51 protein-coding genes and 2 pseudogenes (1 of these 53 cut by a window edge) are annotated in these 56,900 nt (G+C 73.2%); 21 read left to right on the plus strand and 32 right to left on the minus strand.

Annotated elements, in window-relative coordinates; genetic code table 11:
* Positions 1-771: 771 nt before the first annotated feature.
* From ACIA8F_RS07275 to ACIA8F_RS07300, 6 genes are all read left to right on the plus strand, one after another.
* Positions 772-2,355: an ADP-ribosylglycohydrolase family protein gene (locus tag ACIA8F_RS07275; RefSeq protein ID WP_399377252.1), complete on the plus strand. Its 1,584-nt coding sequence runs from the start codon at positions 772-774 to the stop codon at positions 2,353-2,355.
* Entirely contained in the window at positions 2,352-3,548 is a 1,197-nt protein-coding gene (locus ACIA8F_RS07280; RefSeq protein WP_399377253.1) for an ADP-ribosylglycohydrolase family protein, read from the plus strand. Before ACIA8F_RS07275 ends, ACIA8F_RS07280 begins: the two co-directional genes overlap by 4 nt.
* A gap of 1,013 nt (positions 3,549-4,561) precedes the next feature.
* The gene (locus ACIA8F_RS07285) at positions 4,562-6,079 is read left to right on the plus strand and encodes an ADP-ribosylglycohydrolase family protein (RefSeq protein ID WP_399377255.1); all 1,518 of its coding nucleotides are present in this window, start codon (positions 4,562-4,564) and stop codon (positions 6,077-6,079) included.
* Positions 6,076-6,981: a ribokinase gene (gene rbsK / locus ACIA8F_RS07290; RefSeq protein ID WP_399377256.1), complete on the plus strand. Its 906-nt coding sequence runs from the start codon at positions 6,076-6,078 to the stop codon at positions 6,979-6,981. Before ACIA8F_RS07285 ends, rbsK begins: the two co-directional genes overlap by 4 nt.
* A 98-nt stretch (positions 6,982-7,079) precedes the next feature.
* Positions 7,080-8,255 (plus strand): CaiB/BaiF CoA transferase family protein, encoded by a 1,176-nt coding sequence (locus tag ACIA8F_RS07295; RefSeq protein ID WP_399377350.1) that lies wholly within the window; start codon positions 7,080-7,082, stop codon positions 8,253-8,255.
* A complete protein-coding gene (locus tag ACIA8F_RS07300; protein ID WP_399377257.1) occupies positions 8,252-9,073 on the plus strand; it encodes an HpcH/HpaI aldolase/citrate lyase family protein in 822 nt (273 codons plus the stop codon). Before ACIA8F_RS07295 ends, ACIA8F_RS07300 begins: the two co-directional genes overlap by 4 nt.
* Positions 9,074-9,434: 361 nt before the next feature.
* Here ACIA8F_RS07300 and lgt read toward each other — a convergent pair.
* From lgt to hisI, 11 genes and pseudogenes are all read right to left on the minus strand, one after another.
* Positions 9,435-10,241 (minus strand): annotated as a pseudogene (lgt, locus tag ACIA8F_RS07305) (prolipoprotein diacylglyceryl transferase); the annotation flags it as partial.
* A 312-nt stretch (positions 10,242-10,553) separates the two neighbouring features.
* Positions 10,554-11,339: pseudogene (locus tag ACIA8F_RS07310) on the minus strand (DsbA family protein); the annotation flags it as partial.
* A gap of 161 nt (positions 11,340-11,500) precedes the next feature.
* Complete coding sequence (trpA, locus tag ACIA8F_RS07315; protein ID WP_399377258.1) at positions 11,501-12,313, minus strand: tryptophan synthase subunit alpha; 813 nt, start codon at positions 12,311-12,313, stop codon at positions 11,501-11,503.
* Entirely contained in the window at positions 12,310-13,575 is a 1,266-nt protein-coding gene (trpB, locus tag ACIA8F_RS07320; RefSeq protein ID WP_399377259.1) for a tryptophan synthase subunit beta, read from the minus strand. The genes trpA and trpB overlap by 4 nt, the downstream gene beginning before the upstream one ends.
* Before the next feature lie 196 nt (positions 13,576-13,771).
* Positions 13,772-13,981: a tryptophan biosynthesis modulator TrpM gene (gene trpM / locus ACIA8F_RS07325; protein ID WP_254383616.1), complete on the minus strand. Its 210-nt coding sequence runs from the start codon at positions 13,979-13,981 to the stop codon at positions 13,772-13,774.
* Positions 13,982-13,990: 9 nt separating this feature from the next.
* Positions 13,991-14,800, minus strand: coding sequence for an indole-3-glycerol phosphate synthase TrpC (gene trpC / locus ACIA8F_RS07330; RefSeq protein ID WP_250743801.1), 810 nt, complete (start codon positions 14,798-14,800; stop codon positions 13,991-13,993).
* Between the two features lie 162 nt (positions 14,801-14,962).
* Positions 14,963-15,433, minus strand: coding sequence for a DUF2752 domain-containing protein (locus tag ACIA8F_RS07335; RefSeq protein WP_399377260.1), 471 nt, complete (start codon positions 15,431-15,433; stop codon positions 14,963-14,965).
* Between the two features lie 63 nt (positions 15,434-15,496).
* Positions 15,497-15,748, minus strand: a complete 252-nt coding sequence (locus ACIA8F_RS07340; protein ID WP_399377261.1) for an HGxxPAAW family protein — start codon at positions 15,746-15,748, stop codon at positions 15,497-15,499.
* 220 nt (positions 15,749-15,968) lie between these two features.
* Positions 15,969-16,643 (minus strand): TIGR02234 family membrane protein, encoded by a 675-nt coding sequence (locus ACIA8F_RS07345; protein WP_399377262.1) that lies wholly within the window; start codon positions 16,641-16,643, stop codon positions 15,969-15,971.
* Between the two features lie 14 nt (positions 16,644-16,657).
* A complete protein-coding gene (locus tag ACIA8F_RS07350; RefSeq protein WP_399377263.1) occupies positions 16,658-18,148 on the minus strand; it encodes an anthranilate synthase component I in 1,491 nt (496 codons plus the stop codon).
* Between the two features lie 31 nt (positions 18,149-18,179).
* A complete protein-coding gene (gene hisI, locus ACIA8F_RS07355) occupies positions 18,180-18,569 on the minus strand; it encodes a phosphoribosyl-AMP cyclohydrolase (protein WP_243330280.1) in 390 nt (129 codons plus the stop codon).
* 84 nt (positions 18,570-18,653) lie between these two features.
* Between hisI and ACIA8F_RS07360 the strand changes: the two genes are divergently transcribed.
* Positions 18,654-19,286 (plus strand): TIGR03085 family metal-binding protein, encoded by a 633-nt coding sequence (locus tag ACIA8F_RS07360; protein WP_399377264.1) that lies wholly within the window; start codon positions 18,654-18,656, stop codon positions 19,284-19,286.
* 511 nt (positions 19,287-19,797) lie between these two features.
* Here the strand turns inward: ACIA8F_RS07360 and ACIA8F_RS07365 are convergent.
* From ACIA8F_RS07365 to hisD, 9 genes are read right to left on the minus strand one after another with little or no spacing between them, the layout of a single operon-like run.
* On the minus strand, positions 19,798-21,024 hold the full coding sequence (locus ACIA8F_RS07365) for an MFS transporter (protein WP_399377265.1): 1,227 nt from the start codon (positions 21,022-21,024) through the stop codon (positions 19,798-19,800).
* Positions 21,025-21,053: 29 nt separating this feature from the next.
* Complete coding sequence (gene hisF / locus ACIA8F_RS07370) at positions 21,054-21,809, minus strand: imidazole glycerol phosphate synthase subunit HisF (protein ID WP_327307203.1); 756 nt, start codon at positions 21,807-21,809, stop codon at positions 21,054-21,056.
* Entirely contained in the window at positions 21,806-22,222 is a 417-nt protein-coding gene (locus ACIA8F_RS07375) for a RidA family protein (RefSeq protein ID WP_399377267.1), read from the minus strand. The genes hisF and ACIA8F_RS07375 overlap by 4 nt, the downstream gene beginning before the upstream one ends.
* On the minus strand, positions 22,219-22,953 hold the full coding sequence (priA, locus tag ACIA8F_RS07380; RefSeq protein ID WP_399377268.1) for a bifunctional 1-(5-phosphoribosyl)-5-((5-phosphoribosylamino)methylideneamino)imidazole-4-carboxamide isomerase/phosphoribosylanthranilate isomerase PriA: 735 nt from the start codon (positions 22,951-22,953) through the stop codon (positions 22,219-22,221). The genes ACIA8F_RS07375 and priA overlap by 4 nt, the downstream gene beginning before the upstream one ends.
* Positions 22,953-23,594 (minus strand): imidazole glycerol phosphate synthase subunit HisH, encoded by a 642-nt coding sequence (gene hisH, locus ACIA8F_RS07385; RefSeq protein WP_399377352.1) that lies wholly within the window; start codon positions 23,592-23,594, stop codon positions 22,953-22,955. Before hisH ends, priA begins: the two co-directional genes overlap by 1 nt.
* 5 nt (positions 23,595-23,599) lie before the next feature.
* Positions 23,600-23,767 (minus strand): hypothetical protein, encoded by a 168-nt coding sequence (locus tag ACIA8F_RS07390; protein ID WP_399377269.1) that lies wholly within the window; start codon positions 23,765-23,767, stop codon positions 23,600-23,602.
* Between the two features lies 1 nt (position 23,768).
* Positions 23,769-24,362 carry an imidazoleglycerol-phosphate dehydratase HisB gene (gene hisB / locus ACIA8F_RS07395; RefSeq protein WP_215035049.1) on the minus strand — a complete coding sequence of 198 codons (594 nt, stop codon included), beginning with the start codon at positions 24,360-24,362 and terminating at the stop codon, positions 23,769-23,771.
* The gene (locus ACIA8F_RS07400) at positions 24,359-25,474 is read right to left on the minus strand and encodes a histidinol-phosphate transaminase (RefSeq protein WP_399377270.1); all 1,116 of its coding nucleotides are present in this window, start codon (positions 25,472-25,474) and stop codon (positions 24,359-24,361) included. The genes hisB and ACIA8F_RS07400 overlap by 4 nt, the downstream gene beginning before the upstream one ends.
* Complete coding sequence (hisD, locus tag ACIA8F_RS07405) at positions 25,471-26,802, minus strand: histidinol dehydrogenase (RefSeq protein WP_399377272.1); 1,332 nt, start codon at positions 26,800-26,802, stop codon at positions 25,471-25,473. The genes ACIA8F_RS07400 and hisD overlap by 4 nt, the downstream gene beginning before the upstream one ends.
* 181 nt (positions 26,803-26,983) lie before the next feature.
* Here hisD and ACIA8F_RS07410 point away from each other — a divergent pair, with 181 nt between their 5' ends.
* From ACIA8F_RS07410 to ybaK, 3 genes are read left to right on the plus strand one after another with little or no spacing between them, the layout of a single operon-like run.
* Entirely contained in the window at positions 26,984-28,588 is a 1,605-nt protein-coding gene (locus ACIA8F_RS07410) for an oxidoreductase (protein ID WP_399377273.1), read from the plus strand.
* A 34-nt stretch (positions 28,589-28,622) separates the two neighbouring features.
* Positions 28,623-29,360, plus strand: a complete 738-nt coding sequence (locus tag ACIA8F_RS07415) for an LON peptidase substrate-binding domain-containing protein (protein ID WP_399377274.1) — start codon at positions 28,623-28,625, stop codon at positions 29,358-29,360.
* Between the two features lie 10 nt (positions 29,361-29,370).
* Complete coding sequence (gene ybaK, locus ACIA8F_RS07420) at positions 29,371-29,859, plus strand: Cys-tRNA(Pro) deacylase (RefSeq protein WP_399377275.1); 489 nt, start codon at positions 29,371-29,373, stop codon at positions 29,857-29,859.
* 268 nt (positions 29,860-30,127) lie between these two features.
* Here the strand turns inward: ybaK and ACIA8F_RS07425 are convergent, their stop codons facing one another.
* From ACIA8F_RS07425 to ACIA8F_RS07440, 4 genes are read right to left on the minus strand one after another with little or no spacing between them, the layout of a single operon-like run.
* Positions 30,128-30,847, minus strand: coding sequence for a hypothetical protein (locus tag ACIA8F_RS07425; protein WP_399377276.1), 720 nt, complete (start codon positions 30,845-30,847; stop codon positions 30,128-30,130).
* Between the two features lie 51 nt (positions 30,848-30,898).
* A complete protein-coding gene (locus ACIA8F_RS07430; RefSeq protein ID WP_399377277.1) occupies positions 30,899-31,708 on the minus strand; it encodes an ABC transporter permease in 810 nt (269 codons plus the stop codon).
* Positions 31,705-32,742 (minus strand): ABC transporter ATP-binding protein, encoded by a 1,038-nt coding sequence (locus ACIA8F_RS07435; RefSeq protein WP_399377278.1) that lies wholly within the window; start codon positions 32,740-32,742, stop codon positions 31,705-31,707. The genes ACIA8F_RS07430 and ACIA8F_RS07435 overlap by 4 nt, the downstream gene beginning before the upstream one ends.
* Before the next feature lie 28 nt (positions 32,743-32,770).
* Positions 32,771-34,132, minus strand: coding sequence for an NYN domain-containing protein (locus ACIA8F_RS07440; protein WP_399377279.1), 1,362 nt, complete (start codon positions 34,130-34,132; stop codon positions 32,771-32,773).
* A gap of 223 nt (positions 34,133-34,355) precedes the next feature.
* Here ACIA8F_RS07440 and ACIA8F_RS07445 point away from each other — a divergent pair, with 223 nt between their 5' ends.
* Positions 34,356-34,526, plus strand: a complete 171-nt coding sequence (locus tag ACIA8F_RS07445) for a hypothetical protein (RefSeq protein WP_399377280.1) — start codon at positions 34,356-34,358, stop codon at positions 34,524-34,526.
* An 82-nt stretch (positions 34,527-34,608) separates the two neighbouring features.
* Here the strand turns inward: ACIA8F_RS07445 and dnaE are convergent, their stop codons facing one another.
* Complete coding sequence (dnaE, locus tag ACIA8F_RS07450; protein ID WP_399377281.1) at positions 34,609-38,154, minus strand: DNA polymerase III subunit alpha; 3,546 nt, start codon at positions 38,152-38,154, stop codon at positions 34,609-34,611.
* Positions 38,155-38,325: 171 nt separating this feature from the next.
* Between dnaE and ACIA8F_RS07455 the strand changes: the two genes are divergently transcribed.
* The 5 genes from ACIA8F_RS07455 to ACIA8F_RS07475 all read left to right on the plus strand — a co-directional run bounded on the left by ACIA8F_RS07455 (position 38,326) and on the right by ACIA8F_RS07475 (position 44,257).
* Entirely contained in the window at positions 38,326-39,651 is a 1,326-nt protein-coding gene (locus ACIA8F_RS07455; protein WP_399377282.1) for a DUF2252 domain-containing protein, read from the plus strand.
* A 50-nt stretch (positions 39,652-39,701) separates the two neighbouring features.
* Positions 39,702-40,391 carry a hypothetical protein gene (locus tag ACIA8F_RS07460; RefSeq protein WP_399377283.1) on the plus strand — a complete coding sequence of 230 codons (690 nt, stop codon included), beginning with the start codon at positions 39,702-39,704 and terminating at the stop codon, positions 40,389-40,391.
* A gap of 65 nt (positions 40,392-40,456) precedes the next feature.
* Positions 40,457-41,254 carry a DsbA family protein gene (locus ACIA8F_RS07465; protein WP_399377284.1) on the plus strand — a complete coding sequence of 266 codons (798 nt, stop codon included), beginning with the start codon at positions 40,457-40,459 and terminating at the stop codon, positions 41,252-41,254.
* Positions 41,255-41,410: 156 nt separating this feature from the next.
* Positions 41,411-43,096, plus strand: coding sequence for an alkaline phosphatase D family protein (locus ACIA8F_RS07470; protein ID WP_399377285.1), 1,686 nt, complete (start codon positions 41,411-41,413; stop codon positions 43,094-43,096).
* A 222-nt stretch (positions 43,097-43,318) separates the two neighbouring features.
* On the plus strand, positions 43,319-44,257 hold the full coding sequence (locus ACIA8F_RS07475) for a zinc metalloprotease (RefSeq protein WP_399377353.1): 939 nt from the start codon (positions 43,319-43,321) through the stop codon (positions 44,255-44,257).
* Positions 44,258-44,352: 95 nt separating this feature from the next.
* Here ACIA8F_RS07475 and ACIA8F_RS07480 read toward each other — a convergent pair whose 3' ends face one another.
* Positions 44,353-44,922, minus strand: a complete 570-nt coding sequence (locus ACIA8F_RS07480; protein ID WP_399377286.1) for a dienelactone hydrolase family protein — start codon at positions 44,920-44,922, stop codon at positions 44,353-44,355.
* 50 nt (positions 44,923-44,972) lie between these two features.
* Between ACIA8F_RS07480 and ACIA8F_RS07485 the strand changes: the two genes are divergently transcribed.
* Positions 44,973-46,001, plus strand: coding sequence for a mechanosensitive ion channel family protein (locus tag ACIA8F_RS07485; RefSeq protein WP_399377287.1), 1,029 nt, complete (start codon positions 44,973-44,975; stop codon positions 45,999-46,001).
* Between the two features lie 201 nt (positions 46,002-46,202).
* Here ACIA8F_RS07485 and ACIA8F_RS07490 read toward each other — a convergent pair whose 3' ends face one another.
* Together ACIA8F_RS07490 and ACIA8F_RS07495 are read right to left on the minus strand one after the other, a co-directional pair.
* A complete protein-coding gene (locus ACIA8F_RS07490) occupies positions 46,203-47,660 on the minus strand; it encodes a sensor histidine kinase (protein WP_399377288.1) in 1,458 nt (485 codons plus the stop codon).
* Positions 47,657-48,343 (minus strand): response regulator transcription factor, encoded by a 687-nt coding sequence (locus tag ACIA8F_RS07495; RefSeq protein ID WP_399377289.1) that lies wholly within the window; start codon positions 48,341-48,343, stop codon positions 47,657-47,659. Before ACIA8F_RS07495 ends, ACIA8F_RS07490 begins: the two co-directional genes overlap by 4 nt.
* A 101-nt stretch (positions 48,344-48,444) precedes the next feature.
* Here ACIA8F_RS07495 and ACIA8F_RS07500 point away from each other — a divergent pair, with 101 nt between their 5' ends.
* The 4 genes from ACIA8F_RS07500 (at position 48,445) to ACIA8F_RS07515 (ending at position 53,150) form a co-directional block, all read left to right on the plus strand.
* Positions 48,445-49,182, plus strand: coding sequence for a peptidase inhibitor family I36 protein (locus ACIA8F_RS07500; RefSeq protein ID WP_399377290.1), 738 nt, complete (start codon positions 48,445-48,447; stop codon positions 49,180-49,182).
* Positions 49,182-50,777, plus strand: coding sequence for a phosphodiester glycosidase family protein (locus ACIA8F_RS07505; protein ID WP_399377292.1), 1,596 nt, complete (start codon positions 49,182-49,184; stop codon positions 50,775-50,777). Before ACIA8F_RS07500 ends, ACIA8F_RS07505 begins: the two co-directional genes overlap by 1 nt.
* 109 nt (positions 50,778-50,886) lie before the next feature.
* The gene (locus ACIA8F_RS07510; RefSeq protein WP_399377293.1) at positions 50,887-52,077 is read left to right on the plus strand and encodes a UDP-N-acetylglucosamine--N-acetylmuramyl-(pentapeptide) pyrophosphoryl-undecaprenol N-acetylglucosamine transferase; all 1,191 of its coding nucleotides are present in this window, start codon (positions 50,887-50,889) and stop codon (positions 52,075-52,077) included.
* Entirely contained in the window at positions 52,074-53,150 is a 1,077-nt protein-coding gene (locus ACIA8F_RS07515) for an SDR family NAD(P)-dependent oxidoreductase (protein WP_399377295.1), read from the plus strand. The genes ACIA8F_RS07510 and ACIA8F_RS07515 overlap by 4 nt, the downstream gene beginning before the upstream one ends.
* Before the next feature lie 17 nt (positions 53,151-53,167).
* Here the strand turns inward: ACIA8F_RS07515 and ACIA8F_RS07520 are convergent, their stop codons facing one another.
* The 4 genes from ACIA8F_RS07520 to lspA all read right to left on the minus strand — a co-directional run.
* Complete coding sequence (locus ACIA8F_RS07520) at positions 53,168-54,763, minus strand: Na+/H+ antiporter (RefSeq protein WP_399377296.1); 1,596 nt, start codon at positions 54,761-54,763, stop codon at positions 53,168-53,170.
* A gap of 183 nt (positions 54,764-54,946) precedes the next feature.
* Positions 54,947-55,432, minus strand: a complete 486-nt coding sequence (locus ACIA8F_RS07525; RefSeq protein ID WP_399377297.1) for a GNAT family N-acetyltransferase — start codon at positions 55,430-55,432, stop codon at positions 54,947-54,949.
* Positions 55,429-56,370 (minus strand): RluA family pseudouridine synthase, encoded by a 942-nt coding sequence (locus ACIA8F_RS07530; RefSeq protein WP_399377299.1) that lies wholly within the window; start codon positions 56,368-56,370, stop codon positions 55,429-55,431. Before ACIA8F_RS07530 ends, ACIA8F_RS07525 begins: the two co-directional genes overlap by 4 nt.
* 140 nt (positions 56,371-56,510) lie before the next feature.
* Positions 56,511-56,900: the 3' portion of a signal peptidase II gene (lspA, locus tag ACIA8F_RS07535; protein WP_399377300.1), read on the minus strand. Its footprint extends 174 nt past the window's final position; the window shows 390 of its 564 coding nt (coding positions 175-564); the start codon falls outside the window, past its right edge; it ends in the stop codon at positions 56,511-56,513.

Genomic DNA, 56,900 nt, shown 5'->3' on the forward strand with positions numbered 1-56,900 from the left:
AGCCCGGAGAGCGACAGCCTGGGCGGGCCGGAACCGCAGGGCAGTGCCCCGACCAGGCCGGACCCACAGGCTGACGTCCCGACCGGGCGTAGCCCGGAGAGCGACAGCCTGGGCGGGCCGGAACCGCAGGGCAGTGCCCCGACCAGGCCGGACCCACAGGCTGACGTCCCGACCGGGCGCAGCCCGGAGAGCGACAGCCTGGGCGGGCCGGAACCGCAGGGCAGTGCCCCGACCAGGCCGGACCCACAGGCTGACGTCCCGACCGGGCGCAGCCCTGAAAACGACACCCCGGGCGGGCCGGACCCACGAGCTGACGCCCCGACCGGGCGCAGCCCGGAGGACGACACCCTGGGCGGGTCGGACCCACAGGGCGGTGCCCCCTCGGGGGGCGCCCCGGAGGGCGAACACCCGGCCGGGGTGGCGCCCGGTGGCGGTGCGGAGTCCCGGACCGTGCGCGGTACGGCGATCCCGGGGGGCGCGGGGATGCCGGATGCCGCTGGCGGCCGGGAGGTGTCCGGGGAGCCGGGCGGGTCCGCCGCCGCGGACGGCCGGCCCGGGCCGGGGTGGGGGGCGGGCACGCCGGTGCCCGAGTTCCGGCGCGCCGCGACCGCGGTACGGGGCACCCCCGGGGCGCCGGTCCGGGGGCCCGGGGGCCTGCCCCCGGTTTCGGGAAGGGGCGGGTACGGGGAGAGTCCCCCCGGCCCGCAGCCGGCCCGCGCAGGGCACGACGCCCCGGCGCGCACGCAGGTCCGTACCCCCGATGCGGCGGACGTGCCCGGCCTCGCACCCCTGGGCGGCGCCCCCGCGAGCACCTTCGGCCGGGGCACCCGGGCGAGCGGGAACGCGGAGCCCCGCACCGCCCCCGCGCACGCCACGCCGGGCCCGCTCGCCGCCCCGCCGCACGCACCGGCCCACACGGCCCCATCCGAGGCACGGGCCACCCCCGGCACCGGCGCGTCGGCCCGCGCCCAGGAACCCACCGCCGGGCCGCAGGCCACCCCGGGCCCGCTCACCGCACCACCGGGGCCCTGGACCGCCTCCGGAACGTGCGCCACGGCCGGCACCACCGCACCGGAAGCCGGCCCCGGACCCGGCACCCCGGCCCGCACGACCCCGCAGGACGCGCAGCCCCGTACAGCGGCAGCGGCAGCCGCTCCGCTCCCCCAGGCGGCCCCCGGGGCCGCCCCCGCGGGGCCCCGGCGGATCGAGGGGCTGTTGCTCGGGCTCGCCGCGGGCGATGCCGCCGGGTGGCCCGCCGCTCGGCACCGGGCGAGCCGGATGCCCGAGTGGACCCGCCGCCTCACCCGGGAGCTCGACACCTTCGCCGAGCAGAACGCCACCACCACGCTCCCCGTCCCCATCGCCCTCAACCAGCCCCCGGAGCCCCTGCGCCTCGGCCCTTCCGACGACGCCGAGTGGGCGGCCTTCGCCGCCGAGTCCGTGCTGACCGCCGCCGGCGTGCTGCTCAGCGACCTCTCCCGGTCCCGCCGCATGCGCGCCGCCATCGACCTCGCCTGGAACGCGCTGGCCAGCGAGGTCGCGGCGGCGGCGGAACGCGCGCCCGAGGTCGAGTCCGCCGTCCTCCCCCTCCGCGCCCGGATCTCGGTCCGGGCCGGCCTCGGCAACCTCGCCGCCGGCCTGCGGCCGCCCGCCACCGGCCACGACAACCCGCACTACTTCGACGACGCCGCCTGCATCCGTGCCTGCGTCCTCGCCGTCGTCCATCCCGGGGACCCCGGGGCCGCGGCGGACCTCGCGGAGTTCGACGCCCGCTACACCCAGGACGGCGACGGGGTGCACGGTGCCCGCGCCATGGCCGCCGCCATCGCCACCGCCCTCGCGGGCAGCGGAACCTGTACCGCCTCCGACACCGACGCCGCCGTCGACGCAGCCCTCGCGCAGCTCCCGGAGTCCACCGAGATCGGCCGCAACGCCCGGCACGCGGTGAAGCTCGCCCGCGCCGAGACGGCCGGCGGGACCGGCGGGGCCTTCGCGATCGTCCCGCTCCTGGAGCACCAGATCGTCGACCACGTCTACAGCTACGGGATCGCCGCCGCGGAGACCGTCCCCGTGGCCCTCGCCCTCGCGACCGCCGCCCGCGGCCGGGTCGGCGAGGCGGTCCCGGCGGCCGCCTGCCTGTCGCGCGTCGCGGACTCCGCCCCCGCCCTCGCCGGTGCGCTGACCGGCGCCCTCGGCGGCGGCGACTCGCTCCCCGCCGCCTGGCGCGAAGCGTGCCGCACCCTCTCCGGCTGCGCCCTCCCCCGTCTGGCGGGCACCGACCTCGTCGAACTGGCCGCGCTGCTCGCCCGTACGGAACTCACCTCACCCAAGACCCAAGGAAAGCCCCGGACATGACGACCCTGATCCCCGTGAACCCGGACCCGACCCCCGCCACCACCACCACCTCCCCCACCCTGGACGACCGGATCACCGGCGCCCTCGTCGGCGCGGCCGTCGGCGACGCGCTCGGCGGCCCGGTGGAGGGCTGGACCCCGGAAAAGATCGTGGAGCGGCACGGCGGCCGGGTGCGCGGCATCGTCGGCCCGTGGCACGAGGACTGGCGCAACGCCCGCCCGATCGCCCCGTACCACAAGGGCGACGGCCACGTCACCGACGACACCCTGATGACGCACGCGCTGGTACGGGTGTACGAGGCCGTACGGGACCACCTGGACGCGTACGCGATCGCCGAGCACCTGGTCCCGGACCTGATGACGACCCCCCGCTGGATCCCGGAACTGGAGGCGGACGCCCTCCCCCTCCAGCGGATCTTCCTCGCCGAGAAGTGGATCGTGACCCGGCTGCACTACGCGCACGCGGACCCGCGGGAGGCGGGCAACGGCAACATCGTCAACTGCGGTGCGGCCATGTACATGGCGCCGGTCGGCCTCGTCAACGCGGGCAATCCGGCCGGGGCGTACGCGGAGGCCCTGGACGTCACGGGCGCGCACCAGTCCTCGTACGGGCGGGAGGCGGCGGGCGTGTTCGCGGCGGCGGTGGCGGCGGCCTGCATCCCGGGCGCCACGGCGGCCTCGGTGGTCGACACCGCCCTCTCCCTGGCCAAGGACGGCACCCGCGCGGCCATCGCGGCGGTCTGCGAAGTCGCCTCCGGCCACCGGGACTTCGAGTCGGCGCTGGCTCCCTTGCGGGCGGCGGTCGCGCCGTACGACTCGGTCGGCCCGGACTACCGCGCTCCGTCCCTGGGCGCACGCCGCCCCTCCCGCCTGCACTCCATCGAGGAACTCCCGGTCGCGCTCGGCATGTTGCTCGTCGCCGACGGCTGCTACGAGACCTCCGTGCTCGGCGCGGTCAATTACGGCCGCGACTGCGACTCCATCGCGACCATGGCCGGTGCGATCGCGGGAGCCCTGTCGGGCGTTTCCGCCGTCCCGCCCGCCTGGGCGGACCGGGTCGCGGAGGCCAGCCGCCTGGACCTGCACGCCCCGGCGGCGGCCCTCTCCACGGTCACCCGGGAGGTCTTCGCCCGCGACCGCGCCCGCCGCCACACCCACGAAGCCGCCTTCACCACCCTGACGGCCTCCCGATGACCCCTGCCTGCCCGGCGCCCCCGCCGACACCCGCCGACACCGACGCACCCGGGCCCGCCCGCGCCGAGCCGCCCCGGCCCGACACGGAGCCCCGCGGCCCGGCTGCGCTCCCCCAGGGGGCCCGGGGAGCGAGGCCCCACGGCCCGGCTCCGACGCCGACCCCCCCGACCCGAGCCACGCACCCAACGGCTCCGCCACCCCCGCCACTACTACTCGGCCCGCCCCCGTTCCCCCAAGGCACCCCGGGAGCGGCACCCCCTGCCCCTGCCCGGGCCGGAGATTCCCCCACCCCACCCCTTCCCGAAACCCGGGGCAAGCCCCTGGACCCCGCCCTCCCGGCCCCAGCCTCCCGGGCCGGGACCGCGACCGAGACCCCGACCGAGGCCGGAACCGAGGCCGGGCCCGGGACCAACGCCGGGGCCGGGGCCAAGACCGGGTCCGGGCCCGGAGCCGGGCCTAAGGCCGGGGCCGGACCCGGGGCCGGGCCCGGGACCAAGACCAGGGCCGGGGCCGGACCCGGAGCCGGGGCCGAGGCCGGGCCCAAGACTGGACCTGGACCTGGACCCGCGCCCGGACCCAAAACCGGGGCCGGGGGCGGGACCCGGCCGGGTAGCAAGGCCGGCGCCGAGGCCGACCACGGCGCCGGCTCCGGAGCCGTCCGGCTGACCTGGGTTCAGCCCGAGGACCTGGTCGGCCACGAGTTCCGGCAGGCCGTCGAGGACGGCCGCGGGGAGGCCGCGGAGCCGCTGCTGCGCGTCTGGCTCGCGGCGGGCGGCCACCTCGCCCCGGCCCGGGCGGGCGCCTCGCCCACCCCGGCCCCGCCGGAACTCCGAGCCCTGGCCACCGACCTCCTGACGGCCCTGGCCGCCCTCCCTGCCCCCTCGGCCTCCACCGGACCCGCCCGGCCGCCCGGAAGCACCCTGGCCGTGCTCTCCCACGCATCCGAAGGCACGGCTCCCGAACAGGCCCCGCTCCCGCCCGAAGGGCCGGGCTCTGCACCGGGGTCCAGGGGCTTGCCCCTGGTTTCGGGAAGGGGCGGGGTGGGGGAACTCTCCCCCGCCGAAGCCGAGGCCGGAGCCGGTTCCAGGCCCGGCCCCGCACTCCGTCCCCGGCCCGGCGCCGCGCTCAGCCCCGAGCCGGGATACGGGCCCAGCCCCGGTTCCACGCCCAGCCCCGGTTCCGGGCCCGGGCGCGGAACCGGGCCCGGGCATGACTCCGGACCTGGGCATGCCTCCGGGCCCGGGCATGCCTCCGGCCCCAGGCATGCCTCCGGCCCCAGGCACGACTCCGGGCCCCGCCATGACTCCGGGCCCCGCCATGACTCCGGGCCCCGCCATGCCTCCGGCCCCAGGCACGGCTCCGGGCCCAGGCAGGACTCCGCGAGCCCGGGCTCCGCTGTGGCCGCAGCAGCCGCCGTGGCCGCACCAGCCGCCGCAGGCGGCCCCGCCCCCGACCCCGACCCCGCCCTGCGTCGCAGGCTGGAGGCCGCATGGCTCGGCCGGGCCGTCGGGTGTGTGCTCGGGAAGCCCGTGGAGAAGCTGCCGCTGGAGGGGATCCGGGCGCTGGCCCGGGCCGCCGGGAACTGGCCGCTCGGGGACTGGTTCACCGAGCGCGGCGTACCGCCGGAGGTGCTCGCCGCCCACCCCTGGAACCGCCGCTCCGCCCCCACCTCCCTCGCCGAGAACATCGACGGCACTCCCGAGGACGACGACCTCAACTACCCCCTCCTCGGCCTGCTCCTCCTCCAGCGCCACGGCAAGGGCTTCACCACCGCCGACGTCGGTCGGCTCTGGCTCGACGAGCTGCCGGCCGGCCGGACGTTCACCGCCGAGCGGGTCGCGTACCGCAATCTGCTCCTCGGGCTGGAGCCCCCGCTCACCGCCACCCACCACAACCCGTTCCGCGAATGGATCGGCGCCCTGATCCGCGCCGACGTCCACGGCTGGACCAACCCGGGCGATCCGGCCGCCGCCGCGGCCCAGGCGCACCGGGACGCCGCCCTCACCCACACCGGCAACGGCGCCCACGCCGCCGCGTTCGTGGCCGCGGCCACCGCCACCGCGGCCACCGGCCGGGCCGATGTGCACACCGCGCTCCGGGCCGGCCTGGCCGCCGTACCGCCGGGCTCCCGCCTCGCCGAGGCCGTCCGCTTCGGGATCCGCGGCGCCTCGGACGCGTACGCCACCGACGCCGGCTTCGATACCGTCGTCGATCTGCTCCACGCCCGCTACGGCCACTACCACTGGGTCCATGCCGTGCCCAACACCGCCGTGATCGCCGCCGCCCTCACCCACGCCGACGGGGACTTCGGCCGCTCCGTCTGCCGCGCCGTGTCCGGCGGCTGGGACACCGACTCCAACGGCGCCACCGCCGGCGCCCTCGCCGGACTGGTCGCCGGCTCCGCCGACGCCCTCCCGCACCGCTGGACCGCCCCGCTGAAGAACCGCCTCGCCACCAGCGTCCCCGGCTTCGACGGCATCGGCTTCGACACCCTCGCCCACCTCACCGCACAGGAGGCAGCCCGCTCATGACGGCCATCGCCGTGCTCGGCAGTACCAACATGGACCTCGTCGCCTACGTCCCCAAGGCCCCCCGCCTCGGGGAGACCGTCACCGGCCGCTCCTTCCGCACCGTGCCCGGCGGAAAGGGCGCCAACCAGGCCGTCGCCGCGGCCCGTTCGGGCGGGGAGGTGGTGATGATCGGCGCGGTCGGGGCCGACGAGTTCGGCATCCGGCTGCGTGCCGCGCTCGCCGCCGCCGGGGTCGAGACGGCGGCCCTGCGCACCGTCGAGGGCGCCAGCGGCACCGCGCACATCACCGTGGACGACGAGGGCGGCAACAGCATCATCGTCATCCCCGGCGCCAACGCCCGCGTCACCTCCCTGGAACCGGGCGACGCCGCCAGCATCGGCGCCGCCGACTCCCTGCTCCTCCAGCTCGAACTGCCCCTGGAGGCCGTGCTCGCGGGCGCCCTCGCCGCCCGTGCCCACGGGGTACGGACCATCCTCACCCCGGCCCCCGCCCAGCCGCTGCCCGCCGAACTCCTGGCCGCCACCGATCTGTTGGTGCCCAACGAGCACGAGGCCACCGCACTCACCGGGCTCACCGACGTGCACCTGGCCGCGGCGGCCCTGCTCCAGGACGTGCCGGAGGTGGTCGTCACCCTGGGCGCCGCCGGGGTGCTCCACGCCGCCCGCGGCCGCGAGCCGCTGTCCGTGCCCGCGCCGCGCGTACGGGCCGTGGACACCACCGCCGCCGGTGACACCTTCGTCGGGGCGCTCGCGGTGGCCCTGGGCGAGGGCCGGCCGATGCCCGAGGCCCTGCGCTGGGCCTCGGCGGCCGCCGCCCTGTCCGTCCAGCGCCCCGGTGCCCAGGACTCGATGCCGGCCCGCTCCCAGACCGATGCCTTCGCCCGCTCCGGAGCCGCCTCGTGACCCCCGCCGGCCGGGCCGCCACCGACCCCGGGACGGACCCCGGGGCCCACACCGGCACCGGCACCGACACCGACACCGGCACCGCCGCCGTCCCGCCCCTGCACGGGCTCCGCGTCCTCGACCTCGCCACCCTCTTCGCCGGCCCCCTCGCCGCCACCCTCCTCGGCGACTTCGGCGCCGAGGTCGTCAAGGTCGAGCACCCGACCCGCCCCGACCCCTCCCGCGGCCACGGCCCCGCCAAGGACGGCATCGGCCTCTGGTGGAAGCTCCTGGGCCGCAACAAGCGGACGATGACCCTCGATCTGTCCACCCCCGGCGGCCGGGACACCCTGTTGCGCCTGGCCGCCACCGCCGACGTGGTGATCGAGAACTTCCGCCCCGGAACCCTGGAGCGCTGGGGTCTGGGCTGGCCCGAGCTGTCGGCCGCGAACCCGCGGCTGATCCTGACCCGCGTGACGGCCTTCGGCCAGGAGGGCCCGTACGCCCACCGCCCCGGCTTCGGCACCCTCGCGGAGGCGATGAGCGGCTTCGCGGCGATCACCGGGGAGCCGGAGGGGCCGCCGACCCTGCCGCCGTTCGGGCTCGCGGACTCGATCGCCGCGCTGACCACCGCGTACGCCGTGATGGCGGCGCTCGCCGGGCGCGATCGCACCGGGCACGGGCAGGTGGTGGACCTGGCGATCATCGAGCCGATCCTGACCGTCCTGGGACCGCACCCGCTCTGGTACGACCAGCTCGGCTACGTCCAGCCGCGCACCGGCAACCGTTCCACGAACAACGCCCCCCGCAACACGTACCGCAGTCTGGACGGCCGCTGGCTGGCGGTCTCCACCTCCGCCCAGTCCATCGCGGAGCGCGTGATGCGGCTCGTGGGGCGGCCGGAACTGATCTCCGAGCCCTGGTTCGGCTCGGGGGCCGGCCGGGCCGGCCACGCGGACGTGCTCGACGAGGCGGTCGGCGGCTGGATCGCCCGCCACAAGGCGGACGAGGTGACGGCCGCCTTCGAGGAGGCCGAGGCCGCGGTCGCGCTGGTCTACGACGTACGGGACGTCATGGCCGATCCGCAGTACGCGGCCCTGGACACCATCACCGAGGTCGAGGACCCGGAACTGGGCCCGATCCGCATGCAGAACGTCCTCTTCCGGCTCTCGGACACCCCGGGCGCCATCCGCTGGGCGGGCCGCCCGCACGGCGCGGACACCGATGCCGTCCTCGCCGAGATCGGCCTCTCCCCGGCCGAGATCACCGCACTGCGCACGGAAGGAGCCCTATGATCCTGACCTGGCTCTACGTACCCGGCGACCGCCCCGAGGTGGTGTCCAAGGCCCTGCACGCCGGGGCCGACGCCGTCATCGTGGACCTGGAGGACGCGGTGTCGGCCTCCCGCAAGGAGTACGCCCGCGCCGCCACCGCCGAACTGCTCGGCGACCGGCATCCGGTCCCGGTCCACGTACGCGTCAACGCCCTGGACTCCCCCTGGGGCGGCGCCGACCTCAGCGCGCTGGGCGGGCTGCACGGCCTCGCCGGGCTGCGCCTGCCGAAGATCTCCGCGCCGGAGCAGATCGCCACCACCGCCGACCGCGCCCCCGGGGTGGCCCTCTACGCCCTGCTCGAATCGGCGATCGGCGTGGAACGGGCCTACGACATCGCCCGCGCGCATCCCGCCCTGCGCGGCCTGTCCTTGGGCGAGGCCGATCTACGGGCCGACCTGGGCGTCACCGCGGAGTCGGGCCTGGACTGGCCGCGCTCCCGGGTGGTGGTCGCGGCCCGCGCGGCCGGGCTGGCGCCGCCGGCCCAGTCGGTGTTCCCCGACATCCGGAACCTGGAGGCGCTGGCGGCCTCCTGCGCCCGGGGCCGGGCCCTCGGCTTCCTGGGCCGCGCTGCGATCCATCCGCGCCAGCTCCCGGTGATCGAGCGGGCCTACCTGCCCGGCCCGGCGGAGGTCAGCGCCGCCGAGGAGATCGTGGCCGCGGCCCGCCGCACCCCCGGCGCGGTGGCCCTCCCCGACGGCCGCTTCGTCGACCCGGCGATGCTGGCGGGCGCGGAACGAGTCGTGGCCCTGTCCCGCCGCGACGCACCGGTGCTGTCCTGACCCGGCGCACGCGAAAACGGGAGGGGCGCCGCGCGGTGTGCGCGGCGCCCCTCCCGTTCGACCGTTGCTCCGGTCAGAGCTTCTTGGCCCCGGGGACCTCGGCCGCGGCCTTGTCCTTACCGTCGGCTACGGCTTCACCCTCGGCGTCCACCCGCGCGGCATCGGCCGCGGCGTCGGCCGTGACCTCGTCCCCGTCCTCGGCAGTGACCTCGCCCGCAGGCTTGTCCCCTGCCTTGGTGTCCGCCTTTGCGCCGGCCTCGTCCTTGGACATGGCCTCCTTGGACGTGGCCTCGTCACCCTCGGCTGCGGCGTCCCCGGCCGGGGTGTCCCCGTCCTTGGCGCCGGCCACGGCGCCGGTGTCCGGCTCGACGACCTCCTCGCGGCCCGGCCGCAGCTTCGCCGACAGCACCAGGTAGACCACGGCGAGCACGAAGACGACGATCGAGGTCCACACGTTGAGCCGCAGGCCCAGGATGTGGTGCGCCTCGTCGACCCGCATGTACTCGATCCAGCCGCGGCCCACGCAGTACGCGGCGACGTACAGCGCGAACGCGCGCCCGTGTCCGAGCCTGAAGCGGCGGTCCGCCCAGATCACGAGCAGGGCGACACCGATGCACCAGAGGGACTCGTAGAGGAAGGTCGGGTGGTAGGTCCCGGCGACCCGGTTCGGGCCGTCGCTGATCTTCACCGCCCACGGCAGGTCGGTGGCGCGGCCGTAGAGCTCCTGGTTGAACCAGTTGCCCCAGCGTCCGCAGGCCTGGGCCAGCGCGATGCCGGGGGCCAGGGCGTCGGCCCAGGCCGGCAGCGGGATGCCGCGCCGGCGACAGCCGATCCAGGCACCGACCGCGCCCAGCGCGATGGCGCCCCAGATGCCGAGGCCGCCCTCCCAGATCTTGAAGGCGCCGACCCAGTCGCGGCCCTCGCCGAAGTAGAGCTGGTAGTCGGTGATCACGTGGTAGAGGCGACCGCCGACGAGGCCGAACGGCACGGCCCACACGGCGATGTCCGCGACCGTGCCCGGCTTACCGCCGCGCGCGATCCAGCGCTTGTTGCCGAGCCAGACGGCGACGAAGACGCCGATGATGATGCAGAACGCGTAGCCGCGCAGCGGGATCGGCCCGAGATGGAGCACGCCCGTCGACGGACTGGGAATGAAGGCAAGGTTCATGGCAAGAGCCGACGCTACCTTGCCGGACGGTGGGGACCGCAACCCGCCCGGCAAGCTGCTGCCGAATCGAGACGGCTCTCAGTGGTCCATGGGCATCCCGGCGTGGTCCGGCGAGGCGTCGGCCGAGCCCGAACCGCCGGTGGCCGACCGTCCCGCCGAGCGGGCCGCGGAGGCCGAGGGCGTGGCCGTGCGGCCGGAGGAGGCCTTCCCCGAGCCCGACGCGGACGGCGACGGCGACCCGGACTTGGCCGGTGCACCGGATGCCGACGCCGACGCCGATGCCGACGGGGAGCCCTTCACCCCGCCGGGGCCGCCCTTGCCGGCCGCCTCCACCTTCTCCTTCAGCTTCTGCGGGGTCAGCGGGTTGGCCTGGTCGGCGAAGATGTCCGTGCCGTCGAGCAGCACGGTCGGGGTGCCGCGGAACTTGCCCGCGCGGAAGGCGTCCTGCGACTTGTTCACCCAGCTGTCGTGCGTGCCGTCCTCGACGCAGGTGCGGAAGGCGGGGGTGTCCAGGCCGTCGACCTTCCCGGCCAGCTCCAGCAGCTTGGCGTTCTTGCCGTAGGCGTCGTTGGTCTCCTCGGGCTGGTTCTCGAAGAGCACGTCGTGGTACGGGGAGAACTTCCCGGCGTCCTGGGCGCAGGCCGCGGCGTTGGCGCCCTTGAGGGAGCCGCTGCCGCCCATGTTCCCGTCGATGAGGGTGACGAGGTGGTACTCGACCTTGAGGAGGCCCTTGGCCTCCAGCTCGTGGATGGTGTCGCGGTAGTTGGTCTCGAAGGCCTTGCAGGCCGGGCAGCGGAAGTCCTCCCACACGGTCAGCGTGGAGGGGGCCTCGTCCTTCCCGGTCTGGATGGCGAGCGCGTCCTTGCCCGTGGCCCCCGACGGGGCGACCGCCGGGCCGCCCTTCGCGGAGGACCCGCCCTTGCCGGTGTTCGCCGCGATCAGGCCGACGACGGCCGCCAGCCCGAGCACGCCGACCACCGCCGCCGACACGACGAGGGTCCGCCGTCGCTTGTCCTTGGCCTTCTGCCGCTCGCGCTCCACCTGGAGTCGCTCGCGGGCCGATCGTTTCGTCGCATCGCGGTTCGCACCGTCGTTCATGTCGCTCACGTTCGGCCAAACGAAGCAGGGAGGCACTCTCGTGCCTCCCTGCCCCTACTTCCACCCGATCGGGCTACGGAACCCGCTCAGGGGTCCGTCTGCCCGATCGAACGCGCCGCCCGCGGGCCCCGGCGCGCACGCCCGGGCCCCCGGCGCACGCTTCAGCTCCGGCGCACGCCCTCGGCGAGCTCGCCCGCCAGCGCCTGCACGGCGGCCAGCCCGGCGGGCAGGTCCGGCGCGTCGAGCAGCAGCTTCACGAAGGCGGAGCCGACGATCACGCCGTCGGCGAAGCCCGCGACCTCCTTGGCCTGGGCGGCGTTGGAGACGCCCAGTCCCACGCAGACCGGCAGGTCGCTGGTGGCGCGGGTACGGGCGACCAGGTCGGCCGCCTGGTTGCCGACGGACTCGCGCGTGCCGGTGACGCCCATGAGCGAAGCGGCGTAGACGAAGCCGGAACCGGCCGCCGTGATGGTGGCGAGGCGCTCGTCCTTGCTGCTGGGAGCCACGACGAAGACGGTCGCCAGACCGTGCTTGGCCGCGTGCTCGCGCCACAGCGCGGACTCCTGGACGGGCAGGTCGGGCAGGATACAGCCGGCGCCGCCCGCCTCGGCGAGCTCGGCGGTGAACCGCTCGACGCCGTAGCGGTCGATCGGGTTCCAGTACGTCATGACCAGGATCGGGGCGCCGGTGGCCTCGTACGCCTCGCGGACGGTCCGCAGGGTGTCCGCGATCTTGACTCCGCCGCGCAGGGCGATGTCGTCGGCGGTCTGGATGATGGCGCCGTCCAGGACCGGGTCGCTGTGCGGGAGGCCGATCTCGACCACGTCCGCGCCGCCGGCGATGACGGCCTTGACGGCCTCGATGGCCCCGTCCACGGTCGGGAAGCCCGCCGGGAGGTAGGCGACGAGGGCCGCGCGGTCCTCGGACTTGGCCTTGGCGAGGGTGGCCGAGAGGAGTTCGATGGTGCCGCTCACTTGGTCTCCCCCTCGGCAGCGCCGGTGGTCTCGGCGTCGTACAGGTCGAAGTAGCGGGCGGCGGTGTCCATGTCCTTGTCGCCGCGGCCCGAGAGGTTGACGACGATCAGCCCGTCATTGCCGAGCTCCTTGCCGAGGTCCAGGGCGCCGGCGAGGGCGTGCGCGGACTCGATGGCCGGGATGATGCCCTCGGTGCGGGACAGCAGGCGCAGGGCCTGCATGGCCTGGTCGTCGGTGACCGCACGGTACTCGGCGCGGCCGGCGTCCTTGAGGTAGGAGTGCTCGGGGCCGATGCCCGGGTAGTCCAGACCGGCCGAGATGGAGTACGGCTCGGTGATCTGGCCCTCCTCGTCCTGCAGGACGTAGGAGCGCGATCCGTGCAGGATGCCCGGCTCGCCCGCGGTCAGCGTCGCCGCGTGCTCGCCGGTCTCGACCCCGTGTCCGGCGGGCTCGAAGCCGACCAGGCGGACGTCGGCGTCCGGGATGAAGGCGTGGAACAGGCCGATGGCGTTGGAGCCGCCGCCGACGCAGGCCGCGACCGCGTCGGGGAGGCGCCCGGTGCGCTCCAGGATCTGGCGGCGGGCCTCGACGCCGATGACCCGGTGGAAGTCGCGGACCATCGCGGGGAACGGGTGCGGGCCCGCGACCGTGCCGAAGAGGTAGTGGGTGCGGTCCACGTTGGCGACCCAGTCGCGGAACGCCTCGTTGATGGCGTCCTTCAGGGTCCGGGAGCCGGACTTCACCGCGATGACCTCGGCGCCGAGCATCCGCATCCGGGCCACGTTCAGGGCCTGGCGCTGGGTGTCGATCTCGCCCATGTAGATCGTGCACTCGAGGCCGAACAGGGCGCAGGCGGTGGCGGTGGCCACGCCGTGCTGGCCGGCGCCGGTCTCGGCGATGACGCGGGTCTTGCCCATGCGCTTGGTGAGCAGCGCCTGGCCCAGCACGTTGTTGATCTTGTGCGAGCCGGTGTGGTTCAGGTCCTCGCGCTTGAGGAAGATCCGCGCCCCGCCCGCGTGCCCGGCGAACCGCGGCACCTCGGTCAGGGAGCTGGGACGGCCGGTGTAGTTGACCATCAGGTCGTCGAGCTCGGCCGCGAAGGCCGGGTCGCCCTTGGCCTTCTCGTACTCGACGGCGACCTCGTCCACGGCGGCGACGAGCGCCTCCGGGATGAACTTGCCGCCGAAGTCGCCGAAGTAGCCCTCGGCGTTGGGGAGGTGACCCTCGGGGTCCGGGATGAAGAAACTGCTGGCGCTGGACATGCCCAGGTACTCCTACGGATGCGACGCGGATGTCTTCACCGTATTGCGCCGTCCGCCCGCGATGCGCACACCCCGCTGGGGCATGGGCGTACGAGGGTGCGGAGCGGCCCGCCCCGGAGCCGGCGGCTCGGGGGAACGGACCGTGACGGGACGCCGACGGGCGCGGTGTACGGAGTACACCGTCCGGCGGGTCCCGCTACGACGCGGCTCCGGGTCGCCATCGCATGCCGTTGACCTGACCGGGCTCGGAGCCGATCACGTACCGGACCCGCCGCCCGCGCACGCGCCGGGCCGGGGCGCGGCAGCCGCGAGGGCGGCAGCCGCGCGCCAGGGGCGCGTGCGCCGTCGGCACGCCGGCCAGGCCGGAGCCCGGTCGGGTGCGGACGGAGGGGCGGTTTCGGGCCATGGGTGCGGGTCAGCTCCGCCCGTGGCGCAGGGCGGGGTGGGCGCCGGCGGCGACGAGGTCGGCCACGGCCGCCTTCGGGTCGCGGCCGGTCACCAGGGACTCCCCGACGAGGACGGCGTCCGCGCCCTCGTTCGCATAGGCGATCAGGTCGTGCGGCCCGCGGATGCCGGACTCGGCAACCTTGACGATGTGGGCCGGGATCTCGCCGACGATCCGCTCGAAGGTGGAGCGGTCGACCTTGAGGTCCTTCAGGTTGCGGGCGTTGACGCCGATGATCTTGGCGCCCGCCGCGACCGCACGCTCGATCTCCTCCTCGTCGTGGACCTCGACGAGCGGGGTGAGGCCGATGGACTCGGCCCGCTCGATGAGGGAGACGAGGGCCTCCTGCTCCAGGGCCGCGACGATCAGCAGCACGAGGTCGGCGCCGTAGGCGCGGGCCTCCCACAGCTGGTACGCCGTGACGATGAAGTCCTTGCGCAGGATCGGGATGTCCACGCGGGCGCGGACGGCCTCCAGGTCGGCCAGCGAGCCACCGAAACGGCGCTGCTCGGTGAGGACGGAAATGACCGCCGCACCGCCCGCTTCGTAGTCGGCGGCGAGCCCGGCCGGATCGGCGATGGCGGCCAGCGCACCCTTGGAGGGGCTGGAACGCTTGACCTCGCAGATCACCTTGACGCTGTCGCCGCGCAGGGCAGCGACGCCGTCCTTGGCCTGGGGCGCCTTGGCGGCACGCTCCTTGAGCTCGTCGAGGCTGACGCGCGCCTGCCGTTCGGCAAGGTCTTCGCGGACCCCTTCGATGATCTCGTCGAGCACACTCACGCGAGCGGCCCCCTTCCGGGTCGATGACGGTCGGCCGCCTTGCAGACACGTACAACTGCAAGGTCAGCAGTTCAAATGGTATCCGCAGGACGCCTTGCCCTCCGCACGCGGTTGACGGCGTCCCATTAAATGGACATCCGGAATCTTTACTTCAGCTATACCTCAGGGCGCCAGGAAGGAGCCCACGGGCAGGTTCCGGACAACGGAGAAGACCAGGGCCGCCGCACCGATCCCCCACCAGTACACCGGCCGTACGACGAGCCTCGGGCCCGGCACCCCCCGATAGGCGCGAACCAGCCACAGGACCATGAAACCGGCGAAGAAGAAGTAGCCGGCGACCGCCAGTGCATTTGCCCCGATAGCTGTCACGAGATCGCCGTGGGCGAACGCGTGTGCGCTGCGCAGCCCGCCGCAGCCCGGGCACAGGACCCCGGTCAGCCGGAACAGCGGGCAGACCGGATAGTGGCCCGGCTCGTTCGGATCCACGGTCCCCACGTACGCGAGGGCCGCGGCGGCCACCCCCAGCGTGAGCGCCGGACGCGCCAGCCGGCCGGCCCGGGAGACGGGCGCGGGAGGCGGCGCGAGATCGGTCGTTCCAGAGGAGGCGTCCACCCGCTGATTCTCTCCGCTCATGACAAAAGGCGCAGCCCGACAGGGCCGCGCCTTTCGAAGACCCGTGCAACCGCTGCGGCCCGGTCAGACCTTGGCGGCGACCCGGTTCGCGGCGATGACCTCGGCCAGGTCCTGGTGCGCGCCCTTCGGCGCGCCCATGCCCGCGGCCTTCATCGCCAGGCCGACGACACCGCCGATGGCGACGACGACGAGACCCGCCCAGAAGCCCAGCGGGTTCGCCAGCACCATGAAGGCGCCGGAGATGCAGAAACCGATGAAGGCGATGATGACACCGGTCCAGGCGGCCGGGGTGTGTCCGTGGCTAGTGCCCGCCATGAGTTGCTCCTCGTACTCGGGTGTGCTCTGTCGCACGCCGCACGTGCTGTGTCGAACGGTGCTGTGCCGAACGCTCGATGGTCATTGTCCCGCACCGGGCGACGACCTCGTTCACGGGGTCGGCTCCGGGTCAGGGGGGCCGGATCCGGGGGTCCGGGCGGTCCGGTCCGGCGGTCCCGGGCGGTCCGGTCAGGCGGTCCCGGGCGGTCCGGTCCGGGGTTCAGCGGGCCGGGTCCGGGCCGGTGGGGTCCTCGCCCCGGTCCAGAGCCTTCCACAGGTCCTCCGGCCGGTCCGGATCCACCACGGCCGTCTTGCGGGGACGCGGGCTGCCGTCACGCTCGTAGCGGCCGCCCATGGCGGGCCAGGCGCTCCCGAAGCGCAGCGCGAGCAGTCCCGCCAGCAGGATCAGCGCCCCGCCGACGGCCGTGACGTAGGGCCACGCCGTATGGGTCAGGTCCGCCACATGGGCCGCGGTGTCGGCCGTCGTACGGGCCGCCTCCGCGTCCAGGGCGCGCCTGCCGTCCGCGTTCGCCAGCGCGGCCGCCCCCGCGCCCAGGCCGCTCAGTGCGAGCAGCGCCGAGACCAGCAGCCGGCTCCTGCCGCGTACGGCGAAGACGGCGACCAGGGCGGCGAGCCCGACGATGGCCAGGGCGGCGGGCAGGCCGGTGACGGCCCGCCCGTCTGCGGTCACCGGCAGCGAGCCGCCGCCGATGGCGGCGACGCCCCGGGCCCAGACGCGGCCGGAGGCGAGCAGGACGACGGTGGCGCCGAGCGCGCCGAGCAGCAGGGCGGCGGCCACGCTGCGGCGGCCGCCGCGGCCCGAGGGGGCCTCGGGCTCGGCGGCGGCATCGGCGTGTTCGGTTCGGGGCGGGGGTACGGCACTCACGTACCCCACTATCCCCTACCGGCTCAGGCGCCGTGGAGGCGGTTCGCCGCAGCCACCGCGCGGAGCACCGCTGCGGCCTTGTTGCGGCACTCGGCGTCCTCCAGCTCGGGCACCGAGTCGGCGACGACCCCGGCGCCGGCCTGCACGTACGCCTTCCCGTCGCGCAGCAGCGCGGTGCGGATGGCGATGGCGGTGTCGGAGTCCCCGGCGAAGTCGAGGTAGCCGACGCAGCCGCCGTAGAGCCCTCGGCGGGTGGGCTCCAGCTCCTCGATGATCTGCATGGCGCGCGGCTTGGGCGCGCCGGACAAGGTGCCGGCCGGGAAGCAGGCGGTGAGCACGTCGAAGGCGCTCTTGCCCTCGGCTACGCGCCCGGTGACGGTGGAGACGATGTGCATGACGTGCGAGTACCGCTCGATGCTCATGAAGTCGACGACCTCCACCGAGCCCGGCTCGCAGACCCGGCCGAGGTCGTTGCGGCCGAGGTCGACGAGCATGAGGTGCTCGGCGCGCTCCTTGGGGTCGGCCAGCAGTTCGTCGGCGAGCTCGTTGTCCTGCTGCGGGGTGGCGCCCCGGTGCCGGGTGCCGGCGATGGGGTGGACCATGGCCCGCCCGTCCTCGACCTTGACCAGTGCCTCGGGGCTGGACCCGACGACGTCGAAGCCGTTCTCGAAGCGGAAGAGGTACATGTACGGGGAGGGGTTGGTGGCCCGCAGTACCCGGTACACGTCGAGCGCGGAGGCGCTGCACGGGGTCTCGAACCGCTGCGAGGGCACCACCTGGAAGGCCTCGCCGGCCCGGATCCGCTCCTTCACGTCCTCGACGGCCGCCTGGTACTTGCTCCCGCCCCACAGAGCGGAGTACTCGGGCAGCTCGGAGGCGGGCAGCGGCATCGGCGCGTACGGGGCGGGCCGCGCGAGGTCGGCCTCCATGGCGTCGAGCCGGGCCACCGCGTCCTCGTACGCCTCGTCCACGCCGGCGGCGAGGTCGTTGTGGTTGATGGCGTTGGCGATGAGCTGGACGGTGCCGTCCCAGTGGTCCAGGACCGCCAGGTCGGAGGTGAGCAGCATCGTCAGCTCGGGCAGCTGGAGGTCGTCCTCGGTGTGCTCGCCGATGCGCTCCAGGCGGCGCACGATGTCGTAGCCGAGGTAGCCGACCATGCCGCCGGTGAAGGGCGGCATCCCGGAGGCCAGGTCCCGGGGGGTGTGCAGGGCCTCCACGGTCTGCCGCAGGGCCTCCAGGGGATCGCCGGAGGTCGGGACGCCGACGGGCGGGGTGCCGATCCAGTGGGCCTCGCCGTCACGGACCGTGAGGGTGGAGGCGCTGCGGACGCCGACGAAGGAGTACCGCGACCAGGAGCGGCCGTTCTCGGCGGACTCCAGGAGGAACGTCCCGGGGCGTTCGGCTGCGAGCTTGCGGTAGAGCCCGACGGGCGTGTCACCGTCCGCCAGCAGCTTGCGGCTGACGGGGATGACGCGGCGGTCGGCCGCGAGCTTGCGGAACGTCTCAAGATCCATGGCGTGGGACCTTACTTGTGATCGGCTTCGGCTATTCGGCTTCGGCAGTGGGGCCGGAGGGACCGGCCAGGGGCAGGACGTCGGCATCGAAACACGTACGGGCACCGGTGTGGCAGGCCGCCCCGACCTGGTCCACCTGGACGAGCACGGTGTCGGCGTCGCAGTCGAGCGCGACGGACTTCACGTGCTGGAAGTGGCCGGACGTGTCCCCCTTCACCCAGTACTCCTGACGGCTGCGCGACCAGTACGTGCAGCGGCCGGTGGTCAGGGTGCGGTGGAGGGCCTCGTCGTCCATCCAGCCGAGCATGAGCACCTCACCGGTGTCGTACTGCTGGGCGATGGCCGGGACCAGACCGTCCGCGGAGCGCTTGAGGCGGGCGGCGATGGCGGGATCGAGGGAGGACGTACTCATGGGAGCCATTGTGCCGGGCCGGGGGGACGATCAAGGATCCCTGTCCGCCTGATGGGCAGGCACCGGACGGGTTCCAGCCGTAGGCTGGCCGACATGTCTACCCATGCGAAGCGTGAACGACTGCTGCTGGCCGACCTGTTGGAGTCGGCGGGTCCGGAGGCGCCGACGCTGTGCGAAGGCTGGCGGACGCGCGAGCTCGCCGCGCACGTGGTGGTCCGGGAACGTCGCCCGGACGCGGCGGGCGGCCTGCTCCTGAACGCCCTGAAGCCCCGCCTGGACAAGGTGATGGAGGAGTACGGGGCCAAGCCGTACGAAGAGCTCATCCAGCTGATCCGGACCGGCCCGCCCAAGATGTCCCTCTACTCGCTGAAGCAGATCGACGAGCTGGCGAACGCGGTGGAGTTCTACGTCCACGCCGAGGACGTCCGGCGCGCCCAGCCCGACTGGTCCCCGCGCCCCCTGGACCCGGTCTTCGCCGACTCCCTCTGGTCCCGCCTGGAGAAGCTGGCCCGGCTGACGGGCCGCCGCTCGCCGGTGGGCCTGGTCCTGCGGCGGCCCGACGGCCGGACGGCGGTGGCGCACAAGGGTGCGCCGGTGGTGACGGTGACCGGCGAGCCGGGGGAACTGACCCTGTTCTGCTTCGGCCGCCAGTCCGCTGCCGCGGTGGAGCTCGACGGCCCGAAGGAGGCCATCGCGAAGCTCACGACGGCCCAGCTGGGCATGTAGCCCCGCCCCCCCTCCTCGACGCGCCGCTCGCACCGCTGCGCGGGCTTCGCACCGCTGCGCCGGACTCCGTCCGGCGGTGGCCGGGCGGGGCCGCCGCCACCGCCGTCCCGGCGCGGGCCCGGTGGGCGCGTGCGGGTGGGTGGGCCCTGCGGGGCGAAGTCCCCTACCCGCCCTTCGCCCGTTCCCCGGGCTGCGCCCGGACCCCTTCTGGGGCTCCGCCCCAGACCCCGCTCCTCAAACGCCGGCGAGGCTGGATTGTGCCGCTGCGCGGCACACCAGCCCGCCCCGCGCACATCCAGCCGGACGCCGCCACAATCAGCCCCTCCGGCGTTTGAGGAGCGGGGGTCCGGGGGCTGGCCCCCGGAACGGGTCCGGGCGGAGCCCGGGGAACGGGGGAAGGGCGGGTAGGGGACTTCGCCCCGCAGGGCCGACCACCCGCACCGGGACGGAGTCCGGCGCAGCGGTGCGGGCGGCGCATCGAGGAGGGGTGCGGCGCGTCAGGGCGGCAGGCTCAGGCCAGGGCGAGTTCCGCGCGGCGGACCGCGGGGGCCGAGGTGCCTACGATGGCGCCCGCCATGCTCACCGCCGCCCCGGCCAGGAAGACCGGGGTCACCCCCCACAGGTCGGCGGCGAAGCCGAAGGCGGGGTAGGCGAGGGGGGCCAGGCCGACCGCGGTGAAGGCCATCACGGAGCTGACCCGGCCCAGGTACGAGGGGTCGGTGGCCGTCTGGATGAGGGCGATGGCCAGGCCGCCGCAGATCCCGCAGACGAGCCCCGTCAGCACGGCCAGCCCCACCGCCACGGGCAGGTTCGGCGCCAGTACGAGGCCGCCGATGCCCGCGGAGCCGACGATGAGGGTGAGGTTCTGGATGGCCCCGGCCCGGGGGAACCTCGGGATCAGGGTCAGGACCAGCGCGCTCGATGCCGCGCCCACGCCCATCCCGCCGATGATCCAGCCGACCCCGCCCGGCCCCCAGCCGCGCTCCTCGGAGACCAGGATCAGCCCCAGCGTCATCGGCGCGGAGGTGCCCAGCTGGCTCAGCGCCCCGGACAGGACCAGGGGTCCGATCAGCCCGTGCCGCCGGATGTAGCCGAGCCCGGAGCGGAGCTGCGTCCAGGGACTCTCAGGAGCGGGCGCGGACGGGGAGTCCGGAGCCGCCGGCAGCGGGGCGATGCGTACCGCCACCAGCAGCACCAGCGAGAGCCCGAACAGCGCCGAGGCCACCGCGAAGGCCGATGCCGGCCCGCCGAGCCCCATCGCCAGCCCCGCCACCGGCGGCCCGGCGGTGTGCCCGACGCGTTCCGCGAGGCTGCGCATCCCCTGGACCCGTACCAGCTGCCCGGGCCCCGCGATCCGCGGCGGCAGTGCGCCGACGGCCGGCATGAACAGGGCGTCCACGATGCCGAAGACCAGCGCGACGAGCACCAGGACCCACAGGCCCGGGGAGCCGAGGGCGAGGACGAGCGCCAGGCCGAGCACGACGCCGCACCGCACGGCGTCGGAGGAGATGACCACCAGCCGGGGCCCGAAGCGGTCGGCGACCACCCCGCCGCCGAGCATGAGCAGCGCCCTCGGTATCGCGCCGACCGCCATGACGAGGCCGACCTGGGCCGGCCCGGCCGTCTGGGCGGCCGCCCAGCCGAGGGCGAGGAAGTAGACCCCGTCCCCGACGAGCGAAGCCCCGTAGGCGGCCAGCCAGCGCAGGACGTTGCCGTCCCGCCACACGTTCCCGTTCACGAACCGGCCCCCCACGGGCGAAGCGAACCTCAGCGGACCGGGTGGCCCGCTTCCCTCAGCGCGTCCTTGACCTGCCCGATGCGCAGGTCCCCGAAGTGGAAGACCGACGCCGCGAGCACCGCGTCGGCCCCGGCCGCGATCGCCGGCGGGAAGTGCGCGAGCCTGCCCGCGCCGCCCGAGGCGATCACCGGGACCGTGACGTGCTTGCGCACGGCCGCGATCATTTCGGTGTCGTAGCCGTCCTTGGTACCGTCCGCGTCCATCGAGTTCAACAGGATTTCCCCGGCGCCCAGCTCGGCCGCCCGGTGCGCCCACTCGACGGCGTCGATCCCGGCGCTCTGCCGGCCGCCGTGGGTGGTGACCTCGAAGGAACCGGAGGCGGTGCGGCGGGCGTCGACGGACAGGACGAGCACCTGCCGGCCGAAGCGCTCGGCGATCTCCTGGATGAGCTCGGGGCGGGCGATGGCGGCGGTGTTCACGCCGACCTTGTCGGCGCCGGCCCGCAGCAGTTTGTCCACGTCGTCCGCGGTGCGGACGCCGCCGCCCACGGTCAGCGGGATGAAGACCTGCTCGGCGGTGCGGCGCACCACGTCGTAGGTGGTCTCGCGGTTCCCGGAGGACGCGGTGATGTCGAGGAAGGTCAGTTCGTCGGCGCCTTCGGCGTCGTAGAGCTTGGCCATCTCGACGGGGTCGCCGGCGTCGCGCAGGTTCTGGAAGTTGACGCCCTTGACCACGCGGCCGTTGTCCACGTCCAGGCAGGGGATCACCCGTACGGCGAGGGTCATGCCGAGCCTCCCCCGACCGGGCCGAAGGCCTCGACCTCCACCTCGACGACCATGCTCGGGTCCACGAACCCGTTGACGATGATCAGCGTGGAGGCGGGGCGGATCGTGTCGAAGAGCTCGCTGTGGGCGCGGCCGACCTCCTCCACGTCACGGGCGTGCGTGAGGTAGAGGCGGGTGCGGACCACGTGCTCGGGGCCGAGTCCGGCCTGCTCCAGCGCGTTGAAGGCCACGGAGAAGGCCTTCTTCGTCTGGTCGTACGGGCCGCCCGCGTCGGCCCCGGTGCAGCCGGAGACCAGGACGAGTCCGTTGGGGAGCTGCACGGCACGGGAGTAGCCGAGCACGTCCTCGTAGGCGCCGCCGGACGAGATGCGCCGGACGTCGGAACGGTGCGTGGAGCTGTTCTCGGAACTCATGCGGAGACCACCTTCAGGGCTTCTTCGAGCGTGAACGCCTTGGCGTACAGGGCCTTGCCTACGATGGCGCCCTCGACGCCGGCCTCCACGAGCCCGGCCAGTGCGCGCAGGTCGTCGAGGGAGGAGATGCCGCCGGAGGCCACGACGGGCCGGTCGGTGGCGGCGCAGACGTTCTTCAGCAGCTCCAGGTTGGGGCCGGTGAGGGTGCCGTCCTTGCCGATGTCGGTGACGACGTACCGGGCGCAGCCCTCGGAGTCCAGGCGCGCGAGGGTCTCGTAGAGGTCCCCGCCCTCGCTGGTCCAGCCGCGGCCCTTGAGGGTGGTGCCGCGTACGTCGAGGCCGACGGCGATCTTGTCGCCGTGCTCGGCGATGGCCTTGGCGGCCCACTCGGGAGTCTCCAGGGCGGCGGTGCCGAGGTTGACGCGGGTGCAGCCGGTGGCGAGGGCGGCGGCGAGCGAGGCGTCGTCGCGGATGCCGCCGGACAGCTCGACCTTGATGTCCATGGCGCCGGTGATCTCGGCGACGAGCGCGCGGTTGTCACCGGTGCCGAAGGCGGCGTCCAGGTCGACCAGGTGCAGCCATTCGGCGCCGGCCGACTGCCAGGCCAGGGCGGCCTGGAGCGGGGAGCCGTAGGAGGTCTCGCTGCCGGAGACGCCGTGCACGAGGCGGACGGCCTGGCCGTCGCGGACGTCGACGGCGGGGAGCAGTTCGAGCTTCTTCGACGTCGTCATCACAGGGTCTCGATCCAGTTGGTGAGGAGCTGGGCGCCGGCGTCCCCGGACTTCTCGGGGTGGAACTGGGTGGCCCACAGGGCCCCGTTCTCCACCGCCGCGACGAACCGCTCGCCGTGCGTGGCCCAGGTGACCTTGGGTGCCTTGATCAGCGGGTTGGTGACTTCCAGCGACCAGTCGTGGGCCGCGTAGGAGTGCACGAAGTAGAAGCGGGCGTCCTCGTCGAGGCCGGCGAAGGCCTGGCTGTCGGCCGGCGCGTCCACGGTGTTCCAGCCCATGTGGGGGACGATCGGGGCCTGGAGCGGGCCGACCGTGCCGGGCCACTCGTCGAGTCCCTCGGTCTCCACGCCGTGCTCGATGCCGCGCTCGAAGAGGATCTGCATGCCGACGCAGATGCCCATGACGGGACGGCCCCCGGACAGCCGGCGGCCGATGATCCAGTCGCCGCGGGCGTCCTTGAGCCCCTGCATGCAGGCGGAGAAGGCCCCGACACCGGGGACGAGGAGTCCGTCGGCGTCCATGGCCCTGTCGTAGTCGCGGGTGATCTCCACGTCCGCGCCGGCGCGCGCGAGGGCGCGCTCGGCGGAGCGGACGTTGCCGAAGCCGTAGTCGAAGACGACGACCTTCTTGGTGGGGGTCAAGGCGCTCACTCCCAAATTCCCTGGATCCGCAGCACTCCGGCGAGCAGGCACATCACGGAGGCGAGGGCGAGCAGGACGACGACGGACGTGGAGATCTTCTGCTTCTTGAACGAATAGGCGCCACCGGCCAGGAACAGGCCGAGGAAGATCAGGATCGAGTTGAGCCCGTTCACGCTAGAGGGCGCCCTTCGTGGAGGGCAGGATCCCGGCGGCGCGCGGGTCGAACTCGGCGGCGTAGCGCAGGGCCCGGGCGAGCGCCTTGAACTGGCACTCCACGATGTGGTGGGCGTTGCGGCCGTACGGCACGTGGATGTGCAGGGCGATCTGGGCCTGCGCGACGAAGGACTCGAAGATGTGCCGGGTCATCGTGGTGTCGTACGAGCCGATCATCGGCGCCATGTTCTCGGGCTCGGTGTGCACGAGGTAGGGGCGGCCCGACAGGTCGACGGTCACCTGGGCGAGGGATTCGTCGAGCGGCACGGTGCAGTTGCCGAAGCGGTAGATGCCGACCTTGTCGCCGAGGGCCTGCTTGAAGGCGGCGCCGAGCGCCAGGGCGCTGTCCTCGATGGTGTGGTGGCTGTCGATGTGCAGGTCGCCCTCGGTCTTGACCGTGAGGTCGAAGAGGCCGTGGCGGCCGAGCTGGTCGAGCATGTGGTCGTAGAAGCCCACGCCCGTCGAGACGTCGACCTTGCCCGTGCCGTCGAGGTTTATCTCGACGAGGACCGAGGTCTCCTTCGTGGTCCGTTCGACCCGTCCGATGCGGCTCATGCGTGCTGCTCCTTCTTCAGTGCGCGAACCGCTTCCAGGAACGCGTCGTTCTCGGCCGGGGTGCCCGCGGTGACCCGCAGCCATCCCGGTACGCCGTTGTCCCGGACCAGGACACCCTGGTCGAGGATCTTCTGCCAGGCGGTGTGGGAGTCCTCGAACCGGCCGAACTGTACGAAGTTCGAGTCGGAGTCGGTGACCTCGAAGCCGATCCCCCGCAGCTCGGTGACCAGGCGGTCCCGCTCGGCCTTGAGCTGCTCGACGTAGCCGAGCAGGGTGTCGGTGAACTCCAGGGCGGCCAGCGCGGTCGCCTGGGTGACGGCCGACAGGTGGTACGGCAGCCGTACGAGCTGTACGGCGTCGACCACGGCCGGGTGCGCGGCCAGGTAGCCCAGGCGCAGTCCCGCCGCGCCGAAGGCCTTGGACATGGTCCGGGAGACCACCATGTTCGGGCGGCCCTCGATCAGCGGCAGCAGCGAGTCCCGGTGGCTGAACTCCACGTAGGCCTCGTCCACGATGACGAGCGACGGCTTGGCCGCCTGCGCGGCCTCGTAGAGGGCCAGGACCGTCTCCGCCCCGACCGCGGTGCCCGTGGGGTTGTTCGGCGAGGTGATGAAGACGACGTCGGGGGCGTGCTCGGCGATGGCCTGCTCGGCGGCCTCGACGTCGATGGTGAAGTCCTCGTTGCGCGGCCCGGAGATCCACTCGGTCCCGGTGCCGCGCGCGATCAGCGCGTGCATCGAGTACGAGGGCTCGAAGCCGATCGCGGTGCGGCCGGGGCCGCCGAAGGTCTGCAGCAGCTGCTGGAGGACCTCGTTGGAGCCGTTGGCGGCCCAGACGTTCTCCAGGGCGACCGGGTGCTTGCCGGTCCGGGTGAGGTAGGCGGCCAGCTCGGTGCGCAGCTCGACCGCGTCCCGGTCGGGGTACCGGTTGAGGGTGCGGGCGGCCTCGGCGACCCGCTCGGCGATGCGCGCGACGAGCGGCTCGGGGAGCCCGTACGGGTTCTCGTTGGTGTTGAGCTGGACGGGCACGTCCAGCTGCGGGGCGCCGTACGGGGTCTTGCCGCGGAGCTCGTCCCGGATGGGGAGGTCGTCGATACCGATGGTGCCGGTCATGCCTGGGGAACCTTCCAACCGAATCGTGCCTTGAGCGCCGCGCCGTGCGCGGGCAGGTCCTCGGCCTCGGCGAGGGTCACCACGTGGTGGGTGACCTCGGCGAGGGCGTCGCGCGTGTAGTCGACGATGTGGATGCCGCGCAGGAAGGACTGCACGGACAGGCCCGAGGAGTGGCAGGCGCAGCCGCCGGTGGGCAGGACGTGGTTGGAGCCGGCGCAGTAGTCGCCGAGCGAGACCGGGGACCACGGGCCGACGAAGATCGCGCCGGCGTTGCGCACGCGGGCGGCCCAGGCGGCCGCGTCGGCGGTCTGGATCTCCAGGTGCTCGGCGCCGTACGCGTCGACCACCTTGAGACCGTCCTCCAGGCTGTCGACCAGCACGATCGCGGACTGGCGGCCGGCCAGCGCGGGCTTGATCCGGTCCTCGACGTGCTTGGTGGCCGCGACCTGCGGCGCCAGCTCCTTCTCGACGGCGGCGGCGAGCTCCTCGGAGTCCGTCACCAGCACGGCGGCGGCCAGCGGGTCGTGCTCGGCCTGGCTGATCAGGTCGGCGGCGACGTGCACCGGGTCGGCCGTGGAGTCCGCGAGGACCGCGATCTCGGTCGGGCCGGCCTCGGTGTCGATGCCGATCCTGCCGGTGAAGTAGCGCTTGGCGGCGGCGACCCAGATGTTGCCGGGGCCGGTCACCATGTTGGCGGGGGCGCACCCGTCCTCGCCGGTGGTTCCGTACGCGAACATCGCCACGGCCTGGGCGCCGCCGACGGCGTACACCTCGTCGACCCCGAGCAGCGCGCACGCGGCGAGGATCGTCGGGTGCGGCAGCCCGCCGAAATCGGCCTGCGGCGGGGACGCGAGCGCGATGGACCCGACGCCCGCCTCCTGGGCCGGGACCACGTTCATGACGACGGAGGAGGGGTACACCGAGCGGCCGCCGGGGGCGTACAGCCCCACGCGCTCCACCGGAACCCACTTCTCGGTCACGGTGCCGCCGGGGACCACCTGGGTGGTGTGCTCGGTGCGGCGCTGGTTGCGGTGCACGATCCGGGCGCGCCGGATCGACTCCTCCAGGGCGGCGCGGACGGCCGGGTCGAGGGCGTCGAGGGCGGCCTTCAGCGCCTCGACGGGGACCCTGACCTGCTCCAGCTCGACCCCGTCGAACTTCCGCGCGTACTCGATCAGCGCCGCCGTCCCACGATGGTGGACGTCCTCGCAGATGGGCCGCACCTTCTCCAGGGCGGCTTCTACGTCGAACTCGGCACGGGGCAGCAGATCGCGCAGGGCGCCACCCTCGGGGAGGGTGTCGCCGCGCAGGTCGATACGAGAGATCACGCGGCAATTCTCTCAGACCGCCTCGGGCCACCGTTCGTCCGTATCACTGGCTGATACAGGCCACGGACGTTTCCCGGTGTCACAGCGGCCCTCTAGCGTGCAGACGAGCGCGGCCCGTCCGCGCGAACGAGCGGGGGGCCGCGCGGCGTCCGTCCGCGCGCACGAGCGGAGGGGGGCCGCCATGGCCGAAGCACGCCCGGACGGGGAACCGGAGGGTCTCACCGGCCCCGAACGGCTCATGTGGGACGCGTACCGGACCGGCAGCATCTGCGATCTCAGCACCCGCACCGCCGGACGGGACGATCCGCACGCCGACCGGGTCTGGGGCCCCGAGCGCAGCGTCCGCGCGGCCGTGGTGGCCCTGCTGCTGCTCCACGGGCCGGGCCCGGTGCCGGGCCGGGTGGCCTCCCTGAAGCTGCGCGGCGTGCGGATCACCGGCCGCCTCGACCTCTCCGGGGGCACGGTCAGCCCGTACGTGGAGCTCCAGTCCTGCCGCTTCGACGGCGAGGTGCAGCTCTCCGAGACGCGCTTCGGCACGTTGCGCCTGGTCAACTGCGCGATACCCCGGCTGGACGCGGCCCGGCTGCAGACGGAGGGCGACCTGCACCTGCCGCGCTGCCGGGTGGCGCGCGGGATCCGGCTGACCGACGCGCAGATCGGCACCGACCTGCTGATCAGCGAGGCGGTGCTGCGGCGCGACGGCAAGGGGCGGGCCCTGGCCGCCGACGGGATGTCCGTCGCGCAGGACTTCCAGGGCGAGCTGCTCCGGACCTACGGGGAGCTGAGCCTGCGCGGCGCCAAGGTCGGCGTGTCGATGAGCCTGCGCGGGGCCCGCCTGAGCAATCCGGCCGGGAAGCGGGCGCTGAACGCCCCGCAGCTCACCGTCGAGCGCACCCTCTACCTGACCTCCATCGCCCTGGACTACCCCTTCGGCGACCCCGGGTCCTCCACTCCCCCGTACGGGCAGGGCTACACCCCGCTGCGGGGCGAGCCCGCGCAGCACTTCGAGTGCCGGGGAGGCCTGCGGCTGGACGACGGCCGCTTCGGGGACGCCGTGGACTTCTACGGGGCCCGGTTCACCCTCACGGAGGATCAGGAGGTCTCGCTGCGCCGCATCCACACCCCGGAGCTGCGGTTCGTCGGCGAGCGGCCGGAGCGGGGCCGGGTGGTGCTGTCGGGCTCGCAGGTGGTCAAGCTGGTGGACACCGCCACGAGCTGGCCGGAACGCCCGGGCCGGCTGTCCATCGAGGGCTTCCGCTACGAGAACCTCGCGCCCCGGGGCCCCTTCCCGCCGGCCCGCCGGCTGGAGTGGGTCGAGGCGGCCACCCCCGAGTACTCCCCGGAACCGTACGAGCGGCTCGCCGCGGTCCTGCGGGCCTCCGGGGAGGACGCGGACGCCCGCGAGGTGCTGCTGGCCAAACAGCGGCGCCGGCGGGCGACGCTGCCGACGGCGCTGCGCGCGTGGGGGTACCTCCAGGACTGGACGGTGGCCTACGGCTACCGGCCCGGGCGGGCGGCGCTGTGGATGGCCGTCCTGTGGGCGGCCGGGACCGTGCTGTTCACGCTGCACCACGAGCCCCCGCCGCTGAAGGCGGAGGAGGCCCCGGACTGGAACCCGGCGCTGTTCGCCCTGGACCTGCTGCTCCCGGTGGTCGACCTCGGCCAGCAGGACCAGTGGATTCTGCGCGGCGGCTGGCAGTGGGGCACGGCCGCCCTGGTCATCCTGGGCTGGATCCTGGCCACGACGGTCGCGGCGGGCGCCTCCCGCGTCCTGAGGCGGGGATAACGGTCCTCGGGCCACGGCCACTACCCTGTGCCTCGTGACCACCGTTCGCCTGCCCCTCTTCCCGCTGAACTCGGTGCTGTTCCCGGGACTCGTCCTCCCGCTGAACATCTTCGAGGAGCGTTATCGCGCCATGATGCGCGAGCTGCTGAAGGCGGGCGAGGACGAGCCCCGCCGTTTCGCGGTCGTCGCGATCCGCGACGGCCGGGAAGTCGCCCCGACCGCGCCCGGCCTGCCGGACCAGACGGCCGTGCCCGAGCGCGGCCCGGCCGCCGGTTTCGGCGCGGACCCGGTCCAGGCCTTCCACCGGGTGGGCTGCATCGCGGACGCGGCCTCCATCCGGGAGCGGGAGGACGGCAGCTTCGAGGTGATGGCCACCGGCACGGTGCGGGTCCGGCTGCTGTCGGTCGACGCGTCCGGACCGTTCCTGGTGGCGGAGCTGGAAGAGCTCCCGGAGGACGCGGGCGACGGCGCGGGCGCGCTGGCCGAGGGCGTGCTGCGGGCCTTCCGCGCCTACCAGAAGCGGCTGGCGGGAGCCCGTGAACGGTCCCTGACCGGCATGGACCTCCCCGACGAGCCGTCGGTGGTCTCGTACCTGGTCGCGGCGGCCGCGGTGCTGGACATCCCGGCGAAGCAGCGCCTGCTCCAGGCCCCGGACACGGCGACCCGCCTCGCGGAGGAGCTGAAGCTGCTGCGCTCCGAGACGGCCGTCATCCGCCACCTCCCCTCGCTCCCGGCCGTGGACCTCACCCGCGCCCCGACGAGCCCCAACTGACGAAGGACCCATGGCGAAGAAGAAGCCGGCCGGCACCCCGGCGATCGTGGCCCTGACGGCGGCCGGCGCCGAGTTCACCGTGCACGCCTACGAGCACGACCCGGCCCACCCGTCCTACGGCGAGGAGGCCGCGCAGGCCCTCGGGGTCTCCTCCGCGCAGGTCTTCAAGACGCTCCTGGCCGACGTGGACGGCTCGCTGGTGGTCGCGGTGGTCCCGGTGTCCGGCAGCCTCGACCTGAAGGCCCTGGCCGCGGCGGTGGGCGGCAAGCGGGCGGCGATGGCCGATCCGGCGCTGGCCGAGCGCACCACGGGTTACGTCCTGGGCGGCATCTCCCCGCTGGGCCAGCGCAAGCGCCTCCCCACGGTCCTGGACGCCTCGGCGTCGGCCCTCCCCACGCTCTGCGTCTCGGCGGGCCGCCGCGGCCTGGAGGTCGAGCTGGCCCCGTCCACCCTGACCACCCTGACCGCAGCCACCCTGGCCCCGATCGCCCGGGCCTAGCCCCCCGGCCCTGCGGGGCGAAGTCCCCTACCCGCCCTTCCACCGTTCCCCGGGCGCTGCCCGGACCCCGCTCCTCAAACGCCGGAGGGGCTGAATGTGCCCGGCGTCCGGCTGGATGTGCGCGGGGCGGGCTGGTTTGCCGCGCAGCGGCAAAATCCAGCCCCTCCGGCGTTTGAGGAGCGGGGTCTGGGGCGGAGCCCCAGGGGGTCCGGGGCGCAGCCCCGGGGAACGGGCGAAGGGCGGGTAGGGGACTTCGCCCCGCAGGGGCCTACGGCCGCGGAGGCTCCGTACCGGGGGACGGGTCCGCGGACGGGTACCCGGCAGGGTCGGCGGGGCCCGCAGGGGCCGCAGCGTCGGCGGGGCCCGCCGGGGCCTGGTAATACCCCGAAGGCCAGAGCGCGAGCTCCGGCGCCGGATCCCGCGTCCCCCACAGCGCCGTCAGCGCGAGGTGAACGACGACCGCGGCCATCGGCCACCCGAGCAGCGCCCCGTGCGCGAGCAGCTCCAGCGGGGCGTCGAAGGGGACACCCTTCCCCGCCTTGCGGGCGACAGCCACCAGGTCCGAGGACGGCCCCAGCCACAGGCCCACCCGCCAGCCGACCAGCGCGGCGAAGACGGACCCGACGGCGAGCCCGACGACCTGCGCCGCACCCCCGCCGCGGCGCCACAGGAACACGGCCACCGCGCTCAGCACGCCGAATCCGACGGACAGCAGCAGGAAGGTCCCGTCGGCCCCGATGCGCGCTTCGCTCTCGGTGTCCCGCAGGAACACGGCCTCGCCGTTGGAGACGTACTGCACGCGCGGCGCGAGCCAGACCCACAGCAGCCCGAGGAGCACGCCGGCCACACCGGTCACGAGGGCGATGGCGGCCCCGTCGCGGATGTCGGACGGGGAGAAGGCGGGCTCGGACGCGGGCCCGTCCGGAGCCGAAGCCGCCTGGGAGGGCGGCTGGTCGGGCTTGTCATAGGGGGTCACGGCTTCGGTCACCCCCACATCGTGCCAGGAAGTGTTTGATTTAACGATCGGCGACGGCGGCGGTCAGCGGACCGCTGCCCGCCGGTAGGCCCAGGTCGCGACGGCGAGGGACAGCACGCCCACCCCCGCGCACACGCCGAGGTCGAGGAGGACCGCCGCCCAGTCGGGGTGCGGCTCGAAGGTCCGGGCGAAGGCTTCCACGCCGTAGGTGGACGGCAGCAGGTCCCGGGCCCAGACGATGACGTCCGGCATCCGCTCGGGCGGCAGCACGCCCAGCAGCAGGGCCGCGGACATGCCGAGCTGTCCGGCGAGGGTGGCCAGCTCCTGCCGGGGTGCGAGCAGGCCCAGGGCGGCGCCGAGCCCGGCGAGGGCGGCGCCGGCCAGCGGCACCACGGCGGCCAGGATCCACAGTCCGCCCATCGGCAGCCCGAACAGCACGCTGCCGAAGACGGCCGTCACCAGGGTGCCGGGCAGCGTGAAGGAGGCGTAGGCGGCGGCTGCGCCCAGCACCACGGAGGCGGGCGGCACGGGCAGGGTGGCGTAGTGGTCGAGCCCGCCGCTGGCCCGGAGCTGGCCGAAGTACTGCGCGAGCAGGTTCAGCGCGACGAAGGCGACGACGAGCACGGAGGAACCGGCGACGACGGCCCGTGCCTCGGAGCCCCCGTCGACCACGCCCCGCATGAGGATCATGATGCCGACGGACTGGAAGGTGGCCACGAACAGCAGGGGGATCCGCGCGACCCGTGCGCGGGACAGCTGGGCCCGGTAAACGGCGGCCAGCGCCGGGAAGAACCGGGCGCGGGGTGCCAGCGGCGCGGGGACGGGCTGCCGGACCGCGTGCGGCGCGACGGCGCCTGCCGGACGGTCGCTCACGACTTCACCAGCCCTTTCGTCTTCCCGCCCAGCGCCAGGTACACGTCCTCCAGGCTCGGCGTGGCCAGTGTGAAATCGTCGAGGGCGGCGAAGGCCGGGCCGCCGGTCACCGCGGCCACCGCGGCCCGCGCCTCGTCGGGCCGGAGCCGCAGCACCCAGCGCCGCCCCGTCTCCACCGCGTGCTCGCGCAGCTCCGCGACCTCCGGGAAGCCCAGCGGAGCGGACTCGCGCCAGACGAGTTCGAGGCGGACCTCGCCGGAGACCCGGGTCTTGAGCCCGGCCGGGGTGTCGCAGGCGATGACCCGGCCCTGGTCGATGACGGCGACCCGGTCCAGGACGGTCTCGGCCTCGATGACGTTGTGGGTGACCAGCAGCACGGTGGCCCCGTTGTCGGCGCGGCGGCGGTCGACGGCGGCCCAGACGGCCCGCCGGGCCACCGGGTCCATGCCGGTCGTGGGTTCGTCGAGCACGAGGACGGGGCGTTCGCCCACGAGTGCGGCGGCGAAGCAGGCGAGGCGCCGCTGTCCGCCGGACAGCTTCTTCAGGGGGCGTCCGGCGATCGCGGTCAGGCCGAGTTCTTCCAGGACGGAGTCCCGGGCGGCCCGCGCCTCGCGCAGGCCGAGGCCGCGCAGCCGGCCGGTGGTCTCGGCGGCCAGTGAGACCGTGAGCTCGTCGAGGGCGGTGGATTCCTGACCCAGGTAGGAGAGCAGCCGGGCCGACCGGTCGGGGTGGCGTACGAGGTCGTGGCCGAGCAGGCTCACCGAGCCGGAATCGGGCCGCAGCAGGCCGGTGAGCTGGCGGACCAGGGTTGATTTGCCGGCGCCGTTGGGACCGAGCAGTCCGAAGATCTCGCCGCGCCGCACGTCAAGGGAGATCCCGTCGGTGGCACGGGTCTCGGGCAGGGCCGGGGCCCCGCGCCGTCCTCGGACCGCGGGATACGTCTTGACCAGGTCGCGTACCGCGCAGACCAGGTCGGGGGCCGGTCCCGCGGCCCTTGCCGTGTCCGTATCCGCCTGTGCTGTCCCCGTACTCACGAGGGAGCAGCCTACGGGGTTGCGGGCCCTACTCGGCTGCCGGGGCCGCCTGCGCCACCGCGACGGGGGCCGTGACGGGGGCTGCGGGAGGGGCGGGAGCGCCGGGGGCGGCGGCCGGGCCGGCCGGCGATCCGGTCCCCGCCACGTGTTCGGCGGCGGCCCGTACGTCGATCTCGCGCCAGAACCCGGCCCGGATGGCGTACCGGTCGTGCTCGTCGATCTGGTCGTCCTTGTGCGCGAGGAGTCCGAAGCGGGCGGCGTAGCGCAGCAGCTCCCCGTCGATCCGGTGCGGGATCCGCGGGTACATGGTGGCGAGCTTCTGCAGGTGCACGGTCTCCGGGAGGCGTTCCATCCAGCGCCGGGCGAACACCTGGCCGACCTCGAAGGGGTCGCCGCCGACGGTGGTGATGTCCTCCTCGCGGTCGGCCCAGCGCTGTTCGGCGGAGGTGAGCTGGGCGAGGGTGGGCAGCGAGGCGGTTTCGGCGGGTTCGCCGAGCGGTCCGGCGCGGTCGACCCATCCCTTGTCGGAGGACCAGCGCAGGGCGCTGCCCGCGGGGGCCGCGCCGAGGGCCTGGCCGGTACCGGGGGCGGGCGCGGGGGCACCGGGGGCGCGCAGGGCGCCCGCGAGGTCCTTCGGGGTCGGGACGGTCTTGCCGTTGGCGGTGGTCGCGGCGGTGGCGGGTACGCCGCCCTCCTCGGGTTCCACGGGGGCCGCGGGCCGGGTCCCGGTGCCGCGGGCGGCCTCGGCGAGGGCGGCCTCGGGCAGCGGCGCGGAGAGGATGGCGGCGATCTCGGGGCGCGGGGCCGGCGCCGGGGCGCAGAGTCCGGTGAGGTCGCGGGCGCGGACGGCGCGGGTGATCCAGGTGCGGTCCAGGACGCGGCGTTCGTCGGCTTCGGCGACGAGGTCCTCGGACTGGTTGTAGTCCCCGTCGGCGGCCTGGACGGCCCACAGGTGGACGGCGACCCCGTGTTCCTTGGCGGACATCAGGCCGGGGAGCAGGTCTCCGTCGCCGGTGACGAGTACGACGTCGGAGCAGGCGCGGTTGCGGGCGAGCTCGGTGAGCTCGGCGTGCATGGCCGCGTCGACGCCCTTCTGGGCCCAGCGGCCGTCGCTGCGGGTCAGGGCGCCGAGCCGGACGGTGACCCGGGGCATGACGCGCAGCCGGCGGTGCTCGGGCTGGGGCACCCGGTCGGGTGCGCCGTCGAACCAGTAGATCCGCAGGAGCGGCTGCTCGGTGTCGGCTTCGGCCCGCTCGCGCAGGCCCTGGATGAGCGCCGCATGGTCGACGGTGATCCGGGAGCGGGACGGCTCTCCTGCGAGGAGGCTCGCGGCGGCGCCCAGCAGGTAGCCGGCGTCCACCAGGACGACGCAGCGGTCCACGCGTACCACCCTCTTCTTCCCTGGGGGTCCTCTGGGTCTTTCGCGGTTTCCCCGAGTCTGCCCGACGGCAACGGCCTTGACGGCCGGAACTCGATCATCGGCGTGGCGTATCTCCCGGAGTTGCCCGGCAGGAGCCCCGACTACGCGCGGTAATGATCCAAAATGCGCCGTTTACGGCCCTGTGTGAGTGTGAAGGCGGCCCTGGCCCCTACACCCCCCACGGAGGCATCCCATGGCCAAGAACAAGAACCGCCAGCAGCCCGCCAAGTCACAGGACCGCTCGGCTTCGCAGGATCCGGCGAAGACCTCGATGGAATCCGCGCCCGCGCCCTCCACCTCGGCGGCGCCGAGTCCGCTGCAGATGGCCGGCAAGAAGCGGGAAAAGAAGTTCGGCCACAACTGACGCCTCCCCCCGCTCGCGCGAAGGCCCGCCCCGGTCGACAGGGGCGGGCCTTCGCGCGAGCGCGAGCGGGGGCGGGGCGCGCCTAGCCGGCCAGGCAGGACGGGCCGAGGAGCACCTTGAGGTCGCCGAAGAGGGCCGGGTCGGGCTTGACGCGGTGCTTGTCGAGCCGGAGCACGGTGGTGGTGCGCGGTCCCTGGAGCTTGATCCGCACCTCGCTGTTGCCCTGGTGGTGGCGCAGGATCTCGCCGAGGCGGGTCACCATCGGCGGGGTGACCTTGACGGTGGGGATGGTGAGGACGACGGGGGCGTTGGTGCCGGCGTTCGACACGTCGGGGACCATCATCTCCATGGCGACCAGCCGGGGGACGTCCTCGCGCTTGTCCAGGCGGCCCTTGACGAAGACGACGGTGTCCTCGACCAGCTGGGTGGAGACGAGCTGGTAGGTCGCGGGGAAGAACATGCATTCGATGGAGCCGGCCAGGTCCTCGACGGTGGCGATTGCCCAGGCGTTGCCCTGCTTGGTCATCTTGCGCTGGAGGCCCGAGATGATGCCGCCGATGGTGACGACCGCGCCGTCGCCGTGCTCCCCGCCGGTGAGCTGGGAGATGCCGGCGTCGGTCTTGTCGGACAGCACGTGTTCCAGGCCGAAGAGCGGGTGGTCGGAGACGTAGAGGCCGAGCATCTCGCGCTCCTGGGCGAGCAGGTAGGACTTCTCCCACTCGACGTCGGAGAACTCGACGTCGAGGCCGAAGCCCGGCTCGTCGCTCGCGTCCTCGTCACCCATTCCGCCGAAGAGGTCGAACTGCCCCTCGGCCTCCTTGCGCTTGACGGCCACCACGTTGTCGATCATCGGTTCGTGGTGGGCGACCAGGCCCTTGCGGGTGTGGCCCATCTCGTCGAAGGCGCCGGCCTTGATCAGGGACTCGACGGTGCGCTTGTTGCAGACGACGGCCTCGACCTTGTCCAGGAAGTCGGGGAAGGAGGAGTACTTCCCCTTCGCCTTCCTGCTCTTGATGATCGACTCCACGACGTTGGTGCCGACGTTGCGCACGGCGGTGAGGCCGAAGAGGATCACGTCGTCGCCCTGGGCGGCGAAGTTCGCCTCCGACTCGTTCACGTTCGGCGGGAGCACCTTGATGCCCATCCGGCGGCACTCGTTCAGGTAGATCGCGGACTTGTCCTTGTCGTCCTTGACCGAGGTGAGCAGGCCCGCCATGTACTCGGCCGGGAAATTGGCCTTGAGGTAGGCGGTCCAGTAGGAGACCAGGCCGTACGCGGCCGAGTGCGCCTTGTTGAAGGCGTAGCCGGCGAAGGGGACCAGCACGTCCCACAGCGCCTTGATCGCCTGGTCGCTGAAGCCCTTCTCCTTGGCGCCGGCCTCGAAGATGACGAAGTTCTTCGCCAGTTCGTCGGGCTTCTTCTTGCCCATCACGCGGCGCAGGATGTCGGCCTCGCCGAGCGAGTACCCGGCGATGATCTGGGCGGCCTTCTGCACCTGCTCCTGGTACACGATGAGGCCGTAGGTGACGCCGAGGATCTCCCTGAGCGGCTCCTCCAGCTCCGGGTGGATCGGGGTGATCTCCTGCTGCTTGTTCTTGCGCAGGGCGTAGTTCGTGTGCGAGTTCATGCCCATCGGGCCCGGCCGGTACAGGGCCGAGACGGCGGAGATGTCCTCGAAGTTGTCGGGCTTCATCAGGCGCAGCAGGGAGCGCATGGGCCCGCCGTCGAACTGGAACACGCCGAGGGTGTCGCCGCGGCCGAGCAGTTCGAAGGTCTTGGGGTCGTCGAGCGGCAGGCCCAGGAGATCGAGGTCGATCCCCTTGTTGGCCTTCACCATCTTGACGGCGTCGTCCATGATCGTGAGGTTGCGCAGGCCCAGGAAGTCCATCTTGATCAGGCCGAGCGACTCGCACTGGGGGTAGTCCCACTGCGTGATGGTCACGCCGTCCGTGTGCCGCACCCAGACCGGCGCGTGGTCGACGATCGGCTCGCTGGACATGATCACGCCGGCCGCGTGCACGCCCATCTGGCGGACCAGGCCCTCCACACCGCGGGCGGTGTCGATGACCTTCTTCACGTCCGGCTCGTTCTCGTACATCGCCCGGATCTCGCCGGCCTCGCCGTAGCGCGGGTGCGAGGGGTCGGTGATGCCGTTGAGGTCGATGCCCTTGCCGAGGACGTCGGCGGGCATCGCCTTGGTGAGGCGGTCGCCCATGGCGTACGGGTAGCCGAGGACCCGGGCGGAGTCCTTGATGGCGTTCTTCGCCTTGATCTTTCCGTACGTGCCGATCATGGCGACCTTGTCGTCGCCGTACTTGTCGGTCACGTACCGGATCACCTCGACGCGCCTGCGCTCGTCGAAGTCGATGTCGACATCGGGCATGGAGACGCGCTCGGGGTTCAGGAACCGCTCGAAGATCAGGCCGTGGGTGATCGGGTCGAGGTCGGTGATGCCCATGGCGTAGGCGACGATCGAGCCGGCGGCGGAGCCACGGCCGGGGCCCACGGCGATGCCCTGGTTCTTGGCCCACATGATGAAGTCGGCGACGACGAGGAAGTAGCCCGGGAAGCCCATCTGGATGATGACGTCCAGCTCGTACTCGGCCTGCTTCTGCCGGTCCTCGGGGACGCCGCCGGGGTAGCGGCGGGCCATGCCGCGCCGCACTTCCTCCTTGAACCAGGTGATCTCGGTGTAGCCGTCCTCCGGGATCTCGAACTTCGGCATGAGGTTCTTGGCCTCGAACATGCCGGTGGTGTCGATCTGCTCGGCCACCAGGAGGGTGTTGCGGCACCCCTCCTGCCAGGCGTCCGAGGAGTCGACGGCGTACATCTCGTCCGTGGACTTCAGGTAGTAGCCGGTGCCGTCGAAGCGGAAGCGGTCCGGGTCGGAGAGGTTCTTGCCGGTCTGGATGCACAGCAGGGCGTCGTGGGCGGCCGACTCGTGCGCGTACGTGTAGTGCGAGTCGTTCGTCACCAGCGGCGGGATGCCGAGCTTCTTGCCGACTTCCAGCAGACCGTCGCGGACCCGGCGCTCGATCTCGATGCCGTGGTCCATCAGCTCCAGGAAGTACCGGTCCTTGCCGAAGATGTCCTGGTACTCGGACGCGGCCTTCAGGGCCTCGTCGAACTGGCCGAGGCGCAGTCGGGTCTGGAGTTCGCCGGAGGGGCAGCCGGTGGAGGCGATCAGGCCCTCCGACCACTGGCTGATGGTCTCCTTGTCCATGCGCGGCCACTTCGTGAGCCAGCCCTCGGCGTACGCGTCGGAGGACAGCCGGAAGAGGTTGTGCAGCCCGGTGGAGTTCGCCGCCCAGATCGTCTTGTGGGTGTAACCGCCGGAACCGGAGACGTCGTCGCGCTTCTGGTGGGGCTGGCCCCACTGGATGCGGCGCTTGTTGCGCCGGGACTCCGGGGCGACGTACGCCTCGATGCCGATGATCGGCGTGACCCCGGCCTTCTTCGCCGTGTGGAAGAAGTCATAGGCCCCGTGCAGGTTGCCGTGATCGGACATGGCGATGTGCGTCATGCCCATCTCGTTGCACGCGTTGAACATGTCCTTCAGCCGCGCGGCACCGTCCAGCAGGGAGTACTGGGTGTGGACGTGCAAGTGCGTGAACGGCGTCTTGGTCACGGTGGGGGCCTCCGGGCGGGGAGAGAGGGGGCGGCAGCTATGAATCCTACGTGGCCCGAGTGACAGTTCCCGGGCACGGCGGGGTAGCTTCATCCGTTGCAGACCCAAGGACCTGTGTCCGCTGCGTCTGATCAAAACGCCGATCCACCGCGCCACCTGGAGGCACCCGCCATGGCGGTTCCCGAGACGACCGACGAACAGCGCGCCGAGCAGATACTCGATGTGTTCGACATCGCCTTCGGCGAGCTGATCGCCGCCGACCCCGCGGCCTTCCGGGTCAAGTTCCGCAAGATGGCGGCCTCGGCCTTCGCCTTCTACCGGGGCACCGCCTGCCTCTTCTACGCCGACCTGGAGCGCGAGCGGCACGGCGGCCCGTACCTGGACGAGCGCACCGGCCGGGTGTGGATCCACGGTGACCTGCACGCCGAGAACTTCGGCACCTACATGAACGCCCAGGGCCGGCTGATCTTCAACGTCAACGACTTCGACGAGGCCTACGTCGGCCCCTTCACCTGGGACCTGAAGCGGTTCTCCGCCTCCGTGGCCCTGCTCGGCTACACCAAGGCGCTCAGCGACGAGCAGATCAGCGAGCTGGTACGGATCTACGCGGCCGCCTACCGGGAGCGCATCCACGCACTGGCGACCGGAGCCAAGAACGACGAGGTGCCCGCCTTCACCCTGGACACCGCCGAGGGCCCGCTGCTGGACGCCCTGCGCCACGCCCGCAGCCGCACCCGCTTCTCGCTCCTCGACTCGATGACCGAGATCCGCGAGTTCGAGCGCCGCTTCTCCCCCGGCCCCGGCACCATCGAGCTGGACGCGGCCACCCGGTACAAGGTGCTCGCCGCCTTCGACGGGTACCTGGAGACCCTGCCCGACGAGTCCCTGGTCCGCCCGGACTCCTACCGGGTCAAGGACGTGGTGGGCCGCCGGGGCGTCGGGATCGGCTCGGCGGGCCTGCCCTCGTACAACATCCTGCTGGAGGGGCACAGCGACGCCCTGGAGAACGACGTCGTGATCTACCTCAAGCAGGCGCAGACCCCGGCCGTGTCCCGGCACGTCACCGACCGGTCGGTGCGCGAGTACTTCCTGCACGAGGGGCACCGCACGGTGATCTCCCAGCGGGCCCTGCAGGCGCACGCCGACCCGTGGCTCGGCTGGACCGAGCTGGACGGGGCCGGGCAGCTGGTCGCGGAGGTCTCCCCGTACGCGGTGGACCTGGACTGGTCGGACCTGGACGACCCGGAGGAGATCGCGGCCGTGGTCGCCGACCTGGGCCGGGCCACGGCGACCATGCACGGCGCGGCGGACGAGCAGGAGAGCGGCCAGACGCTGGTCCCGTTCTCCACCGAGCGGGCCATCGACGCGGCCATCGCCGCCGACGAGGAGGGCTTCGCGGAGCTGCTGGTGGACTTCGCGCACGCCTACGGCGCCCGGGCCCGCGCCGACCACCAGATCTTCGTGGACCTCTTCCGCAACGGCCGGATCCTCCCCTAGACAGGGACCTAGGTCCCTCGCTCACAGGGACGCATGGCACACTCGCGACGATGGACATATCCGGGGTGGGTCTCAGAGGGCTGCGGGCCGCGCTGTTCAGCGCGGTCGTCGTGCTGCTCTCGACCGGCTCGCACGTCCTGCTGTCCCGGGTACCGCTGCCTCCCGCCCTGGTGGGAGGGGCCTTCGCCGCCGTGTTCGCGATCGCCTTCGCGCTCGCCGGACGCGAGCGCGGCCTCGGTCACATCGCCGGGCTGCTCGTCCCCCTGGAACTGGCCGCCGACACCGTCCTGACCTCCGGCCAGCACCTCTGCTACGGCCCCGCGGGCGGCCCCGTCTCGGGTCCGCTGCGGGCCATCGGGCTCGCCGACTTCTGCGGCGGCACCCCGGTGGGCGGGCCGCTGGGCGAGGTCGGCGGGGCCGCCGACCCGGCCGCGCTGCTGGCCGCACCCGGACCCTGGGCGCCCTGGCTGCTGCTGGGCGCGCACGTTTCGGTCGGACTGCTCGCCTCCCTGTGGCTGCACCGCGGGGAGCGGGCGCTCGGCCGGCTGCTGCGCGCGGCGTCCGCCTGCGCCTTCCGGCCGCTGCGGATGGCCGCGGCCCGCACGGCGCGGGTCCTGGCTCCGGTACGGCGCCCGCGGCTCGCGGCGCCGCGGAGCACGGTGGCCCGTACCCGCTTCCCCGCGCACTCCGTGGGACGGCGGGGACCTCCCCGCACGTACGGCGCGTTCGCTCGCGCCTGACGTACGAGGACAGTCCCCCCTTCCAGCCGGCTCCACCGCGGAGCCACACCCCACGGAGCAGAACGATGAGCGCACGCAACAGCCAGGCGAACAAGGCGGCGGCCCGCGAGAAGCTGCGCATCGAGCGCGAGCAGCAGGCCAAGAAGGCCAAGATCCGCCGGCAGGTGTTCGTGGCGGGCGGCGTCGTGGCCGCCCTCGCCCTGGCCGGGGGCGTCGGCTACGCCGTCGTCCAGTCCAACCAGCCGAGCGCCTGGGAGAAGGCCGCCGACGCGCCCCTGGTCGCGCCGAAGAACACCTCGGGCGACAACGGCACCACGGTGGTCATCGGCAAGGCCGACGCCAAGAAGACCCTGGAGCTGTACGAGGACTCGCGCTGCCCGGTCTGCGCGAGCTTCGAGCAGACGGTCGGCCCGCAGCTCAAGACGGACCTCGACGCGGGCAAGTACAAGATCCAGTACGTCGGCGCCACCTTCCTGGACAAGGGTTTCCCCGGCACCGGCTCGAAGAACGCGCTGAGCGCGCTGGGCGCGGCCCTCAACGTCAGCCCCGAGGCGTTCCTGGAGTACAAGACGGCCCTCTACTCCGCGGCGAACCACCCGGAGGAGAAGGACGACAAGTTCGCCAAGGACGACGCCCTGCTGACGATCGCGGACCAGGTTCCGGCGCTCAAGGGCAACGCCGAGTTCAAGAAGGCGGTCGAGGACGGCACGTACGACCGGTGGGCGCTGGAGATGTCCAAGACCTTCGACAAGAGCGGGGTGACGGGCACGCCGACGCTGAAGATGGACGGCAAGAAGATCGACCCGCTGCCGCAGACGCCCGAGGCGTTCACCGCGGCGATCGACAAGGCCATCGCGGGCTGACGCCCCCGGGCCGGACCGCCGGCCGGTCCGCGTGCAGGACCACATGCCCAACCACCAGCTGAATCACCGACGGACGGGCGAACTCCCAGAGTTCGCCCGTCCGTTGCTTTCACGGGTCTGGCCCCGCTCCCGTACCCGTCGGTAATGTGACCGCCCGTGACCAGTCAACTCTCCTCTTCCGCCCCGGAATCGGCACCCGTGCCGACCCCCCGCCGCCGTACGGTCGTCCTGGCCGCGGCGGCCACGGCGGCCCTCGTCCCGATCGCCGCGCTGGGCGCCGAAGCCGCCCACGCCGCCACCGGCGCCGCCGATGACGCGCCCGCCTTCCTGCACGGGGTCGCCTCGGGCGACCCGCTCCCCGACGGGGTCCTGCTGTGGACCCGCGTCACCCCGACCGCCGCGGCCGTACCGGGCTCCGGTGCGGGCCCCGCCGTCGCGGTGGGCTGGGAGGTCGCCGAGGACAAGGCCTTCACCCGGACCGTCGCGAGCGGCACCGTCACCGCGAGCGCGGCCTCCGACCACACCGTCAAGGCCGACGTACGGGGCCTGCGGCCGCAGACGGCCTACTGGTACCGGTTCACCGCCGGCGGCGCCGTCTCCCCGGCCGGGCGCACCCGCACCGCCCCGGCCGCCGCCACCGCGCCCGCCGGGGTCCGCTTCGGCGTGGTCTCCTGCGCCAACTGGGAGTCCGGCTACTTCTCGGCGTACCGCCACCTGGCCGCGCGGGCCGATCTGGACGCCGTACTGCACCTGGGCGACTACATCTACGAGTACAAGACCGGCGGCTACCCCGAGGCGAAGTACGTCGTCCGGCAGCACGAGCCGCTGCACGAGATCCTCACCCTGGCCGACTACCGGACCCGGCACGGGAAGTACAAGACCGACCCCGACCTGCAGGCCCTGCACCAGGCCCACCCGGTCATCGCGATCTGGGACGACCACGAGATCGCCAACGACTCCTGGTCCGGCGGCGCCGAGAACCACGACCCCGCCACCGAAGGCCCCTTCGCGGCCCGCGCGGCCGCCGCCCGGCAGGCGTACTTCGAGTGGATGCCGGTGCGCACCTCCACCGAGGGCACCGTCTACCGCCGCCTGCAGTTCGGCACCCTCGCCGACCTGCACCTGCTCGACCTGCGCACCTTCCGCTCGCAGCAGGCGGGCATCGGCAGCGGCGCGGTGGACGACCCGGAGCGCAGCATCACCGGGCGGGCCCAGCTGGACTGGCTGAAGGCCGGGCTGGCCGGCTCGCAGGCCACCTGGAAGCTGGTGGGCACCTCGGTGATGATCTCGCCGGTGGCCTTCGGCGCGCTGCCCGCGCACCTGCTGGGCCCCCTCGCCGAACTGCTCGGCCTGCCCGCGGGCGGGCTCGCCGTCAACGTGGACCAGTGGGACGGGTACACCGACGACCGCCGGGAACTGCTGGGGCACCTGACGGACCGTTCCGTCCGCAACACCGTCTTCCTGACCGGCGACATCCACATGGCCTGGGCGAACGACGTCCCGGTGACGGCGGCCACCTACCCGTGGTCGCGGTCGGCGGGCGTGGAGTTCGTGGTGACGTCGGTGACCTCCGACAACATCGACGACCTGCTGCACGTGCCGGCCGACACGGTCTCGCTGGTGGCCGAAACGGCGATCCAGGCCGCCAACCGGCACGTGAAATGGCTGGACATGGACGCCCACGGCTACGGCGTGCTGGACGTGACGGCCGAGCGTTCCCAGATGGACTACTACGTGATCTCGGACAAACGCCGCCAGGACGCCACGGCCGCCTGGGAGCGCTCGTACCGCACGCTGAACGGGACCCAGAAGGTCGAACGGGCGGACCGGCCGGTGCGCTGACATTCAGCCAGATTTCCCGTCCGGAGGGGCGCTTGGCGTAGACCAGGCGCCCCTTTGACATCAGAAGCAACAAATCTTTTACGTAGAGCACTTGACCTGTTTATGACATGCGCACGTAAGATTCCCGCCAGCCGAGGAGATCCCTCCCGCTCGACCCCCCACTCGCGAGGAGCACACGTGCGCGCTCTTGCCCGCATATCCCCCCTTCTTCGCCGCCGCCTGATGGGTGCCGCCGTACTCACCGGCACCCTGGCCTTCACCCCGCTCGCCGCCCCCACCGTGGTGTCCGCCGCGCCCAAGACCGGAGCCGAGGTGTGTGCCGAGGCCGCCTCCGGCCCCGCCAACGCCCGGGTCGCGCGCCCGAAGGACCAGCACGCGGCCGAGCCCAACGAGGTCACCGACGCCCAGGCCAAGGCCATGGACGCCGACCTCAAGGCGAAGCTGGACCAGATCTCGAAGGGCGCCCGCAGCCTGACCGCCGCCGACGCCGTCATCACCATCCCCGTGTACGTGCACGTCATCACCTCCGGCAGCGCCGGCAACCTGACGGCCGCACAGATCAACAGCCAGATCTCGGTCCTGAACGCCGCCTACGCCGGCCAGGGCACCGGAAACGTCAACTCCGGCTTCCAGTTCTCCCTCGCCGGGACCGACTACACCAACAACTCGACCTGGTACAACGTCTCGGACGGCACCACCGCCGAGAAGAACATGAAGAACGCCCTGCGCAAGGGCGGCAAGAACGCGCTGAACCTCTACACCGCCAACCTCGGCGGCGGGCTGCTCGGCTGGGCCACCTTCCCCAGCTCCTACGCCTCCCAGCCCAAGATGGACGGCGTGGTCATCCTCAACACCTCCATCCCCGGCGGCTCGGCCACCAACTACGACCAGGGCGACACCGCCACCCACGAGGTCGGCCACTGGCTCGGGCTCTACCACACCTTCCAGGGCGGCTGCTCGGGCAGCGGCGACTCGGTCTCCGACACCCCGGCGGAGAAGAGCGCGGCCTTCGAGTGCCCGACCGGCCGTGACACCTGCACGGCGGCCGGCGTCGACCCGATCCACAACTTCATGGACTACACGTACGACTCCTGCATGTACCAGTTCACCGCGGGCCAGGTGACCCGCATGAAGAGCATGTGGACGTCCTACCGCGGCTGACGCCCCGGCACTGACGCCCCGGCACTGACGCACCCATGACGAAGGGGCCCCGCGAGCGGGGCCCCTTCTTCGCGTCCGCTTCTGCGCGTCCGCGCCTAAATGCCGTCGAGGAAGGCCAGGGAGACCGCCCAGGCCTGCTCCGCCGCCTCGGCGTCGTAGTCGTCCAGCCCGGGGTCGGTGAACAGGTGCCCGGCCCCCGGATATCCGTGGACCTCCACGTCGGCCCCGGCCTTGCGCATCCGCAGGTACCAGGCCGTCAGCCAGTCGTGCGGCTCGAAGGGGTCCGGATCGGCGATGTGCAGCTGCACCGGCAGCTCGTCGACGTAGACGTTCTCCTCCAGGTCGGCCGTGCCGTGCAGGAGCAGCAGCCCGCGCGCCTTCTCGTCGGCGAGCGCCAGGTGCTGGGCGATCGAGCCGCCGAAGGAGAAGCCGGCGTAGACCAGGCCCTGGTCGGAGTAGGGGGCGGAGGCCAGTACCGCCCGCTTGAGCAGCTCGTCACGGCCGATCGCGTCCCGGTGGGCCATGCCCTCCTCGACGGTCTCGAAGGTGCGGCCCTCGAAGAGGTCCGGCACCTGGACCTGGTGCCCGGCCGCGCGCAGCCGGTCGGCCGCCTCCCGCACGGCGGGCCGCAGCCCGTAGGTCGAATGGAAAAGCATGATGTTCATGCCCCCATCGTGCCAGTTTCGGCGGACCCCCTCCGGTTACGTTGGCCTGCATGGACACGGACTCCTTCCTGCGCCCGATCGTGGCCGTCGCCGGCACCCTGGCCGTCACCCTGCTCGCGGGCTGGCTGCTGGACCTGCTGCTCCGCCGCGCCGACGCCCGGCACAGCGAAACCCCGCTGTGGGGGCTGCTGCGCCGCTGCCGCCCGCCGTTCCTGGTGGTCCTGGCCGCCTCGCTGCTCCAGGCGGTGCGGCGGCGCGCGGACGGCCCCGGGCACGTGCTGACCCTGGTCCTGATCGCGGCGGCCGCGTGGCTGCTGATCCGCATCACGACGGCGATCGTGGACTCCACGTACGCCCGCTACGCGGCCGACGCCTCCGACCAGGCCAAGGTCCGCCGGGTCCGCACCCAGGTCACGCTGATCCAGCGGGTGGTCACGGCGGTGGTGATCGTGGTGGCCCTCGGCGCGATGCTCCTGACGTTCCCCGAGATGCGCACGGTCGGCACCTCGATGCTGGCCTCGGCGGGCGTCCTCGGCATCGTGGCGGGCATCGCGGCGCAGGCCGCCCTCGGCAACCTCTTCGCCGGGCTCCAGATCGCCTTCGGCGACACCGTCCGGATCGGCGACACGGTGGTGGTGGACAAGGAGTGGGGCACGGTGGAGGAGATCACCCTCACCTTCCTCACCGTCCGCACCTGGGACGAGCGCCGGATCACGATGCCGGTCTCCTACTTCACGAGCAAGCCCTACGAGAACTGGTCGCGCGGCGGCGCGCAGATGACGGGCACCGTGTTCTGGCACCTGGACCACAGCGCCCCGGTGGACCTGATGCGCGAGGAACTCCAGCGGATCCTCAAGACCGTCCCGGAATGGGACGGCCGCACCGGCTCCCTGGCCGTCACGGACACCACCCCGCACACCATCCAGGTCCGCGCGGTGGTCACGGCGAAGGACGGCGACGCCGTCTGGACCGTCCGCTGCACGGTCCGCGAACGCCTGATCACCTGGCTGGCCACCCACCACCCGTACGCCCTCCCCCACATCGCCACCACGGAGGCGGTCCTCCCCCCGGGGCAGTAACCGATCCAGCCGCCCGGGGTTCGCCTTTCCAGCCGTCGGGCGTCTGAGGACCGGGGCATCCGGGGCGGAGCCCCGGAAGGGGTCCGGGCGCAGCCCGGTACCCCTCCCCAGCCCGCCCGGCGCTTGAGGACCGGGGTCCGGGCAGCGCCCGGGGAACCGGCGAAGGGCGGGTCGGGGACAGCCCCGCAGGGCCCGCCCCCCTCAGCCCGGAGCCGCGAAGGTCAGCCGGAACAGCGCGCCCCCGCCGGGGGCGGCTTCGGCCATGAGCTCCGCATCATGCGCCCGTGCAATCTGCCGGGCCATCGCCAGCCCCAGCCCCGACCCCGGCAGGGCCCGCGCCGCCCCCGCCCGGTAGAACCGGTCGAAGACGTACGGCAGGTCCCCCTCCGCGATCCCCGGCCCGTGATCCCGTACGGTCACCTCCGCGCTCCCGTCCCCCCGGACGGCCAGCGCCACTTCCACCTCCGCCCCGGCCGGGCTGAACTTCGCCGCGTTGTCCAGCAGGTTCGACAGCAGCCGGCTCAGCCGCGCCGGCACCCCCGCCACCACCACGGCCTCCTCCCGGGACGGCCCCCGCACGCGGAACGCCACCCCGGGCCAGTGCGCCCGCGCGGCCCCCGCGCAGTGCTCCACCAGCGGAGCCAGCCGTACCTGTTCCACCAGCAGGGTCGGCTCCTCGTCGCGGGCCAGCTCGATCAGGTCGTTGACCAGCCCCGTCACCTCCCGCAGCTGGCGCCCGAGCGCCAGCGAGGCCCGTTCGCGCTGCTCCGCCGTCAGCCGGTCCCCGCGCGCGAGCAGCTCCGCGTTGGTCCGCAGCGCGGTCAGCGGGGTCCGCAGCTCGTGCGAGGCGTCCGCTACGAGCCTGCGCTGCGCGGTGACGGACTGTTCCAGCTCGCCCAGCATGGTGTTGAAGCTCCCGGCCAGCCGGGTGACCTCGTCCTCGCGGCCGCGCCCGGGGGGCGGCAGTTCGATCCGGTGCCTCGGGTCCCTGGTGGCGGCGATCCGCTCGGCGGTGGCGGTGAGGCGGGTGACGGGGGCCAGCCCGGTCCGGGAGACCCAGTAGCCGAGCAGTGCGGCCAGCAGCACCCCGGCGGCGGCGGTCACGGCGAGCCAGCGGGCGGCCCGGTCGATGCCGGTCTCGACGGAGTCGGAGCGCACCGCCACCTGCAGGGCCCGGTCCTTGAGGAAGTCGGTGGTGAGCATCCGCGCGGGATGACCCTCGACGACGATGTTGGTGTAGAAGGGCGCCCGCTCCTCCACGGCGACCAGCCGGGTGGCCGGCGCCACCGGCATCCGGTAGGCGTCCGCCGCGCCCGCCGGGTCCTTGCGCGGGTCGGCCGGGACGATCTGGACGCAGGCGGGCGCCGCCAGGTACCGGCAGTCCCAGGCGGCGGTCCCCGGCGGGGAGTCCCCGTACTGTTTGGCGGCGAGCCGGGCGGCCTGGGTCAGGCTCAGGTCGAGCTGCTGGTAGAGCGCGGCCCGCCCCTCCAGGAAGGCGGCCGTGCACACGCCGAGCGCCACGAAGGCCACCGCGGCGGTGACGGACAGCGCCAGCCGGGTCCGCAGCGGCCGCCTGCGCCGCCACCGCGCCCGGCGCCGGCGCCCACGCCCCGGCTCCCGCTCCGGCTCCCGCCCCGGCCCTGGCCCTGGCCCGCTCACGCGGAGTCCAACCGGTAGCCGACCCCGTGCACGGTGTGCACGAGCCGGGGCTCGCCGCCCGCTTCCAGCTTGCGCCGCAGGTAGCCGACGTAGACGGCAAGGGAGTTGGAGTCCGGCCCGAAGTCCCGGCCCCACACCAGTTCCAGGATCAGCTCGCGCGGCAGCACCTGTCCGGGGTGGCGCAGGAGCAGTTCGAGCAGCGCCGACTCGGTGCGGCTGAACTCCAGCGGCCGCTCCCCGCGCCGCCCGGTGCGGGTGACGGGGTCGAGCACGAGGTCCCCGTACCCGAGCAGCGCCCGCCCCCCGGCCGGGTCGTCGGGGGCGGCCCGACGCAGGAGGGCCCGTACCCGGGCCACGAGCTCGTCGAGCGCGAAGGGCTTGACGAGGTAGTCGTCGGCGCCCGCCTCCAGCCCGTCGACGCGGTCGCTCACCGCGTCCAGGGCGGTGAGGACGAGGACGGGCGTACGGTCGCCCACCGCCCGCAGCTGCCGGCACACGCCGAGCCCGTCCAGCACCGGCATCATCACGTCGAGGACCACCGCATCCGGCTGCCAGAGCGCCACCTCGGACAGCGCGGCCAGCCCGTCGGCCGCACCCCGCACCTCGTACCCCTCGACGGCGAGCCCGTCCTCGACGGCGGCCCGCACCTCGGGCTCGTCGTCCACCACCAGAATCCGCTGCATGCGACGAAGTCTCCCAAAGCGTGAGTCGGGTTTCCGATATGAAAGCGGAATATCGAATACCTGTTCCCTTATCCATATTTGCAATGGCAGACTCCCGCCCTGTGAAGATCACCATTCTGCGCGGCTCCCTGATCGTGGGAGCCCTCGCGCTGCTCTGCTCAGCGCTTTTCGCCCTGCCGGCATCCGCCGATGCCTACCTCGACTGCCAGGCCGACCGGCTCTGCCTCTACACCGGCCCGAACGGTTCCATGGCCGCCGGCGAGACGAAGCCCCGCGCTTACCAGCACGAGAACCCGCAGTCCTACGCCGGCGGCTTCAGCGACAGGACCAAGTCGGTGTACAACAACACCGACTATTGGGCCTGCCTCTACGGGGAGACCAACTGGGGCTCGGCCGTCGCCGCCGTGAAGCCGGGGGCAAAGGCAGACATCTCCGCGCAGAGCTCCGAGGACGAGCTCAGGCAGCTGGCGGCCCTGGGCGTCAGTTCCCACAAGCTGGCCCCCAGCAGGGGGCTGTGCTTCACGGGCTACGAGCGCTGCCCGGACGACCGGCTGTGCCTGTTCAAGGAGACGGCCGGCCGCGGTGCGATGACCTCGTTCACCGCGAGCGCCGACACGTACGCCCCGGAATGGGACCGCGTGGCCATGTCCGTCAGAAACCGCACCACCAAGCACGCCTGCTTCTACAGCAACATCAATCAGACCGGCGGCTGGAACTCGGTCCCCAACGGCGTCCACCGCGCCTACGCCGTACTCGCCGGTGACAGCACCAGCCTCGTGCAGCCCTACCTCGGGGACGTCCAATCACACCGGCTCTCCTCGAACTTGGACTGCAGCTGATGACCGACACCTTCCGTCGCGTTCCGCGCGGACTCATCGCTTCCGCCGCCACCCTGAGCGCGGCGCTCCTGCTCGCAGCACCGAGCCCCTCGGGAGCCACGGGAACCGAGATCAAGATCTCGGACGACTGGGCGCAGCTGACGGAAGACAGCAAGGAGCTCGCAGGCGGCGCCGAGTACTTCCGCTTCCAGGAGAAGGCAGTCACCCCGGGCCACTCGACCCGGCGCGAACTGAACATCGTCCGGATCGACCCGGCCAAGGGAGCCCTGCGGGTCGAGAGTACGGTCGGTGCCTCGATCAGCGGCAGGGAGAGCGTCAGGGACCAGCTGAAGGCCGGCTTCTTCAAGGACCACCCGCCGCTCGCCGGGATCAACGGCTCGTACTTCCTCCCCGAGCCCCCGGCCGCCGGGGTAGAGGGCGCCAAGGAGACCCTGGCCTTCCTGGGCGTCTCGGCCCGGGACGGGGTCCTGAACTCGATCAGCTGCGTCAAGGCCCGCCTCGGTGCCGACGGCCGGCCCGTCCACGACGCCCAGGGCAAGGAAGAGCCCGACTACGGCAACCAGGCCGTGGTCCTCCAGCACGGCGTGCCCTACATCGCGCGCCTCAGGGCCTCCGTCACCCTGTCGTATCTCGACAAGGACAAGAAGGACGTCCCGGGCGGCCCCACCCTCACCGTCGGAGGCATCAACAGGGACCCCGGCCGGGCACCTTGCGCGTACGACAAGACGACGCTGAACAGCGCGGAGAGGACCCTCACCACTCTGTCGGAGAAGTGGGCCTACACCACCCCTGACGACATCGTCCTCTTCCACGACGGCTACGGCGCCAAGACCCCGCTCGCCAACCTGGACCCGACGCCCGCGATCAACGAGGACGACGCCGCGGGAGTAGAGGTCAAGGTCGACGCCGCCGGCAAGATGACCACGTCGACGGCGGTACGCGGCAATCAGTCCGTGCAGAAGGGCGGGTACGTCCTCCAGGCCATCGGCCAAGGCGCGACGGACCTCACGAAGTTCGTCGACGACGCCAACGCCGCGGGCAAGGGCTACACGCTCAAGGTCACCCAGCGGGTCGAGGACATGGACCTCACCAGGCCGGTTGACGGCCAGACGGCCCAACGGCCGGTCGACCTCGACGAGTCGGTCGACATCGTCAGCGGCATCCACCGGCTGATGGAGGACGGGGAGCACAGCAAGGAGTACAAGAGCTGCGTCCGCCTGTACTCGCCCGAGGGCGCCAAAAGGGACGAGGGCGACTACGTGGCCGGCGACGCGTGCCGGGATTCCCGGACCGTGCTGGGCATCGACAAGCAGGGCCGCACCGTGCTGACCACCATCACCGGTCCGCGTGACGCGGCACCCGGCACCTCCGACGGCGAGTTCATGAAGAGCGTCGCCGAGATCCTCAAGAGCACGTTCGACGTGACCGACGCCATCAACTTCGACGGCGGCGGCTCCACCACGATGATCGTCCAGGGCACGCGCCAGACGGGCCGTACCGACGAAACCTCCGACGCCACCGACCCGGTGGCCGAGGGCGAGCGCGCCATCGCGGATTCCGTCTACACGGGCAACGGCGGCATCGCCGTCAAGTAGTCGGCCCACCGGGCCCCGGGTGGCAACGCCCCTGGGCCCGGGGAGCGCCGCGCTCTCCGCCGCCGCTCCCTCTTAGAACCTTCTTAGGGCGCACCGGAAGTCTGCGTCCATGACCTCCTCACCCTCCCCCTCACCGCTCTCCGTCGTGATCGGCGCGGGCGGTACCGGCGGACACATCTATCCCGGGCTCGCCCTGGCGGAGGCGCTGCGCGCCGCCGTCCCGGACGCCGTGGTCTCCTTCATCGGCACCGAGCGCGGCCTGGAGACCGAGCTGATCCCGGCCGCCGGCTACCGCCTGCACACCGTGGACATGATCCCCTTCGACCCGGCGCTGGGTGCCAGGCGCTACCTGCTCCCGGCGGCGCTGCTGCGCTCGGCCGGGCAGGCGCGGGCCGTGATCCGGGCGCAGGGCGCGCACGTGGCCGTCGGCATGGGCGGCTATCCGAGCGCGCCCGCCGTGCTCGGGGCCCGGCTGGCGGGACTGCCGGCGGTGATCCACGAGTCCAATGCGGTACCGGGCCGGGCCAACCAGTTCGCGGCCCGCCTCACCCCGCACATGGCGGTGGCCTTCGACCGCAGCCGGGAGCACCTGGCGGGCGGGGAGCGGGCGCTGACCACCGGAATGCCCGTCTCCGCCGCGCTGTCGGGCCTCGCCGGGCTGTCCCGACCCGAGCGGGCAGCCCTGCGCACGCGGGCCCGGTGGGAGCTCGGGGTGCCGGACGGGCGGCGGCTGGTCGTGTTCAACGGCGGCAGCCTGGGCGCCGTACGGCTGACGACGGCCGCGGCCGGGCTGGCGGCCGCCTGGCAGGCGCGGGAGGACGTGCAGCTGCTGATCAAGACGGGGCCGGCGGCGCTCGCGGACACCGTGGCCGGGCTGGCCGCCTCGGGCGGGCAGCGGATCGCCCGGGCCGTGCCCTACCTGGACCGGATGGACCTGGTCTACGCGGCCGCCGATCTGGTGGTGTGCCGGGCGGGCTCGGCGACGGTGGCGGAGCTCGCCGCGACCGGGGTCCCCGCGGTCCTGGTCCCCTACCCTCACGCCCCGGGCGACCACCAGACGCACAACGCCCGGGTGCTGTCCGACGCGGGAGCCGGCCTGCTGCTCCCCGACGCCGAGGCCGGCGCCGGGCGCCTCGCGGAGCTGATCGCCCCGCTGCTGGCCGACCCGGCACGGCTGGCGGCGATGGCCGGCGCGGCCGACCCGGGCCCGCACGCCCGCGCCGCCGAACTGCTCGCCTCGCAGGTCCTGCGGGTCGCCGGCTTCCCCTCCTTCTCCTCCACCCCTTTGGAGTTCGCATGACCACGCACACCCGCGCGTCCACCCCCGCGTCCACCCCCGCGTCCACGCCCACCCTCACCCTCACCCCGGCGCGCACCCCCGCCGACTGGAGCGGCCGTACGGTCCTGGTCACGGGCGCCGAGGGGTTCATCGGCTCCACGCTCGTCGATCTGCTGGTCGCCCGGGGCGCGAAGGTGCGCGCCTTCGTGCACTACAAGCCGTACGCCGAGAAGGGCCACCTGGCCCGGTACCTGGCCGACCCGGGCGGCCCGGTCGAGATGTGGGCCGGAGACGTCCGGGACGCGGGCCGGGTCAGCGACGCGGTGGCCGGCTGCGACACGGTCTTCCACCTGGCGGCGCTGATCGGGATCCCGTACAGCTACGCCTCCCCCGGCGCGTACGTGCAGACCAACGTCACCGGGACCGAGAACATGGCCGAGGCCTGCCGCCGCCACGGCGTGCGCCGCCTCGTCCACACCTCCACCAGCGAGGTCTACGGGACGGCCCTGACGGCCCCGATCTCCGAGAGCCACCCGCTCCAGCCGCAGTCCCCGTACTCCGCTTCGAAGATCGGCGCCGACATGATGGCGCTGTCCTTCCACCACGCCTTCGAACTGCCGGTGACGGTGGTCCGGCCGTTCAACACCTACGGCCCCCGCCAGTCGGCCCGCGCCGTCATCCCGGCCATCCTCGCCCAGCTCCACTCGGGCGCCCGGGAGATCCGCCTGGGCTCGCTGGCCCCCACCCGGGACTTCACCTACGTGACCGACACCGCGGCGGGCTTCCTCGCCGTCGCGGAGTGCGAGCGGGCCCTGGGCGAGGTGGTCAACCTCGGCAGCGGGGAGGAGATCTCCATCGGCGACCTGGCCCGGGCCCTGATCACGGCCTCGGGGCGGGAGGCGGAGGTGGTCGTCGACCCGGCCCGGCTGCGTCCCGCGGGCAGCGAGGTCCAGCGCCTGCTGTCGGACAACACCCGGGCCCGGGACTGGGCCGGCTGGAAGCCGGAGGTCACCCTCCAGGAGGGCCTGGCTCGCACCTCGGAGTGGATAGCCGCCCACCTCCACCTCTTCGCCCCGGACCGCTACCAGGTATAGCCCGCCCGGCTCCGGCGCTACGGATTGCGCAGGCTGCGCACGTCCAGGTGCCGGAGCACCCGGTCGACGATCTCCGGGTCGGCGCCCGGTTCGCTGCGCGCGGCCAGCACTTCGTGCCGGGCGGCGGACATCATCTCCCGCTGGATGCGCTGCACGTCGCGGATCCGCTCCACCCGCTTCGCGTACGCCTCGCGGCGTTCCTCGTCGACCATGTCCGGGCTGATCCGGGCGCCCACGTCGTACGCCCTGCGGTAGAGCACCTCCACCAGGTCCTCGGGCAGGTCCTCCACCTCCTCGATCTCCTTCAGCCGCCGCTTCGCGGCCTTGGCGGCGCGGATGGCCAGCGCGCGGGCGATCTCCGCCTCGGCGTCCGAGTCGGCCTCCACGCCGAGCCGGCGGACCAGCCACGGCAGGGTCAGCCCCTGCACCACCAGGGTGGTCATGATCACGGCGAAGGCGATGAAGACGATCTCTTGCCGGGCCGGGAAGGGATCCCCCGACTCCGTCTTGAAGGGAAGGGCGAGCGCCAGCGCCACGGAGGCCACGCCCCGCATGCCCGCCCACCACATCACCACGGACTCCCGCCAGCTCAGCGGGATCTCCTCCTCGTAGTCGCGCCGCGAGTGGAGCCGTTTCGCGAGCCAGCCGGCCGGCAGCAGCCACACCAGCCGTACGCCGACCACCACCGCGACCACGACCGCCGCCCATCCGGCCATCTCCCAGCCCCGGCCGCGGGCGGCGGCGCCGAACACGTGGTGCAGTTCGAGCCCGATCAGTCCGAAGGCGACGCCGGTGACCAGCATGTCGACGACCTCCCAGAACGTGTGGCCGGCCAGCCGCCCCAGCACGTCGTCGGCGTCCGTCGCGTACTCGGCGAGGAACAGCGCCGTGGTCAGCACGGCCAGCACGCCCGAGCCCCAGAACTCCTCGGCCAGCACGTAGGCCACGAACGGCACGAGCAGGGTCAGCCCGATCTGGAGCGTGGCATCGCCGAGCCGCCCCATGAGCCGGTTCGCGGCCCAGCCCAGCGCGAGCCCCACGGCGACGGCCACGACGGCCGACAGCACGAACTCCCCGAGCGCATCGGGCCACGAGAAGGTGCCGCTGACGGCTGCGGCGATGGCCACGTGGTAGAGCACGATGGCGGTGACGTCGTTGAAGAGCCCCTCGCCCTCCAGGATCGACACCATGCGCCGGGGCAGTCCGAGCGAGCCCGCCACGGCGGTGGCGGCGACCGGGTCGGGCGGGGCGACGAGCGCGCCCAGCGCGACGGCCGCGGCGATCGAGATCCCCGGCACGAGGGCGTGCGCCGTGAAGGCGACGGCCGCGGTGGTCACGAAGACGAGTGCGACGGCCAGCAGCAGGATGGGCCGTACGTTGGCCGCGAACTGCCGCCAGGAGGTCCGCTGCACGGAGGCGTACAGCAGCGGCGGCAGCACGAGCGGCAGGATGTACTCGGGCGGGATGTCGACGTTGGGCACCACCGGCACCAGGGCGAGCACCACCCCGCCGAGCGTCATGAGCACCGGCGCGGGCAGCCCCAGCCGGTCCCCGAGCGGCACCGTCACCACGGCCCCGAGCAACAACACGAACAGAAGAGCCAGCTGATCCACTCCCACACACTGCCAGCCCGCTGCGCTCACCGGCGCAGACCGGGCCGCGTGTCTTCCCCCCGCCGCCGCAGCACATCCAGCCCCGCCGGCGTTTGAGGCGCGGGGTCCGGGCAGCGCCCGGGGAACGGTGGAAGTGCGGGTAGGGGACGGCCCCGCAGGGGCGCGTCCACACCGCGGCCCCGGCTACGGCAGCGCGCGCCGCATCGCCCGGTGCGGAATCCCCGCGTCCTGGAACTCCGGCCCGTAGGCCTCGTACCCGAGCCGCTCGTAGAACCCCATCGCATGGGTCTGCGCCCCGAGGTCGACGGCGGACAGCCCCAGCCGCCCGGCCTCGCCCTCGATCGCCCGCACCAGCGCGACCCCGACCCCGAGCCCGCGCGCGGCCTTGCCGACGGCCAGCCGGCCGAGCGAGCCGACCTCCGGGGAGCCCGTCTTGCCCAGGGCCCGAGGCCCGTGCAGCAGCCGGCCGGTGCCCAGCGGCACCCCGTCCGGCCCCTCGGCCAGCACGTGCAGCGCGATCTCGTCGTACTCGTCGTACTCGAGCGACTCCGGCACCGACTGCTCGACCACGAAGACCTCGGTCCGCACGGCGAAGCAGGCCTTCAGGTCCTCGTCCGTGACGGCGACCCGTACGGTGACGCCGCCGCCGGCAGCGCCGCCCGGGGTCACTCGCTCTCCTTGCGGATCACGTCCAGCGCGTTCTGCAGGTCGGCCGGGTAGGTGCTCTCGAACTCGACCCACTGCCCGTCCGAGGGGTGCTCGAACCCGAGCCGCACCGCGTGCAGCCACTGCCGGGTGAGCCCGAGGCGCTTCGCGACGGTCGGGTCGGCGCCGTAGGTCAGGTCGCCGACGCAGGGGTGCTTGTGCGCGGCCATGTGCACGCGGATCTGGTGCGTGCGGCCGGTCTCCAGCTTGATGTCCAGCAGCGAGGCGGCGCGGAAGGCCTCGATCAGGTCGTAGTGGGTGACGGAGGGCTTGCCCTCCTGGGTCACGGCCCACTTGTAGTCGGCGGTGGGGTGGCGCCCGATCGGCGCGTCGATCGTGCCGCTCATCGGGTCCGGGTGGCCCTGGACCAGGGCGTGGTAGCGCTTGTCGACGATCCGCTCGCGGAACTGGTTCTTCAGCGAGGTGTACGCGCGCTCCGACTTCGCCACGGCCATCAGGCCGGAGGTGCCGACGTCGAGCCGGTGCACGATGCCCTGGCGCTCGGAGGCACCGGAGGTGGAGATGCGGTAGCCGGCGGCGGCGAGACCGCCGATGACGGTGGTACCGGTCCAGCCGGGGCTGGGGTGGGCGGCGACGCCGACCGGCTTCATGATGACGACGATGTCGTCGTCGTCATGGACGATCTCCATGCCGGGAACGGGCTCGGCGACGAGCTCGACCTTCCGCGGCGGGGCGGGCATCTCGACTTCGAGCCAGGCGCCACCGTGCACACGCTCGGACTTCCCGACGACACTGCCGTCGACCAGCACCTTTCCCGCGGCCGCGAGTTCGGCCGCCTTCGTCCGGGAAAAACCGAACATACGGGCGATGGCGGCGTCGACGCGCTCGCCCTCGAGGCCATCGGGTACGGGCAGGGTGCGGATCTCGGGAATCGTACTCACCTGTCGAGTATGCCGGACTCGGCAGAAGACCATTCCCGCGATCAGCCCGTGGACGGCCCGTGAACCGCTTGCCGGACCGCTTCCCGACTACTTCCGGACCGCTGTGCCGGCTCGCCCGCCGCCCGTTCCTTGTGGGCCGCTCAGTCCTTGTGGACGGTGCCGTCCGGGTCCAGGCCCTTGAACGACAGCAGGACGATCAGGATCCCGCCGCACACGATCGCCGAGTCCGCGAGGTTGAAGACCGCGAAGTGGGCGGGCGCGATGAAGTCGACGACCGCTCCGCGGAAGACGCCCGGCGAGCGGAAGATCCGGTCGGTCAGGTTGCCCAGCGCCCCGCCCAGCAGCAGGCCCAGCGCGATCGCCCAGGGCAGGCTGTACAGCTTCCGCGCCAGCCGCACGATCACCACGATGACCGTGGCGGCGATGCAGGTGAAGATGATCGTGAAGGCCTCGCCGAAGCCGAAGGCGGCTCCGGGGTTGCGGATCGCGTCGAACTTCAGCAGGTCGCCGATCACCTGGATCGACGGCTG

This window comes from Streptomyces sp. NPDC051563, assembly GCF_044454225.1.
In the GTDB taxonomy this organism is placed as follows: domain Bacteria; phylum Actinomycetota; class Actinomycetes; order Streptomycetales; family Streptomycetaceae; genus Streptomyces.

Bases quoted from the DNA above. Each gene is read 5' to 3' on its own strand.
- ACIA8F_RS07300 (WP_399377257.1), top strand. From the start codon at position 8,252: ATGATCCTGACCTGGCTCTACGTACCCGGCGACCGCCCCGAGGTGGTG.
- ACIA8F_RS07335 (WP_399377260.1), bottom strand. From the start codon at position 15,433: ATGAGCGGAGAGAATCAGCGGGTGGACGCCTCCTCTGGAACGACCGAT.
- ACIA8F_RS07455 (WP_399377282.1), top strand. From the start codon at position 38,326: ATGGCGGTTCCCGAGACGACCGACGAACAGCGCGCCGAGCAGATACTC.
- ACIA8F_RS07495 (WP_399377289.1), bottom strand. From the start codon at position 48,343: ATGCAGCGGATTCTGGTGGTGGACGACGAGCCCGAGGTGCGGGCCGCC.
- ACIA8F_RS07360 (WP_399377264.1), top strand. From the start codon at position 18,654: ATGTCTACCCATGCGAAGCGTGAACGACTGCTGCTGGCCGACCTGTTG.
- ACIA8F_RS07460 (WP_399377283.1), top strand. From the start codon at position 39,702: ATGGACATATCCGGGGTGGGTCTCAGAGGGCTGCGGGCCGCGCTGTTC.
- hisF (WP_327307203.1), bottom strand. From the start codon at position 21,809: ATGACCCTCGCCGTACGGGTGATCCCCTGCCTGGACGTGGACAACGGC.
- ACIA8F_RS07480 (WP_399377286.1), bottom strand. From the start codon at position 44,922: ATGAACATCATGCTTTTCCATTCGACCTACGGGCTGCGGCCCGCCGTG.
- trpB (WP_399377259.1), bottom strand. From the start codon at position 13,575: ATGTCCAGCGCCAGCAGTTTCTTCATCCCGGACCCCGAGGGTCACCTC.
- ACIA8F_RS07465 (WP_399377284.1), top strand. From the start codon at position 40,457: ATGAGCGCACGCAACAGCCAGGCGAACAAGGCGGCGGCCCGCGAGAAG.
- rbsK (WP_399377256.1), top strand. From the start codon at position 6,076: ATGACGGCCATCGCCGTGCTCGGCAGTACCAACATGGACCTCGTCGCC.
- ACIA8F_RS07400 (WP_399377270.1), bottom strand. From the start codon at position 25,474: ATGACCGGCACCATCGGTATCGACGACCTCCCCATCCGGGACGAGCTC.
- trpM (WP_254383616.1), bottom strand. From the start codon at position 13,981: ATGGCCCGAAACCGCCCCTCCGTCCGCACCCGACCGGGCTCCGGCCTG.
- ACIA8F_RS07485 (WP_399377287.1), top strand. From the start codon at position 44,973: ATGGACACGGACTCCTTCCTGCGCCCGATCGTGGCCGTCGCCGGCACC.
- ACIA8F_RS07510 (WP_399377293.1), top strand. From the start codon at position 50,887: ATGACCTCCTCACCCTCCCCCTCACCGCTCTCCGTCGTGATCGGCGCG.
- ACIA8F_RS07515 (WP_399377295.1), top strand. From the start codon at position 52,074: ATGACCACGCACACCCGCGCGTCCACCCCCGCGTCCACCCCCGCGTCC.
- ACIA8F_RS07375 (WP_399377267.1), bottom strand. From the start codon at position 22,222: ATGAGTTCCGAGAACAGCTCCACGCACCGTTCCGACGTCCGGCGCATC.
- ACIA8F_RS07445 (WP_399377280.1), top strand. From the start codon at position 34,356: ATGGCCAAGAACAAGAACCGCCAGCAGCCCGCCAAGTCACAGGACCGC.
- hisB (WP_215035049.1), bottom strand. From the start codon at position 24,362: ATGAGCCGCATCGGACGGGTCGAACGGACCACGAAGGAGACCTCGGTC.
- ACIA8F_RS07410 (WP_399377273.1), top strand. From the start codon at position 26,984: ATGGCCGAAGCACGCCCGGACGGGGAACCGGAGGGTCTCACCGGCCCC.
- ACIA8F_RS07505 (WP_399377292.1), top strand. From the start codon at position 49,182: ATGACCGACACCTTCCGTCGCGTTCCGCGCGGACTCATCGCTTCCGCC.
- ACIA8F_RS07340 (WP_399377261.1), bottom strand. From the start codon at position 15,748: ATGGCGGGCACTAGCCACGGACACACCCCGGCCGCCTGGACCGGTGTC.
- ybaK (WP_399377275.1), top strand. From the start codon at position 29,371: ATGGCGAAGAAGAAGCCGGCCGGCACCCCGGCGATCGTGGCCCTGACG.
- ACIA8F_RS07350 (WP_399377263.1), bottom strand. From the start codon at position 18,148: ATGGATCTTGAGACGTTCCGCAAGCTCGCGGCCGACCGCCGCGTCATC.
- ACIA8F_RS07475 (WP_399377353.1), top strand. From the start codon at position 43,319: ATGGGTGCCGCCGTACTCACCGGCACCCTGGCCTTCACCCCGCTCGCC.
- priA (WP_399377268.1), bottom strand. From the start codon at position 22,953: ATGACGACGTCGAAGAAGCTCGAACTGCTCCCCGCCGTCGACGTCCGC.
- hisI (WP_243330280.1), bottom strand. From the start codon at position 18,569: ATGGCTCCCATGAGTACGTCCTCCCTCGATCCCGCCATCGCCGCCCGC.
- ACIA8F_RS07280 (WP_399377253.1), top strand. From the start codon at position 2,352: ATGACGACCCTGATCCCCGTGAACCCGGACCCGACCCCCGCCACCACC.